Origin of the sequence: Mobilicoccus pelagius NBRC 104925 (genome assembly GCF_000247995.1) — a bacterium.
Classification (GTDB): Bacteria; Actinomycetota; Actinomycetes; order Actinomycetales; family Dermatophilaceae; genus Mobilicoccus; species Mobilicoccus pelagius.
This window is the reverse complement of record NZ_BAFE01000091.1, coordinates 1-57,671: the sequence shown is the minus strand read 5'-3', so window position 1 is coordinate 57,671 and position 57,671 is coordinate 1. Positions and strand designations below refer to the sequence as shown.

At 72.1% G+C, this 57,671-nt stretch carries 51 protein-coding genes and 4 tRNA genes (1 of these 55 running past the window's edge); 21 read left to right on the top strand and 34 right to left on the bottom strand.

All coding sequences use genetic code 11. From position 1 onward, the window contains the following. Positions 1–616, bottom strand: the 5' end (the start) of a protein-coding gene (malQ, locus tag MOPEL_RS13980; RefSeq protein WP_245544795.1) for a 4-alpha-glucanotransferase. It extends 1,640 nt beyond the left edge of the window; the window shows 616 of its 2,256 coding nt (coding positions 1–616); the start codon lies at positions 614–616; the stop codon falls past the left edge of the window. Positions 617–794: 178 nt separating this feature from the next. Between malQ and MOPEL_RS13975 the strand changes: the two genes are divergently transcribed. From MOPEL_RS13975 to MOPEL_RS13965, 3 genes are all read left to right on the top strand, one after another. Beyond that, positions 795–1,826, top strand: coding sequence for a mechanosensitive ion channel family protein (locus MOPEL_RS13975; protein ID WP_141631364.1), 1,032 nt, complete (start codon positions 795–797; stop codon positions 1,824–1,826). A gap of 106 nt (positions 1,827–1,932) precedes the next feature. Further along, positions 1,933–2,292: a globin gene (locus tag MOPEL_RS13970; protein WP_051992336.1), complete on the top strand. Its 360-nt coding sequence runs from the start codon at positions 1,933–1,935 to the stop codon at positions 2,290–2,292. A gap of 71 nt (positions 2,293–2,363) precedes the next feature. Next, a complete protein-coding gene (locus MOPEL_RS13965; RefSeq protein WP_009483525.1) occupies positions 2,364–4,130 on the top strand; it encodes a glycoside hydrolase family 13 protein in 1,767 nt (588 codons plus the stop codon). Positions 4,131–4,229: 99 nt separating this feature from the next. On the opposite strand, the gene MOPEL_RS13960 is transcribed toward MOPEL_RS13965, so the two are convergent. Both MOPEL_RS13960 and MOPEL_RS13955 read right to left on the bottom strand, forming a co-directional pair. Then, on the bottom strand, positions 4,230–4,934 hold the full coding sequence (locus tag MOPEL_RS13960) for a DUF8185 domain-containing protein (RefSeq protein WP_009483524.1): 705 nt from the start codon (positions 4,932–4,934) through the stop codon (positions 4,230–4,232). Beyond that, entirely contained in the window at positions 4,931–5,410 is a 480-nt protein-coding gene (locus tag MOPEL_RS13955) for an acyl-CoA thioesterase (protein ID WP_009483523.1), read from the bottom strand. Before MOPEL_RS13955 ends, MOPEL_RS13960 begins: the two co-directional genes overlap by 4 nt. 50 nt (positions 5,411–5,460) lie before the next feature. Between MOPEL_RS13955 and MOPEL_RS13950 the strand changes: the two genes are divergently transcribed. Next, complete coding sequence (locus tag MOPEL_RS13950) at positions 5,461–6,351, top strand: acyl-CoA thioesterase (RefSeq protein WP_009483522.1); 891 nt, start codon at positions 5,461–5,463, stop codon at positions 6,349–6,351. 97 nt (positions 6,352–6,448) lie between these two features. Here MOPEL_RS13950 and MOPEL_RS13945 read toward each other — a convergent pair whose 3' ends face one another. The 6 genes from MOPEL_RS13945 to MOPEL_RS13920 all read right to left on the bottom strand — a co-directional run bounded on the left by MOPEL_RS13945 (position 6,449) and on the right by MOPEL_RS13920 (position 14,010). After that, the gene (locus MOPEL_RS13945; RefSeq protein ID WP_009483521.1) at positions 6,449–7,357 is read right to left on the bottom strand and encodes a pseudouridine synthase; all 909 of its coding nucleotides are present in this window, start codon (positions 7,355–7,357) and stop codon (positions 6,449–6,451) included. A gap of 179 nt (positions 7,358–7,536) precedes the next feature. Continuing rightward, positions 7,537–9,219: an energy-dependent translational throttle protein EttA gene (gene ettA / locus MOPEL_RS13940; RefSeq protein WP_009483520.1), complete on the bottom strand. Its 1,683-nt coding sequence runs from the start codon at positions 9,217–9,219 to the stop codon at positions 7,537–7,539. A gap of 68 nt (positions 9,220–9,287) precedes the next feature. Next, complete coding sequence (locus MOPEL_RS16185) at positions 9,288–9,929, bottom strand: single-stranded DNA-binding protein (RefSeq protein ID WP_009483519.1); 642 nt, start codon at positions 9,927–9,929, stop codon at positions 9,288–9,290. 158 nt (positions 9,930–10,087) lie between these two features. Beyond that, entirely contained in the window at positions 10,088–11,818 is a 1,731-nt protein-coding gene (locus MOPEL_RS13930) for a GTPase (RefSeq protein ID WP_009483518.1), read from the bottom strand. Then, the gene (locus MOPEL_RS13925) at positions 11,815–13,779 is read right to left on the bottom strand and encodes a GTPase family protein (RefSeq protein WP_009483517.1); all 1,965 of its coding nucleotides are present in this window, start codon (positions 13,777–13,779) and stop codon (positions 11,815–11,817) included. The genes MOPEL_RS13930 and MOPEL_RS13925 overlap by 4 nt, the downstream gene beginning before the upstream one ends. 157 nt (positions 13,780–13,936) lie before the next feature. Beyond that, positions 13,937–14,010: transfer RNA gene (locus MOPEL_RS13920), tRNA-Arg, on the bottom strand. A 145-nt stretch (positions 14,011–14,155) separates the two neighbouring features. Here MOPEL_RS13920 and MOPEL_RS13915 point away from each other — a divergent pair. Next, positions 14,156–14,914, top strand: a complete 759-nt coding sequence (locus MOPEL_RS13915; RefSeq protein ID WP_051992331.1) for a 4'-phosphopantetheinyl transferase family protein — start codon at positions 14,156–14,158, stop codon at positions 14,912–14,914. A 117-nt stretch (positions 14,915–15,031) separates the two neighbouring features. Here MOPEL_RS13915 and MOPEL_RS13910 read toward each other — a convergent pair whose 3' ends face one another. Continuing rightward, complete coding sequence (locus MOPEL_RS13910; RefSeq protein WP_009483515.1) at positions 15,032–15,853, bottom strand: hypothetical protein; 822 nt, start codon at positions 15,851–15,853, stop codon at positions 15,032–15,034. Between the two features lie 285 nt (positions 15,854–16,138). Here MOPEL_RS13910 and MOPEL_RS13905 point away from each other — a divergent pair, with 285 nt between their 5' ends. From MOPEL_RS13905 to MOPEL_RS13890, 4 genes are all read left to right on the top strand, one after another. Beyond that, entirely contained in the window at positions 16,139–20,194 is a 4,056-nt protein-coding gene (locus MOPEL_RS13905) for a Pls/PosA family non-ribosomal peptide synthetase (protein WP_217994546.1), read from the top strand. Further along, on the top strand, positions 20,191–21,498 hold the full coding sequence (locus MOPEL_RS13900; RefSeq protein ID WP_009483513.1) for a heparan-alpha-glucosaminide N-acetyltransferase domain-containing protein: 1,308 nt from the start codon (positions 20,191–20,193) through the stop codon (positions 21,496–21,498). Before MOPEL_RS13905 ends, MOPEL_RS13900 begins: the two co-directional genes overlap by 4 nt. Continuing rightward, on the top strand, positions 21,495–22,235 hold the full coding sequence (locus MOPEL_RS13895; protein ID WP_009483512.1) for a BPL-N domain-containing protein: 741 nt from the start codon (positions 21,495–21,497) through the stop codon (positions 22,233–22,235). The genes MOPEL_RS13900 and MOPEL_RS13895 overlap by 4 nt, the downstream gene beginning before the upstream one ends. Positions 22,236–22,417: 182 nt before the next feature. Further along, positions 22,418–23,683, top strand: coding sequence for a M1 family aminopeptidase (locus MOPEL_RS13890; protein WP_169316325.1), 1,266 nt, complete (start codon positions 22,418–22,420; stop codon positions 23,681–23,683). 4 nt (positions 23,684–23,687) lie between these two features. On the opposite strand, the gene MOPEL_RS13885 is transcribed toward MOPEL_RS13890, so the two are convergent. Further along, positions 23,688–24,356, bottom strand: a complete 669-nt coding sequence (locus tag MOPEL_RS13885; RefSeq protein ID WP_141631363.1) for a hypothetical protein — start codon at positions 24,354–24,356, stop codon at positions 23,688–23,690. 173 nt (positions 24,357–24,529) lie between these two features. Between MOPEL_RS13885 and MOPEL_RS13880 the strand changes: the two genes are divergently transcribed. Beyond that, complete coding sequence (locus MOPEL_RS13880; protein WP_009483509.1) at positions 24,530–25,285, top strand: 4'-phosphopantetheinyl transferase family protein; 756 nt, start codon at positions 24,530–24,532, stop codon at positions 25,283–25,285. Here the strand turns inward: MOPEL_RS13880 and MOPEL_RS13875 are convergent. The 3 genes from MOPEL_RS13875 to MOPEL_RS13865 are packed head-to-tail and all read right to left on the bottom strand — an operon-like array spanning position 25,264 to position 31,785. Then, positions 25,264–26,652, bottom strand: coding sequence for a M1 family metallopeptidase (locus MOPEL_RS13875; RefSeq protein ID WP_009483508.1), 1,389 nt, complete (start codon positions 26,650–26,652; stop codon positions 25,264–25,266). The two genes, MOPEL_RS13880 and MOPEL_RS13875, sit on opposite strands and share 22 nt — an antisense overlap. Beyond that, positions 26,645–30,556: a Pls/PosA family non-ribosomal peptide synthetase gene (locus MOPEL_RS13870; protein ID WP_009483507.1), complete on the bottom strand. Its 3,912-nt coding sequence runs from the start codon at positions 30,554–30,556 to the stop codon at positions 26,645–26,647. The genes MOPEL_RS13875 and MOPEL_RS13870 overlap by 8 nt, the downstream gene beginning before the upstream one ends. Before the next feature lie 41 nt (positions 30,557–30,597). Beyond that, positions 30,598–31,785 (bottom strand): PrsW family intramembrane metalloprotease, encoded by a 1,188-nt coding sequence (locus MOPEL_RS13865; RefSeq protein ID WP_009483506.1) that lies wholly within the window; start codon positions 31,783–31,785, stop codon positions 30,598–30,600. Between the two features lie 380 nt (positions 31,786–32,165). Between MOPEL_RS13865 and orn the strand changes: the two genes are divergently transcribed. The 3 genes from orn to MOPEL_RS13850 all read left to right on the top strand — a co-directional run bounded on the left by orn (position 32,166) and on the right by MOPEL_RS13850 (position 33,789). Next, positions 32,166–32,795 (top strand): oligoribonuclease, encoded by a 630-nt coding sequence (gene orn, locus MOPEL_RS13860; protein WP_009483505.1) that lies wholly within the window; start codon positions 32,166–32,168, stop codon positions 32,793–32,795. 199 nt (positions 32,796–32,994) lie between these two features. After that, positions 32,995–33,070: transfer RNA gene (locus MOPEL_RS13855), tRNA-His, on the top strand. Positions 33,071–33,225: 155 nt separating this feature from the next. Then, on the top strand, positions 33,226–33,789 hold the full coding sequence (locus tag MOPEL_RS13850) for a copper resistance CopC family protein (protein WP_009483504.1): 564 nt from the start codon (positions 33,226–33,228) through the stop codon (positions 33,787–33,789). Positions 33,790–33,927: 138 nt separating this feature from the next. On the opposite strand, the gene MOPEL_RS13845 is transcribed toward MOPEL_RS13850, so the two are convergent. Then, positions 33,928–34,221: a hypothetical protein gene (locus MOPEL_RS13845; RefSeq protein ID WP_009483503.1), complete on the bottom strand. Its 294-nt coding sequence runs from the start codon at positions 34,219–34,221 to the stop codon at positions 33,928–33,930. Between the two features lie 416 nt (positions 34,222–34,637). Beyond that, entirely contained in the window at positions 34,638–35,996 is a 1,359-nt protein-coding gene (locus MOPEL_RS13840; RefSeq protein WP_040634826.1) for an MFS transporter, read from the bottom strand. Between the two features lie 657 nt (positions 35,997–36,653). Here MOPEL_RS13840 and MOPEL_RS13835 point away from each other — a divergent pair. Further along, positions 36,654–37,391 carry an APC family permease gene (locus MOPEL_RS13835; protein ID WP_009483501.1) on the top strand — a complete coding sequence of 246 codons (738 nt, stop codon included), beginning with the start codon at positions 36,654–36,656 and terminating at the stop codon, positions 37,389–37,391. Between the two features lie 262 nt (positions 37,392–37,653). Here the strand turns inward: MOPEL_RS13835 and MOPEL_RS13830 are convergent. Beyond that, positions 37,654–37,726: transfer RNA gene (locus tag MOPEL_RS13830), tRNA-Lys, on the bottom strand. Positions 37,727–37,890: 164 nt separating this feature from the next. On the opposite strand from MOPEL_RS13830, the gene tdh reads away from it, so the two are divergent. Beyond that, positions 37,891–38,937 (top strand): L-threonine 3-dehydrogenase, encoded by a 1,047-nt coding sequence (tdh, locus tag MOPEL_RS13825; RefSeq protein ID WP_009483500.1) that lies wholly within the window; start codon positions 37,891–37,893, stop codon positions 38,935–38,937. Positions 38,938–38,970: 33 nt separating this feature from the next. Next, a complete protein-coding gene (locus tag MOPEL_RS13820) occupies positions 38,971–40,161 on the top strand; it encodes a glycine C-acetyltransferase (RefSeq protein WP_009483499.1) in 1,191 nt (396 codons plus the stop codon). Between the two features lie 103 nt (positions 40,162–40,264). Here MOPEL_RS13820 and MOPEL_RS13815 read toward each other — a convergent pair whose 3' ends face one another. Continuing rightward, the gene (locus tag MOPEL_RS13815; RefSeq protein WP_040634824.1) at positions 40,265–40,606 is read right to left on the bottom strand and encodes a chaperonin; all 342 of its coding nucleotides are present in this window, start codon (positions 40,604–40,606) and stop codon (positions 40,265–40,267) included. After that, positions 40,599–40,865 (bottom strand): DUF3618 domain-containing protein, encoded by a 267-nt coding sequence (locus tag MOPEL_RS13810; RefSeq protein WP_009483497.1) that lies wholly within the window; start codon positions 40,863–40,865, stop codon positions 40,599–40,601. Before MOPEL_RS13810 ends, MOPEL_RS13815 begins: the two co-directional genes overlap by 8 nt. A 215-nt stretch (positions 40,866–41,080) precedes the next feature. On the opposite strand from MOPEL_RS13810, the gene bcp reads away from it, so the two are divergent. Together bcp and MOPEL_RS13800 are read left to right on the top strand one after the other, a co-directional pair. Further along, positions 41,081–41,572 (top strand): thioredoxin-dependent thiol peroxidase, encoded by a 492-nt coding sequence (gene bcp / locus MOPEL_RS13805; RefSeq protein WP_009483496.1) that lies wholly within the window; start codon positions 41,081–41,083, stop codon positions 41,570–41,572. A gap of 58 nt (positions 41,573–41,630) precedes the next feature. Continuing rightward, a tRNA-Leu gene (locus MOPEL_RS13800) sits at positions 41,631–41,713 on the top strand. A gap of 167 nt (positions 41,714–41,880) precedes the next feature. Here the strand turns inward: MOPEL_RS13800 and rdgB are convergent. The 10 genes from rdgB to clpS all read right to left on the bottom strand — a co-directional run bounded on the left by rdgB (position 41,881) and on the right by clpS (position 49,390). Further along, positions 41,881–42,495: an RdgB/HAM1 family non-canonical purine NTP pyrophosphatase gene (gene rdgB / locus MOPEL_RS13795; protein ID WP_009483495.1), complete on the bottom strand. Its 615-nt coding sequence runs from the start codon at positions 42,493–42,495 to the stop codon at positions 41,881–41,883. After that, a complete protein-coding gene (rph, locus tag MOPEL_RS13790) occupies positions 42,492–43,250 on the bottom strand; it encodes a ribonuclease PH (RefSeq protein ID WP_009483494.1) in 759 nt (252 codons plus the stop codon). Before rph ends, rdgB begins: the two co-directional genes overlap by 4 nt. Positions 43,251–43,307: 57 nt before the next feature. Next, entirely contained in the window at positions 43,308–43,619 is a 312-nt protein-coding gene (locus tag MOPEL_RS13785) for a CHAP domain-containing protein (RefSeq protein WP_009483493.1), read from the bottom strand. Between the two features lie 107 nt (positions 43,620–43,726). Next, complete coding sequence (locus tag MOPEL_RS13780) at positions 43,727–44,503, bottom strand: MBL fold metallo-hydrolase (RefSeq protein ID WP_009483492.1); 777 nt, start codon at positions 44,501–44,503, stop codon at positions 43,727–43,729. Then, positions 44,500–45,309 (bottom strand): glutamate racemase, encoded by an 810-nt coding sequence (murI, locus tag MOPEL_RS13775; RefSeq protein WP_009483491.1) that lies wholly within the window; start codon positions 45,307–45,309, stop codon positions 44,500–44,502. Before murI ends, MOPEL_RS13780 begins: the two co-directional genes overlap by 4 nt. A gap of 219 nt (positions 45,310–45,528) precedes the next feature. Then, entirely contained in the window at positions 45,529–46,428 is a 900-nt protein-coding gene (locus tag MOPEL_RS13770) for an amino acid ABC transporter ATP-binding protein (RefSeq protein WP_009483490.1), read from the bottom strand. A 1-nt stretch (position 46,429) separates the two neighbouring features. Next, entirely contained in the window at positions 46,430–47,179 is a 750-nt protein-coding gene (locus tag MOPEL_RS13765; protein ID WP_009483489.1) for an amino acid ABC transporter permease, read from the bottom strand. Between the two features lie 226 nt (positions 47,180–47,405). Then, positions 47,406–48,311, bottom strand: coding sequence for a basic amino acid ABC transporter substrate-binding protein (locus MOPEL_RS13760; protein ID WP_009483488.1), 906 nt, complete (start codon positions 48,309–48,311; stop codon positions 47,406–47,408). A gap of 142 nt (positions 48,312–48,453) precedes the next feature. Further along, positions 48,454–49,083, bottom strand: coding sequence for a DUF2017 domain-containing protein (locus MOPEL_RS13755; protein ID WP_009483487.1), 630 nt, complete (start codon positions 49,081–49,083; stop codon positions 48,454–48,456). Between the two features lies 1 nt (position 49,084). Continuing rightward, positions 49,085–49,390 carry an ATP-dependent Clp protease adapter ClpS gene (gene clpS / locus MOPEL_RS13750; protein ID WP_009483486.1) on the bottom strand — a complete coding sequence of 102 codons (306 nt, stop codon included), beginning with the start codon at positions 49,388–49,390 and terminating at the stop codon, positions 49,085–49,087. A 61-nt stretch (positions 49,391–49,451) separates the two neighbouring features. Here clpS and MOPEL_RS13745 point away from each other — a divergent pair, with 61 nt between their 5' ends. Both MOPEL_RS13745 and MOPEL_RS13740 read left to right on the top strand, forming a co-directional pair. Further along, positions 49,452–50,729, top strand: coding sequence for a nicotinate phosphoribosyltransferase (locus MOPEL_RS13745; RefSeq protein ID WP_051992334.1), 1,278 nt, complete (start codon positions 49,452–49,454; stop codon positions 50,727–50,729). Between the two features lie 31 nt (positions 50,730–50,760). Then, complete coding sequence (locus tag MOPEL_RS13740; protein WP_009483484.1) at positions 50,761–51,405, top strand: isochorismatase family protein; 645 nt, start codon at positions 50,761–50,763, stop codon at positions 51,403–51,405. Positions 51,406–51,486: 81 nt separating this feature from the next. Here the strand turns inward: MOPEL_RS13740 and MOPEL_RS13735 are convergent, their stop codons facing one another. The 4 genes from MOPEL_RS13735 to MOPEL_RS13720 all read right to left on the bottom strand — a co-directional run bounded on the left by MOPEL_RS13735 (position 51,487) and on the right by MOPEL_RS13720 (position 56,067). Then, positions 51,487–52,734: an acetyl-CoA hydrolase/transferase family protein gene (locus MOPEL_RS13735; protein ID WP_009483483.1), complete on the bottom strand. Its 1,248-nt coding sequence runs from the start codon at positions 52,732–52,734 to the stop codon at positions 51,487–51,489. An 82-nt stretch (positions 52,735–52,816) separates the two neighbouring features. Continuing rightward, positions 52,817–53,683: an RDD family protein gene (locus MOPEL_RS17840; RefSeq protein WP_009483482.1), complete on the bottom strand. Its 867-nt coding sequence runs from the start codon at positions 53,681–53,683 to the stop codon at positions 52,817–52,819. A 156-nt stretch (positions 53,684–53,839) separates the two neighbouring features. Continuing rightward, positions 53,840–55,579 carry a DEAD/DEAH box helicase gene (locus MOPEL_RS13725; protein ID WP_009483481.1) on the bottom strand — a complete coding sequence of 580 codons (1,740 nt, stop codon included), beginning with the start codon at positions 55,577–55,579 and terminating at the stop codon, positions 53,840–53,842. 188 nt (positions 55,580–55,767) lie between these two features. Continuing rightward, positions 55,768–56,067: a DUF3039 domain-containing protein gene (locus MOPEL_RS13720; RefSeq protein ID WP_009483480.1), complete on the bottom strand. Its 300-nt coding sequence runs from the start codon at positions 56,065–56,067 to the stop codon at positions 55,768–55,770. Between the two features lie 293 nt (positions 56,068–56,360). On the opposite strand from MOPEL_RS13720, the gene MOPEL_RS13710 reads away from it, so the two are divergent. Further along, complete coding sequence (locus MOPEL_RS13710) at positions 56,361–57,131, top strand: polysaccharide deacetylase family protein (protein WP_009483478.1); 771 nt, start codon at positions 56,361–56,363, stop codon at positions 57,129–57,131. A gap of 199 nt (positions 57,132–57,330) precedes the next feature. Here MOPEL_RS13710 and MOPEL_RS13705 read toward each other — a convergent pair. Beyond that, positions 57,331–57,671 (bottom strand): CLIPPER-2 domain-containing protein (locus MOPEL_RS13705; protein ID WP_009483477.1); only part of this gene is annotated, 341 nt, incomplete at its 5' end.

Sequence of the window (57,671 nt, the reverse complement as noted above, 5' to 3'; positions counted from 1 at the left end):
CGTCGGCGAGGTCGCCGACGCCCCACGAGCGACGCGACCGCACCGAGTACACCTGATTCATGAGACCGGCCGCGCCGTGCGCCTCGACGGCCGGGGGCAGCTCGAGCCGGGCCGGGGTGACGACGAGCCACCCCTCGCTCACCTCGCCGTCGTGCTCCACACGCAGCGTGTGCCACCCAAGGGGCAGGTCGATCGGGACGGCGAACGTCGCCTCACCGGTGAGCCGCCCGTCGACCTCACGCGGGTCGACCCAGCGGTCCACCTGCGCGAGGACCCGCTCGTCGCCGAGCTCCTCCGTCTCGACCCACACGCGCACCGCGTCGCCGTGGGGCACGTGGACGTGGACGGTCGCGGCGACACCCTGGGTGACGACCCGCACCGGCGGGATCCGCCGACGCCACTCGCGCAGGTCCGCCTCGGCGAGCGCCGCCCGCGTCGTCTCCGGCATGCTCGCATCGACGTCGAGCGCGGCGAGCACCGCACGGATCGCCTCCGCCGAGACGGTGACGTGCTCCCCCTGCCAGTCCCAGTACTCGGTCGCGACACCGTGACGGTGCGCGAGATCGGCGAGGTCCGGGGAGAGCTCGGAGGACGAGGAGGGCACGGAGTCGTTCACGGGCAGCACCTTCGGGTGGGAGGGGGACGGGCGAGCCACGGACGATCCTAAGGTCTCGCCCCACGGGTCGCCGTCGGGCACGGCCCGTCCCCGGCGGGTCACTCCCCTCACCCCACGACCGTCGTCCGACCCGTGGGCGGTCAGGTCGCCCCCAGGACGGGTGGGGATCATGGGAGCCATGCTCGGCACGACCTTCCTCGCCTTCCCCGCTCCCTTCGCGGACGCCCCGCACCGGCTCACCCGGGAGTCGGCCGTCGAGTGGTTCCTCGGGATCCCCCTGCAGATCGTCCTCATCGTCGTGGGCGCCTGGCTCGCCCGGTGGCTCATCCACCGCGCCATCGAGCGACTCGTCGACTCCCTCGTCGCCCGTCACGACCCGACCGACACGACGACCATCGGCACGGTCGATCCCACGCCGACGGCCCAACTGCCCGTCCTCAAGCGGTACCGACGCAAGGCGGGGCGCGCGATCTCCGAGTCCGGGCTCGTCACGACGGAGCGTCAGAAGGCCCGCGTCGAGACGCTCGGCTCCGTCCTCCGCAGCATCGCCTCCGTCGTCGTGTGGGGGACGGCCGTCCTCATGATCGGTGACGCCCTCGGCGTCAACATGGGGCCTGTCCTCGCCTCGGCCGGAGTCGGCGGTGTCGCCCTCGGTTTCGGCGCGCAGAGCCTCGTCAAGGACTTCCTCTCGGGCATGTTCATGATCCTCGAGGACCAGTACGGCGTCGGCGACTTCATCGACACCGGCGAAGTGCAGGGCACCGTGGAGGAGGTCACCCTCCGCATCACGCGACTCCGCGACCTCGAGGGCGTCATCTGGTACGTCCGCAACGGCGAGATCATCCGCATCGCCAACCGCTCCCAGGGGTGGAACACGGCGACCATCGACATCCCCGTCTCGCCCAAGGAACGCCCCGAGAAGATCATCGAGATCCTCCGGGAGGTCGCCTCGGACATGTACGACGACCCGGAGTGGCGCCGCAAGCTCCTCTCCCCGCCCACCGTCGCGGGCGTCGAGTCGATCACCGGCACCGCCCTCACGATCCGCACGTTCGCGAAGTGCCAGACGAACACGCACTGGGGCGTGCAGCGTGAGTTCCGCGAGCGGTGCGTCACCGCCCTCGACGCCGCGGGCGTCCGCCGCCCGATCGTCCCCGCCGCCCCACAGACCGGCCCGAACCCCACGACCGACCCCGACGCGCGACACTGACCGCGTCCGCCCCGGCGACCGCTCCGCATCGCCGCCGATCCCGCCACCACTCCCGGAGGACCCCGTGACCGACCCCGACGCCCCGCAGCAGACCCCGTACGACCGCATGGGCGGACACGAGACGTTCGCGCAGATCGTCCGCGAGTTCTACCGCGGCGTCGCGGGCGACCCGGAGCTCCGTGCGCTGTACCCGGAGGAGGACCTCGGCCCGGCCGAGGACCGCCTCCGCATGTTCCTCGAGCAGTACTGGGGCGGCCCCAAGACGTACTCCGAGCTGCGCGGCCACCCGCGCCTGCGCATGCGGCACGTCGACTTCGCCGTCACCCCCTCCCAGCGCGACCGGTGGCTGCGCCACATGCTCGCCGCCGTCGAGACCGTCGACCTCGACCCGCAGGCCGACGCCGCGTTGCGCGACTACCTCCACCGCGCCGCCGACATGCTCGTCAACACCCCCGAGCTCGACTGAGCCGCGGTGGCGCCGCGCCGCCCCCACCCCCGACCGGTGCGGGACGTGTCCACGATTGCCACACTGGGAGGGTGACGACGGAACCCGCTCCCTTCCACTCCCCCGGCACCCCCGACGACCCGTGGTGGCGCCATGCCGTGATCTATCAGGTGTATCCGCGGTCGTGGGCCGACTCGACGGGCGACGGCGTCGGTGACCTGCCCGGCATCACCGCGCGCCTGCCCTACCTCGTCGACCTCGGCGTCGACGCCCTGTGGCTGTCGCCGTTCTACCGCTCGCCGATGGCCGACGCCGGGTACGACGTCGCCGACTACCGCGACATCGACCCGCTCTTCGGCACCCTCGCCGACGCCGACGCGCTCATCGCCCGCGCCCACGAGCTCGGCCTCAAGGTGATCGTCGACCTCGTCCCCAACCACACGAGCCGCGAGCACGCCTGGTTCCAGGCCGCACTCGCCGCCGAGCCCGGCTCGCCCGAACGCGCCCGCTACCTCTTCCGCGACGGTCGCGGCCCCCACGGCGAGGAGCCCCCGAACGACTGGTCCTCGGTGTTCACCGGGTCCGCCTGGACGATGGCCGAACCCGCCGTCGTCGAGGACGACGGCCACGGCGCGACGCGGGTCGTCCGCAAGGCGCAGTGGTACCTCAACCTCTTCGACTCGGGCCAGCCCGACCTCGACTGGACCAACCCCGAGGTCCACGAGGAGTTCGACGCGATCCTCCGGTTCTGGCTCGACCGGGGCGTCGACGGGTTCCGCGTCGACGTCGCCCACGGCCTCGTCAAGAAGGAGGGACTGCCCGACTTCGCCGACCGCGCCGACATGGCGGGCACCAACCCCGACGGCACCGCGACGAGCGACGCCCCGATGTGGGACCAGGACGGCGTCCACGACATCTACCGCGCGTGGCGCCGCACCCTGGACGAGTACGTGACGCGTCGTCCCGACGGGAGCATCGACCCCGACGGGGACCGCATCCTCGTCGCCGAGGCGTGGGTCGAGCCCATCGAGCGGGCCGCGCTCTACGTCCGGCCCGACGAGATGCACCAGGCCTTCAACTTCCACTACCTCAATGCGCCGTGGCGGGCGGCCGACCTGCGGGAGGCCGTCGAGGAGTCGCTGCACGGCAACGACCTCGTGGGTGCCCCGACGACATGGGTGCTGTCGAACCACGACGTCGTGCGGCACGCCTCGCGCCTGGGGTTCGCGCCGGGCACGCCGCGTCCCAACGGCATCGCCGCGGACGACCCGCAGCCCGACGCCGAGGCCGGACTGCGGCGGGCCCGGGCGCAGACGACGCTCATGCTCGCCCTGCCGGGGTCGGCCTACCTCTACCAGGGCGAGGAGCTCGGCCTGCCCGAGCACACCACGCTCCCCGACGAGGCGCGTCAGGACCCGACGTTCCTCCGTTCCCACGGCGCCGAGACGGGCCGGGACGGCTGCCGCATCCCCATGTCCTGGGAGGCCGACGCCCCCGCCGCCGGGTTCAACACGACGGGTGAGGCGTGGCTGCCGCAGCCGGAGAGCTACTCGGGTCTCGCCGTCGACCGGCAGGACGGCGTCGAGGGGTCGACCCTCGAGCTCTACCGCGCGCTCCTGCGGATCCGCCGCGAACGCGGCCTCGGATCGGCCGGGATCTCCGCGGTGCCGGGGACGCCGGACGACGTCGTCGCCTACGATCTGCAGGGCGCCGACGACGACGCACCTCGCACCCGGGTGATCCTCAACCTCGGCGCCGAGGCGGTCGAGCTCCCGCAGGGCGACGTCCTCGTGACGAGCGGTCCGCTCGACGACGGCCGCCTCCCCACCGACACCGCCGCCTGGGTCGCGCCGGCCTGACGACGACGCCCTCTACGGCCCCCTCGGAGACGACACCGGCCCCGGGTCGACTCACCTCGAGTCGGCCCGGGGCCGCTGTCATCTCGGTGGCCCCCCGCCTCAACGGGAGAGGACGTACCCCGCGGGAGTGCTGAGGCGGGCCCACCGGCCGTTCGTGTGGAGCGGGATCTCGGGGGCGGTGAAGCCGAGGCCGTGGAGCGCGAACGCGGCACCGGCGGGCACCGACGTGCCGGGGATCGGCCTGCGCCACACCGCGTCCCGCACCCGCGGGTCGCCGCCGGCCGCGGCGACCTCGGCGATGCCCTCGGTCGCGAGCTGCTCCACGTCGGCTCCCGGGAGCAGACCGACCGGAGCCCACCCGCTCCGCGGCGCGGACATGCCCGACCACGCCTCGACGACCGGGGCGACGGGTACCGACAGGCGCACGCTCCCCCGGCTCCCCGGATCGGCGGGTGCCGCATCGCCCTGGGCTCCTGCCTCCGACCCCGGCGACGAGAACCCCTGCGACTGGGCGTCGTCCACCGCGCCCTGCACCGACGTGAGACGGAGGAGGAGATCGTCGAGACCTACGGTGAGATCACCTGCGGCCTCGTCGGCGAGCATCACCACCCGCATCCCGAGGACGGTGCCCTCCCCCATGAGACCCGATCCCGCGAGCGCGCAGATCGTCACGGCGAGCACCCGCCCCGAGGCCTGGAGCCGCACCGCCGTGGACCCGAGGCGACGCGCGCGGCGAAGGAGCGTCACGAGGTCGGCGGCATCGCGCTCGTCGGCGAGGTCGAGATACTCCGGAGCCGATGTCATCGGGCCGCCTTGCGGCGACGGTGCAGCGGCGCGGGGTCGCCGTGCTGCTCCTCGAGGACGGCACGCTCGTCCTCGCTCAACCGACGCGAATGCCCGGCGGCGGCGTCGAACCGCACGAGGGTCGTCTCGGCGAGGCAGTACCGCGTGTCGCCGTACCCCTCGGGGTCGCGCAACTCGCACGCCATCGTGAAGCTCGAGGCACCGATGTGGCTGCACCACACCCGCGCCGCCACCGGCGTCGTGCGGTACGGGAGCTGGGCGAGGTAGTCGACCTCCTGGTTGCTCACGACGAGACCCGCGTCGAGCAGACCCCCGTGGCCGTACCACTCGTCGAGCGCGATGATGCGCGCCTGCTCGAGCAGCGTCACGAACGTCGCGTTGTTCACGTGCCCGTACGCGTCCATGTCGGACCACCGAAGGGGGATCTCGACGACGAGCGCGGGGTCGGTGGAGGTGGGGGTGTCGCCTGCAGTCATGGGGGCGATCCTGCCAAAGGCGAAACGACGCTACTCTTTCGGGTGTGAACGTGACCCTGCCGCCCGAGGACTTCGATCCCTTCCACGACCTCCTCGACGTGCTCGACCTCGACGCCGTCGCCGGGGAGGCCGACGTGTTCGAGGGCCGCAGCCAGCCCCAGCCCCACGGACGGGTGTTCGGCGGCCAGGTCGTCGCCCAGAGCATCGTCGCCGCCGGTCGGACCGTCGCCGACCTCGACGGCGCCCCACGCCTCCTCCACTCCCTGCACGGGTACTTCCTGCGCCCCGGTGACCCCGACACGTGCACCCGCTACGAGGTCGAACGCCTCCGCGACGGGCACTCGTTCTCCGCGCGCCGCGTCCACGCGATCCAGCACGGCCGCCCGATCATCTCGATGATCTTCTCGTTCCAGACCCACGACGACGGCCTCGAACACCAGGCGATGATGCCCGCCGTGCCCGACCCCGAGACGCTCCGCTCCGACGACGACGAACTCGCCACGCTCGGAAACCCGGTGAGCGAGTACATGGCCCGCACCCGCGCCATCGACATCCGCCACTGCCAGGGCCACCTCTACGGCCGCCCGCGCCGCATCACCGCCTCCGAGCAGAGCGTGTGGCTCCGCGCCAAAGGGGAGCTGCCCGACGACCCGCTGATCCACAGCGCCGTCCTCGCCTACGCCTCGGACTACAACCTCCTCGAAGGCGCCCTGCGTCGCCACGGCGTCGCGTGGGGCGACCGCCGCATCCGCGCGGCGAGCCTCGACCACTCGATGTGGTTCCACCGCCCGTTCCGCGCCGACGAATGGCTCCTCTACACCCAGGCCTCCCCCTCCGCGCAGGGCGGCCGGGCCCTCGGCATGGGGCACGTCTTCCGGGAGGACGGTGTGCTCGTCGCCACCGTCGCCCAGGAGGGCATGATGCGGCTCAAGCAGTCCTGACGACCCCCACCGTCCGACCGTCGGCGTCCTGCCCCCACCGTGGGGGGCGGGACGCCGACGTCGTTCACCGTCGGCGACCCCGGCACCACCGCCGTGGTCAGCGGTGGTCAGGTTCGGAGGGTCCGGCGGGCGTACCGGCTCCACCGAGTTCATCGGTACCGCCACCGTTTCCGGTCACGGGCCCGCACGGCTCGCCGGGGAGGTCGCACCGTGACGTGAAGGTGCGTGCGCGGCCACTGATCGGGTCCACGAAGGTGAGTTCCCTCGCGACGAGCGCGAGCGGCGCGTCGAACGACTCCGGGCGCTCGCGGTCGGCCTCGACGCCGTAGAGCGGGTCACCGACGATCGGCGTGCCGAGCGAGGCGAGATGGACGCGCAGCTGGTGCGTCCGCCCCGTGCGCGGCCGCAACCACAGCCGGGCCGTTCCGCCGGCGACGTCGAGCACCTCGAGACACGTCTCGGCGTTCGGCTCCCCCGCCACCTCCCGCGCGCACATCTCGCCGCGTTCCTTGACGATCCGCGACCGGACGACGCCGGGCAGGGTCTCGGCGGGTCGACCTGCCGTCCACACGCGGGCCTCGTACGTCTTGACGACCCGGCGGGACGCGAAGAGCTCCTGGTAGGCGGCGCGCGCCTCGGGCCGGAGGGTGAGGAGCAACACGCCGCTCGTCAGCCGGTCGAGACGATGCGCCGGCGACGCGTCGGGGTCCCCCGCCGCCTGCACCCGGCCGAGCACGGTCTCGCGGACGTGACTGCCCCGTGGCGTCGTCGCGAGGAACGGCGGCTTGTCGACGACGAGCACGTCCTCGTCCCGGTGGAGTTCGACGAGCTCCCCCGGCACCGGAGTCTCGGACGGCAGGTCGCGATACGTCCACACCGACCCGCCCCGCCGACGCCCCTCCACGTACGACGTCGTCGCCGTGACGACGGCGCCGTCGGCGAGAACGATCTCCCCCGCCGCGAGACGCCGATCGATCTGCTCCGACGCGCCCGTGATCTCCCGCATCGCCTCGACGACGGTCTCCCACCGCCCCGACGGCGGTAGCCCCAGACGCGCGACGCCCGCCCCCTCCCGTGGCGGGAGCGGGGGCGGGCGTCGTCGTCGTCGTGACATCGGACTTCGGCCTGTCCGGCGTGGTCCGACCGCCGTGGCGGTCGGCAGCCAACCCTCGGATTGGCGCGACGTCAGTCGCGCGTGAGCTTGCGGTGGGTGACGCGGTGCGGACGCGCCGCCTCCTCGCCGAGGCGCTCGACCTTGTTCTTCTCGTAGCCGTCGAAGTTGCCCTCGTACCAGTACCAGGCCGCCGGGTTCTCCTCGGTGCCCTCGTAGGCGAGGATGTGCGTCGCGACGCGGTCGAGGAACCACCGGTCGTGGCTGATGACCACGGCGCAACCCGGGAAGTCGAGCAGCGCGTTCTCGAGGCTGCCGAGGGTCTCGACGTCGAGGTCGTTCGTCGGCTCGTCGAGGAGCAGCAGGTTGCCGCCCTGCTTGAGCGTGAGCGCGAGGTTGAGGCGGTTGCGCTCACCACCGGAGAGGACACCGGCCTTCTTCTGCTGGTCCGGGCCCTTGAACCCGAACTGGCTCACGTAGGCGCGGCTCGGGATCTCGACCTGGCCGACCTGGATGTGGTCGAGCCCGTCGGAGACGACCTCCCACAGGGTCTTGTTCGCGTCGAGCCCTTCACGCGTCTGGTCGACGTAGCTGATCTTGACGGTGTCGCCGACCTTGACGGTGCCCTCGTCCGGCTCCTCGAGCCCGACGATCGTCTTGAAGAGGGTCGTCTTGCCGACGCCGTTGGGGCCGATGACGCCGACGATGCCGTTGCGCGGCAGGGAGAAGCTCAGGCCCTCGATGAGGACGCGGTCGCCGAAGCCCTTCTTGAGGTTCTCCACCTCGATGACCGTGCTGCCGAGGCGCGGGCCCGGCGGGATCTGGATCTCCTCGAAGTCGAGCTTGCGGGTGCGCTCGGCCTCCGCGGCCATCTCCTCGTAGCGGGCAAGACGCGCCTTGCTCTTCGCCTGGCGGCCCTTGGCGTTGCTGCGGACCCACTCGAGCTCGTCCTTGAGGCGCTTCTGCAGCTTGGCGTCCTTCTTGCCCTGGACCTGCAGACGCTCGGCCTTCTTCTCGAGGTACGTCGAGTAGTTGCCCTCGTACGGGTAGAGACGCCCGCGGTCGACCTCGGCGATCCACTGGGCGACGTTGTCGAGAAAGTACCGGTCGTGGGTGACGGCGAGGACGGTGCCGGGGTAGTTCGCGAGGAACTGCTCGAGCCAGTTGACGCTCTCCGCGTCGAGGTGGTTGGTGGGCTCGTCGAGGAGGAGCAGGTCGGGCTTGGAGAGGAGCAGCTTGCACAGGGCGACGCGGCGGCGCTCACCACCGGAGAGGACGGAGACGTCCGCGTCCGCCGGCGGGCACTGGAGGGCGTCCATGGCCTGCTCGAGCTGGGAGTCGAGGTCCCACGCGTCGGCGTGGTCGATCTCCTCCTGGAGCTTGCCCATCTCCTCCATGAGGGCGTCGAAGTCGGCGTCGGGCTCGGCCATCTCGGCGGAGATCTCGTTGTAGCGGTCGACCTTCGCCTTGATCTCGCCGACGCCCTCCTCGACGTTGCCGAGGACGGTCTTGTCCTCGTTGAGCGGCGGCTCCTGCAGAAGGATGCCGACGCTGTAACCCGGGGAAAGGCGCGCCTCGCCGTTGCTCGGCTGGTCGAGCCCCGCCATGATCTTGAGGATCGTCGACTTGCCGGCGCCGTTGGGGCCGACGACGCCGATCTTGGCGCCCGGATAGAACGACATCGACACGTCATCGAGGATCAGCTTGTCGCCGACCGCCTTACGCGCCTTGGTCATGGTGTAGATGAACTCGGCCATGTCACGAGGCTATCCGTCCCGCGGCCACGCTCCGAATCGCGGTGGGCGTGGCCGGGCGGGGCGGACGTTCAGGCGGTGCGGACGACGTAGGGATCCGTATCTGCGCGAGCGGGATCGAGGGCCGTTCCGGCACCGGCGCCGGACGTGTCGAGACCGGGCACGTCGGCGTCTCCGTGCTCGGTGTCTCCGTGCGATCGAGAACCACCACCGGTCGTCCCCCACGGCGCGGCGCCGTTCCCGTCGCGGCTCGTCACAGCGTCGACACCCCCACCACCCGCATGTGCCGGTGCCGGCGCCGTCGTCGGCGCCGAGGGCGCGGCGGGGGATGCGACGGGGCGGGTGTTCTCGGCCCCGGCGCGGCGGAACGAGGAGACGCCCCGCGCCAGGTCGTGGCCCATCGACACGGCCTTGACCTCGACGTTCGTCCCCTTGCGACCGTCGGGGTGATCCCACTGGGAGATCTGCAGTTCGCCGTGGACGACGACCGGGTCGCCGCGACGGACGGACGCCGCGATGTGGGTGGCGAGCTGCCGGTAGGCGACGACGGTGACGAAGTTCGTCGCCCCGTCGACGTACCCGCGACGTTCGGAGTCCCAGCGCCACGGCGTCGAGGCGAGACGCACCGTGATCATCGGTTCGCCCTTGGAGGTCGTGCGGGTGCGAGGGTCCTCGGTCGTGTTGCCGCGGATAGTCACGTGGGTCTCGTTCATCTCGGTCTCCTGTGTGGGGGGTGACCGGCGAGCGCCGGCCCCTCCACCGTGGCCGAGGACCGGGACGCGCGACGGGGGCCGTCCCACCGGTGTGGACGGCCCCCGTCGCGTCGAGGAGGGTGTGGAACCCCGTCCGGGAGGCCCGGACGGAGCGCCGGTCAGCGGCGGGTGGCGAGCACCCGGTCGAGGCTCTCCCGGGTCTGGCGGTGACGGGCGAGGATCTCCGTCTGCGGCGCGAGGAGGCGGTTCTTCGCGACTCCCGCGATCGCCGTGTCGAGGCGCTTCTCGATGACGCGACGACGACGCCGGGCGCCCGCGTGGACGAGCGGGATGCTGAGGACCGAGAGGAGGAACCCGCCGAGCAGACCCCCGAGGAGCATGCCGGTGGGGACGGGGATGCCGGAGTACGCGGGCGTCTGCGGCAGCGGCAGCTGGGCCGCGGCCATCGCCCACAGGAGCATGAGCCACAGCAGACCGCCGAGCGCGCAGAGGATGAAGAGCCACTGCAACGCGCCGAGGAGGTACCACCACGACGGCGTGCGGTCCCGCAGCGGCGTCCCGACGATGGCCTGGTCGAGCGCGTCGCCGAGGTCGTTCTCGTCCGGCCCGGCGGCGGTCTCGACGGCGTCGGCCCACAGCGGCGGCAGCCCCTGCGCGGCCTTTGCGCCAGTACGACGGATGAGGGTCGCGACCGCCGCACGCGCCGCGGGGGTGGGTTCGGGCAGGGAGGAGCGGGCGAGGACGGCGCCGATCTCCGCGTCTTCCGTGCTCTGCGCCTTGCCGCGCTTCTTCTCGCCCTTGGCGAGGATCGTCTGGTCGAGGTGGAACCGCCGCATCGGGTCGGGCCGCAGGGCCCGCAGGCGCCGCGTGAGCGGCCACCCGGTGTGCCGTGACGCGCGGGCGCGGTAGTCGCGTTCGACGCTGTCGAGGACGACCGGCACCCCGGCGGAGCGCGCGAGGCCCGCGACGAGGGCGTCGTCGGGTTCGGCGGAGATCTGCGGCTCGGAGTCGGCCACGTCGGCCCGGAGCGACTCGGCCTCGGCGTAGAGGTCGCCGAGGAGACGGACGCGGGCCGCGGTGGCCGCGTGGACGGCGGTCGCGAGGGCGCCGCGGAGCTCGTCGAGCCCCTGGCCGGTGCGGGCGGAGACGAGGAGGACCTCGACGTTGGGCAGGCCGTCCTCGACGAGGAGCTGGTGGAGGTGCCGGCGGCAGGCCTCCGCCTCCTGCGCGTCGAGCCGGTCGGCCTGGTTGAGGACGACGAGCGTGACGGCCTCATGATTGCGCTGCCGCTGCAGGTAGTCCTCGTGGAGGATCCCGTCGGCGTACTTCTGCGGGTCGGTGACCCAGACGAACACGTCGGCGAGCTCGAGGACGCGGTCGGCCTCGGCGCGGTGGGCGACGCGGTGGGAGTCGACGTCGGGCAGGTCGAGGAGGACGAGCCCGTCGAGGTCCTCCCCCACCCCGCTGCGCTCGGCGCGTTCGGGGCTCACGCGATGGCGGTTGGCGGAGCCGACCCAATCGAGGAGTTGCGTGGCCGGGTCGTCGCCCCACACGGCGGACGTGATCGTCGTCGACGTGGGGCGGAGCATGCCGACGGTCGAGGCCGCCGAGCCGACGAGGCGGTTGAACGTGCTCGACTTGCCGCTGCCGGTGGCACCGGCGAGGGCGACGATCGTGTGTCCGCCGACGAGTTCGAGACGTTCCGAGGCCTTGCGGAGCGTGTGGCGGGCAGACTCGACCTTGGTCGGGGGGAGCTGGTCGCCACCGGCGTCGACGGCGCCGATGAGTCCACCGACGGCGTCCTTGAGCTGCTCCGGGCTGGGCGCGGCGGGGCGACGACCCCGACGGCTCAGCGAGGACCGCACCCGCGCGAGGCCCTTGTCGCTCATCGGGCCACCGCCACGGTCGCGGCGGCGTCGAGGAGACGTCCGGGCTGCGCCGGGTCGACGTCGATCTCGTCGACGGCGCCGGTGAGCCGGGCCTTCTGCTCGGCGTGGAGGTCCCCGACGCGTTCGAGGAGTCGGGCACGGGCCTTGGCGGCAAGGGTGCGCACGGCCTGGTCGCCGAAGATCGCCTCGAGGAGGCGCTGCGCGACGACGGCCGAGCCACCCGCGATGCCGACCTCGGCGCCGCCGAGGGTGCCCATCGTGTGGCTGAACACGACGAGCATGAGGACGACGCCGACCGCGTTGACGCCCATCGAGAGCACGCGAGCGGTCGTACGACGGTCCTGGCCCTCGCTGCGGACGAGTTCGAGGAGGTCCTGCTGCCAGTCGCGGACGAGGCGGTGGACCTCCGCGTCGAACCCGGGCGGCGGGGACGCGAGGTTGGGGTGGGCGGCCAGGACCTGCTCGGTGCCGGGGATCGTGCGCCACCGCTTGAGGACGGTCGCGTTCGCGTCCTCGGTGTGGGCGAGGATGAGGTCGGCGACGCCGGACTGCAGCGCCTCCCCGAGTTCCGTCGCGGGCGCCGGGCGACCCTTGAGCATCGCGGTGACCCGGTCGCGCAGGCGTCCGAACCCCACCTCGACCTGGCGGAGGAACTCGCCGGTGCCGACGAACTCCTGCCATCGCGCGAGGACCTCACCCCGCAGGAGGGTGCCGTCGCTCATGCCCTGGGCGATGCCCTCGAGGGCCTCGGCGTAGGCGACGTCGGCGACGGCGCGCATCTGCTCGACCGTCTGGACCTGCGTCGAACTCGCCTCGGCGAGCTGGCGGACGCGCCCTTCGAGGGAGTCGAGCGCGCCGTCGAGGGTGCGGCGGACGACGAGGCCGCGCGCACGCTGGTCCTCGCCGAGGAGGGAGAGCCACGTGCGCAGATCTGCGACGTCGCTCTCGGGGAGCATCCCGTTCTCGTCGAGGGAGGTCTCCTCGAGGGCGAACACCGGTGAGTTGGTGAGGCCCTCGTCGACGAGCATGCCGCCGAGGTGCTCGGCGATCTCCTCGCTCGCGCCGTCGGGCACGCGGTCGAGGACGATCGCGACGGACGTGCCCCGCTCGGCGGCGCGGCGGAGCATCTCCCACGGCACCGCGTCGGCGTAGCGGGCGGCGGTCGTGACGAACACCCACAGGTCGGCGGCGCCGAGGAGCTGGCGCGCGAGGTCGCGGTTGCCGGCGACGACGGAATCGATGTCTGGCGCGTCGAGGAGCGCGATGCCGGAGGGCAACCCGTCGGCGGCGGCGAGACGCAGCGCGGACGGGTCGTCGTTGTCGCCGGCCCCGCTGAGTCGAGTGAGGTTGGGCAGGACCCGCGGCGTGGTGAACCACGCGGCGTCGTCGGGGTGGTGGACGAGGACGCACGCCCGCGTCGTCGGCCGCAGCACGCCGCTGCGCGTGACGACGCGGCGGGCGAGCGTGTTGACGAGCGTCGACTTGCCCGCTCCCGTCGAGCCGCCGACGACGGCGAGCAGCGGGGCATCGATGTCGGCGAGCCGCGGGAGGATGTAGTCGTCGAACTGGTCGAGCATCTCGGTGCGACCACGGCGGGCGTCGGCGGCGTCGGACGTCTCGAGGGGAAGCCTCGATGCGGCGACCTCGTCGCGCAGGCCGGTCACCGCGGAGAAGAGCACGGAGACCTCGTCGACGGGCTCGCCCTCGACGATCTCGCCCTCGACGATCTGGCCGTCGACGATCTGGCCGTCGACGATCTGGCCGTCGACGACGTCACGATCGACGACGCCGTCGTGGACGAGGTCGTGGTGGGTCGCGGCGAGCGCCGCGTCGCCGTACCCCTCCGGGTGCGTCCCGTCGAGGTGGGCGGACTCCGGCGCGTCCGTCCACGCCGTCCCGGAGTCGCCCTGGAGGCGGTCGTCCCGCGCCGGGGTCGTGTCGTGCGTGAAGTCGTCGGTCACCGTGTGCCCTTTCTCGTGGCCCACCACGGTACCGGCGAAGCGGCCCCCCGCGCCCTTCGACCGAGCCGTACGCCGCGCCGAGTTCCTCCGCGACTGACGGCGAGGAAGGACGGCCCGCGCCGTCCCGGACACCGCATCGGCGGCGTCGAATGATGAGCGCCCCCAGCAGGATTCGAACCTGCGACCTAGAGATTAGAAGGCTCTTGCTCTATCCGGCTGAGCTATGGGGGCAGCGTGTCGAAGTGTAACGGTGACGCCGACGCGGCCGGATGGCGACGCGACACCGCACCCTGTCGGGGACGCCCCCCGACGGTCACCGACGCCGCATCCATGGATCACGTGAGGCACGTCACCACGCGGACATAAGGTGTGCCCCGTGAACGAGCCAGCCTGCGACGAGGTCCACGTCTACTCGACGTCGACCGACTTCGCGCCGTGGGCCGACCATCTCCTCGACGACGTGGAACGTGGCACGCTCGCGACGCTCCACCGTGCGCGCGACCGGGCGGGCTACGTGAGCGCCCACACTCTGCTGCGGTACGCCCTCGCCCGACACGCGGGCGTCCCCGAGGCGGAGCAGCGGTTCCACCGTCGGTGCGTCCTCTGCGGAGGCCCGCACGGAAAGCCCCGCCTCGTGCCGCCGGGACTCTCCCCCACCGACGCCCTCATGGCCGACCCGGGCACACCGCACGTCAACCTCTCCTACACGGGAGACCGCATCGTGCTCGCGCTCTGCGCCGACCGCCCCGTCGGCATCGACGTCGAGCGGTGGGACGGGACGAGCTTCGCCGGCTTCGCGAGCGTCGCACTCACCCCCGCGGAGGCTCGGGAGCTCCTCGAGTTCGACGTCGCCGAACGCGAGGTCGCCCGGGCCGTGTGGTGGTGCCGCAAAGAGGCCGTACTCAAGGCGACCGGTCACGGCCTGCGCGTCGACGCCCGCCGACTGCGGGTCACCGCGCCCGACCACCCGCCGGCGCTCCTCGACTGGACCGACGAGGCCGTCCCCCGCCCCACGGTGACGATGGCCGACCTCCCCGTCCGGGGCCGCTACACGGCCGCTCTCGCCGTCGCGGGCGACGCACCCTTCGCCGTCCGCCTCCACGAGGTGTCGGCGTTCACCGACACCGAGTCCTGAACCGCGGCGTCCGGGGGCCCTGCACCGCCACCCCCTCCCCCGAGGCGCCATCCACCCCGACACGACACATCGTCGCCGCCCACACCCGCCCGGAACCGCGACGAGGACGACACCGGCTCAGCGGTACCGGTCGAGCTGTCGCGCGAGGACCATGCCGAAGCGGCCGCCGAGATCGGAGTGGTCGAGACCCGTGGGTTCCACGCGGGACACCTTGGCCCCCCGGGCGCGGTACCACGCCGCGCCGCGCTTCGCGTCGTCGAGCGCGTCGTACCCGTCGTCGGTCCCCCTGCCGTCGTCGAGCGACCCGGTGTACCAGAGCAGCGGGACCCGCGACGGGACGGGCATCGCCGCACCTCGCGCCGGCGCCCCGCCCCCGCCGGTGACGACGACGCCACCCGTGGCGAGCCGCCCTCCGTGGGTGGGCAGCAGGTGCTTCGTGAGGAGCTGCGACCCGCCGGAGTAGCCGACGAACCAGATGTCCGTCACACCGAGCGAGCGCGCCGTGCTCTCCGTCAGAGCGGCGACGTAGGCGGCGTTCACCTGGCCGTTGCGCCAGAACGTCGCGTCACGGGCCGGCGTCCGGACCGACAAGGTGGCGTATCCCCGGGTCGCCGCTTGTGCGACGACACCGCGGGACCCGCCGAGTGCCCACGTCGAGTGCGGATGGTCGTGCCCGTACATGCCGTCGCCGTCGAGGTAGACGACGAGGCCCCGCGGACGCCCGCCGCGCACGGACGCGATGAAGAGGTGATACGTGGACCGTGTGCCCGCCCGGTCCGTGTAGGAGGCACCGAGACGGTCGGGCGCTGTCGGCGCAGATGCGGCGGCACGGTGACGCTGCAGGCGCCCCGCTTCTGCGGGAGGAGCCGAGGCGACGGTGGCCGCGACGGCGCCCGCGGCGAGAGCGACGGCGGCACGGCGGGAAAAGGACAGGGCCACGGGAATCTCCTGGATGGGGTCGAGAGCCGGCCCCACCGGCTCTCGCCGGCTCGGACCGGTCCGCCCGGGGGGCGGCCTCCTTCCGATCGGCACCTCCGGTCTCGGCCCTGAGCGCTCCCCCTTCACGAGATGCCTTGACCGGGTGGCCGATCATCACCGCGGGCGCTACCGTGTCGTTCGTTCAGGACAGTCGTCCAGACACACCGGGGGGGTCGGTCCGAGGGGGGCCGAGGATTCCGAAGCCCTCACGGTGTCGGAGCACGGAAGAGACCGGGTGACCTCGCCATGACCTTCAGCGCTAGCGCGCGCACGACCGACGACAGGCGGGTCGACCACCCCGCGGCCGGTCCCGAACGGCCTTGCCGCCCCCCGCTGCAACGACGGATGCACCACTACTTCGAGGCCACCGCCGAGGTCGTGCCGGAATCGATCGCCCTGGAGTGGGAGGGCGGCAGCTTCACCTACGCCGAACTGGAACGGCGGGCGAACCAGCTCGCGAACCACCTGATCGCCGAGGGGTACGTCACCCCGGGTGTACGGGTCGGCCTGTTCCTCGAACGGTCACCCGAGCTGTACGTCGCGCTCCTCGCCGCCCAGAAGGCCGGGGCCGTGTTCGTCCCCATCGATCCGCAGAGCCCCCAGGACCGACTCGAGTACTTCGTCGAGGACGCAGAGTTGGTCGTCCTCCTCACCTCGTCCATGCTGCGCGAGCGCGTCGGGGCCCTCCCCGCGCCGAGCGTCTACCTCGACCTCGTCGCCGACGAACTCGCCCACGCGCCCGTCGACCGGCCGGCCCTCCCCTTCGACGGTGACGACGCCGACATCACCGCTTACATCATCTACACCTCAGGGTCGAGCGGCCGCCCCAAGGGCGTCGACGTGCGGCAACCGAGCATCTGCAACTTCATCCACGTCATCACCGAGTTGTACGAGGTCCTCCCCAGCGATCGCGTCTACCAGGGCATGACGATCTCGTTCGACTTCGCCATCGAGGAGGTCTGGCCCACGTGGGCCACCGGGGCGACCATCGTCGCCGGCCCCACCGACGGCCGCCGGGTCGGCGAAGGACTCACCCGTTTCCTCGAAGATCGACGCATCACCCTGCTCCTGTGTGTGCCCACCGTGCTCTCCACCGTGGAACGGCAGATCCCCTCCATCCGGGCACTCATGGTCGGAGGCGAGGCGTGTCCCGCCGAACTCGTCGCCCGGTGGTCCACCGGTCGACGCATGCTCAACACCTATGGACCTACCGAGACGACCGTCACGTGCACGGTCGGCGAACTCCATCCGGGCAAGCCCGTGACGATCGGGGTGCCCGTCCCCACCTATACGGCCGTCATCCTCGACGAGAACCGACAGCCCGTCCCCGACGGGCAGGACGGTGAACTGGCCATCGGCGGCATCGGCGTCGCCGCCGGGTATCTCAACCGACCCGACCTCACCGCCGACCGGTTCATCCCACACCCGACCGACCCCTCACGAGGACGCATCTACCGCACCGGCGATCTCGCCCGCATCGACGAGCACGGCGAGATCGTGTACCTCGGACGTGCCGACGCGGAGGTGAAGATCCGCGGCCACCGCGTGGACCTCGGCGAGATCGAGAGCGTCATGATGCGCGACCCGCAGGTGCCGACCGCCGCCGTCAAGCACCTGCGCTCCGGAGCGTCGGGGGACGAACTGGCCGCCTACCTCGTTCTCGCCGAGGGCGCGGAGGCCGGCGAGGTCTTCCCCCGCATCCACGCCGCGATGCGCGACGCACTGCCGCCGTACATGGTTCCCGCGTTCATGGAGCGGTCCGAGGCGCTGCCGATGCTCCCCAGCGGCAAGGTGGACCGCAAGGCCCTGCCCGACCCGACGAGCACCCGCATCATCGGGGGCGACGGTGAGATCATCCCGCCCGCGACCCCGGAGGAGGAGTGGGTCCGTACGGTGTGGGCGCACGCGTTCGGCCTCGCCCCCGAGGCGCTCTCCGTCACCGCCGACTTCTTCGCCGACCTCTCCGGCCACTCCCTCGTCGCCGCCGGCGTCACATCGGCACTGCGCAGGGACTCGCGCGGCGCCTCCCTCTCGGTGATGGACCTCTACGCCAACCCCACCGTCCGTGGACTCGCCGAGCACGTCGCGCTTCGCGGTCTCGACGACGACATCCCGCAGGACGAGGACCTCCTCGGCGAAGACCTCCTCCCCACCGACCCACCCCGCACCCCCTCGACCGCGAGGACGGCCCTCTTCGGCGCAGCCCAGGCCGCGCTCGTCATCCTTCTCACCGCGTTCACGTTCCTGCCCGTGGCCGTCATCTACTGGTGGCACGACGGCGTGCCGAGCGCCCTCATGCTCCAGCACCTCGTGCTCACCTTCCCGCTCAACTACCTCACGGTGCGGTGGGTGCTGCCCCTCGCCACGGCACGGATCGTCGGCCACGGCCTCCGGGAGGGAGCCCACCCCCTCTACGGGCTCACCCACCTCCGCGTGTGGCTCGTCGAGAAGGCCATGGGGCTCTCCCCTCTCACCAACCTCGCAGGCTCGGCCTTCGCGCCCGGATACCTGCGTCTCGCCGGGGCCGACGTCCACGAGGAGGCACACATCGGCACGACGCGTGTGCCGTTGCCGACGATGGTCCGCGTCGGGGCGGGCGCCTCCGTCGGGTACGCCTCCCACCTCGCGGCCTACGCCGTCCGCGACGGGCGCCTCGTCATCGGGCGCGTCGTCGTCGAGAGCGACGCCACCGTTGCCGCCCAGGCCGTCCTGCCCGGCCCGTGCGAGCTCGGCCCGCGCTCCTACCTCGGGCCGCAATCGACCCTGCGCCCGGGGCAGCTCACCGGTCCCGACGAGGTGTGGACGGGATCCCCCGCCACCCGCCAGGAGAGCCAGTCCGACCCCGCCCTCACCCTCATGGCCTCGTGCGACAGGGCCCCCCGCACATGGAGTCCGGCGCTGCGTCGCCGCTTCGTCGCCGGCCTCGTCGCCCTCGAGTTCCTCCCCCTCGCGGCCCTCCTGCCCGTCGTCGTCGTGGTCTGGTGGGTCCTCCTCGTCGCGAACGACGGCGTCGCCCTCGCCGTCACCTTCCTCACCGGGCCCGTGTTCGTCGCCACCGCCTGCGGACTCATCCTCTGGCTCCGCCGGTTCGGTCTGCCTCGGACACCCCTCGGTGTCCGTCACCTGCGCTCCGGCCTCGGCGTCGACAAGTGGTTCGCCGACAAGCTCCTCGAATCGAGCCTGCTCCTCACGAACACGCTGTACGCGACCCTCTACACCCCGCCGTGGCTTCGCCGCCTCGGCGCGAGGATCGGCCGCGGCGCAGAGGTGTCGACGATCGCCAATATCGATCCGGACCTCCTCACGATCGGCGAGGAGTCCTTCGTCGCCGACATGGCGAACATCGGCGGCGCCACCTACTGCCACCACCACGTCGCGTTCCGCCCCACCGAGGTCGGTCGACGCGCCTTCGTCGGCAACGCCTCCCTCGTCCCCTCGGGCACCGATCTGGGCGACGGCTCCCTGCTCGGCGTCGGGTCCGTCCCCCCCGCGGGTGGCGTGCCCGAGGGCACCTCCTGGCTCGGCAGCCCCGCCATCTATCTCCCCCGCCGCGAGGTGTACGAGGGGTACGGCGACGCAGAGACGTTCCACCCGGGCCGCCGTCGGGTCGTCGAGCGTTACCTCATCGAGTTCGCCCGTATCGTCGCCCCGTCGACGCTTCTCGCACTGTCGACGTTCGCCACCCTGTGGCTCACGTCGCTGGTCGCCGCGGCCGGCACGCCGTTGTGGCTCATGCTTCTCACCACACCCCTCACCGCACTTGCCTGCGCCGTCGGCACCGTCCTCGTCGTCGCCGCGACCAAATGGGTCGTCGCAGGGCGTTACCGCCCCCGCGTCGAGCCGCTGTGGAGCCGGTTCGTCCGCCGCACCGAGTTCGTCACCGGCCTCTACGAGGGCGCCGCCGTCCCCGTACTGCTCCAGATGCTCACCGGCACCCCGATGCTCGGCCCCGTCCTGCGACTGTTCGGCGTGCGGGTCGGCCGACGTGCCCTCCTCAACACGACGTACATGACCGAGTTCGATCTCGTCCACCTCGGTGACGACGTCTACGTGGGCACCGAGGTCTCCCTCCAGACCCACCTGTTCGAGGACCGCGTCATGAAGATGAACGTCGTCGAGGTCGGCGACCGCGCCGAGGTCGGCATGCGTTCCGTCGTCCTCTACTCCACGCACGTCGGCGACGACGCCCGCCTCTCCCCTCTGTCTCTCGTCATGAAGGGCGAGTCCCTGCCCGAAGCCACCCGCTGGTCGGGCATCCCCGCCCAGGAGACGGCCCGTGCCCCCCGAGGAGTCCGTTCGTGAACACCCCCGACACCGTGGCGGGCCCGCCGCTCGAACACCTCGCCCACGATTGCGAGGAGACGACCGAACCGCCCGCCCGGCCCCTCGCCACGGGCCGCGTCCCAGCAGGGAGATTCGTCGGGGTCGACGTCGCCCGCGGCGTCGCCCTCGTCGGCATGATCGCCGTCCACACGATGTCCGCTGCGACCGACGACGGCGACGTCACACTCGCCTGGCAGCTCTTCTCCGGCAAGTCCGCCGCGCTGTTCGCGCTGCTCGGTGGCGTCGGTATCGCGTTCATGACCGGACGCACCCGCCCACCCCGTGGCGGGGCCTGGGCCCGCGCCGCGGTGACCCCTCTCGTACGCGGTCTCCTCATCGCCGCGATCGGGCTCACCCTCGGCTACGCCGTCTCCGACGACGCCGCCTACGTCATCCTCCCCTACCTCGGCGGCATGTTCCTCGCCGCCACGGTGCTCCTGCCACTACGCCCGAAGATGCTCATCGGGCTCGGCCTCGGCTGGGCCGTGGTCGCCCCCGTCCTCAGTCACCTGCTCCGCCTGTCACGGCCCGCGGCGGATCTGTCCAACCTCACGTTCACGACGCTGCTCGGGGAGCCCGGTCGCTTCGCCTGGACGGTCCTCGTCGCCGGGACGTTCCCCGTCCTCACCTGGCTGGCCTACATCGCGGTGGGGCTCGGCGTCGGCCGCACGGCACTCGGCAGCCGTCGGGTCGTCGCCCGCCTCGTTCTCGGCGGGTCGGCCCTCACCGCGGCCGTCGTCGCCGTGACACGTCTCCTCGTCTCGTCCGGCGTCCGCGAGCGCGTCGCGGAGGACGTCTCCGGGCACACCGACTTCGAGACGTTCACCGAGCGCCTCCTCTGGGGCGGCGACGGGGTGCTTCCTGCCGATTCCCCCTGGTGGCTGGCGATCAACGCCCCACACAGCGGCACCCCCCTCGACCTGCTCTACACGATCGGGATCGCGCTCCTCACCCTCGGCCTGTGCCTTGCGCTCGCGGTCGCCGTCGGGCCCCTCCTGCGGGTCCTCGCCGCGCCCGGCAGCATGACCCTCACCCTCTACTCCGCGCACGTGCTCCTCATCGAACCGCTCGACGGCCTGCCGGACGGCCTCGCCTTCCTCACGCACGTCGTCGTCCTGTTCACCTTCGCGCTCGTCTGGAGCTCCTTCTTCGCTAAGGGGCCGCTCGAGTGGGTCGTCGCCCGCATCACCCACGTGATCGCCCCGGCCCCGCGTGGGTCCGTCCCCGCGAGGGCGGCCCGTGGGTCCGGCGCCACCGCCCTCTCCGCCTCCGAGCAGCCGTGACGGGCCTCCTCGACCGGCTGCTCCGGCTCGCCACCGGCCCGCGGCCCACCCTCACGGCCGGGGCGGGCGGGGCGCTCCCCGACGCCGTCGTCTACAGGGGCCCGGCCACCCTGCCGGGTTGCCCTGAGGCCGTCGCCCGGGCACTCCGTTCGGCAGGACTACGCACCGCATACATCGGACCGGACGAGTGCCTCCCCCTCACCGCGGAGAGCCTCTCCGGGGTCCGCCTCTACGCCCAACCCGGCGGTGGCGAACTCGACGATGCATGGAGGCACCTCCGACGCTCGGCGTCCGTCGTGCGCGACCACGTCGAGGGCGGCGGCGCCTACCTCGGGTTCTGTCTCGGTGCCTACCTCGCCGGCGACGACCCGGGATTCGACCTCCTGCCCGGCAAGGTCGACCAATACGTCGTCAGCCTCGGTGCGACGATCGACCACACCGACGATGCACTCGTCTCCCTCGACTGGGGAGGGTCCACCCGCACGATGTACTTCCAGGACGGGGCGTACGTACGACTCGCCGACGGCGCCGACGCCGAGGTCGTCGCCCGATACGACAACGGCGCCGTGGCAGCTCTCGTGTGCGACCGCGGTCGTGGACGGGTCGGTGTCGTCGGCCCCCACCCCGAGGCGGAGCGCGACTGGTACACCGACGCCGGGCTCCCCGTACCGCGGCCACTCGCAACCGACCTCGCCGTCGACCTCGTCCAGCGGGTGTGCGCGCCGACGACAGGATGAGACCCGACGACGGCCGCAGGCGACGCTCCCTCCGCCGGGCGGCGGTCGCCGGCCTCATGGTCCTGCTCACCGGATGCACCCCATTCCTCCCCACCGACCCTCCGACGTCGACTCCCCCGTCTGAGGTGGGAGCGTGGCCGCCCCCCGCGGCGGACCGCCCCGTCGTCGACCTCGCCTTCACCGTGTCGGACTCCCTCGATGCCGCCGAGGGAGTCGAGAACGTCTCCTTCTCCCCAGATCGGACGGTGTGCGAACTCGTCTTCCGCACCTGGCCGAACAGTCCCGCAACCGCTCGTGCCGGCACCGCACTCCGGGTCGTGTCCATCACGGTCGAAGGTGTTCCCCTCCCCCTCCGGACCGAGGCCGCCGGTGCCCCCGCCGGTTCCCCCGGCACCCTCGTGCGGGCACCGCTGCCACGCTGCACCCGCCCCGGTGAACGCGTCACGGCGCAGCTGTGGTTCGACCTCGCCCTCGGCGGGGACGTGGATGCCCGGACAGGCCGCTCCACGGAGGCACGAGCGGCCTGGTTCGGGACCGCGTTCCCACTCCTCGCCTGGGTGGACGGCAACGGATGGGCCACCTCGCCTGCCCACCCGTTCCTCGGCGAGTCGACGACGAGCGAGGTGTTCCGGCTGCGTCGCCTCGACGTCACGGCACCCCAGGAAGCCCTCGTCGCCGCCGCCGGCCGCTTCCGGGGCACGAGGCCGGGTGGTCGTCCGGGGACGACCACCCACCGGTTCGAGGCACCTGCCGTCCGCGATGTCGCGGTCACCGTCGGTGACCTCACCCTCACCCGGTTCGACGTCGACGGCACCCGGGTCACCCTCGCCACCCCCCGCCACCGCAACGTCGACATCGCCGCGTGGCGCGACCAGGTGACCACGTCCCTCCGTGGGCTCGTCACCCGTTTCGGGCCGACGCCCTACCCCGACCTGTGGCTCAGCGTCCTTCCCGGCGACAACAGCGGCGTCGAATACCCCGGGGCCGCACAGTTCGGCGACATCGATCCCCACGCCGACGCATGGCTCGTCACCCATGAGCTGGCCCACCAATGGTTCTACGGGCTCGTCGGGAACGACCAGGCCGCTCATCCCTGGCTCGACGAGGCATTCGCGACCTACGCACAGGAACTCGTCGCACCGACCAGCCTCTCCCGTGACCCTCAGGAATGGCTCGGGCTCGACGGGCACGTCGGCGAGGGCCGTGCGTTCTTCGCGAAGCAGGCTCGGCCCGGCCGCACCTACGTCGCCACCGTCTATCGGGGCGGTGCACGCGCCCTGCTGCAGGCCCGCGTCGCAGACGGGAATCCCGAGGAGTTCGACGAGGCCGTACGCACCTACCTCCACGACCTCGCCCACGACCTGGCGACACCAGAGGACCTTGCGCGCCGGCTGAGTCACCTGACCGGAGCGACCCGGGTCCTTCGGGAGGCCGGCGCGCTCCCGTGAGCGGTCACGACGCCGCGACGGTCTCCTCGTCGTCGTCGAAACTCAGGTCGCTGGTCCCCTCGTATTCCGTGATGAGCCACGAGGTGCCGGGGTCAGGCGGCGTCGTCCCCGTCGCGACGGCGGAGGTCTCGGCCGCGCCCACCGGGATCACCGTCACCGTCATCGTCCGTTCCAGCCGCCCCGGGGCGGCGGACCGGCCGTGGACGTAGTCGAGGCGCGCGGAATGATCGAAAGAGATCTCCAGCGGGGTGACGTCGGCGCCCGCAGGCACGTCGGCGACATCCACCTCGGCGCCGGAGAGGACCTGGCCACCGACGACAGGGCGACGGTCGGGCATCGCCAGCTCGGGCGCATCGACCCGGTGCAGTCGGAACAGGTCGACGACATGCCGGGACTCCGTGTCGCCGGCGTTGGCCCGTCCGACGGTGCGACGCCAGTCGGCCTGCACCTCCGGCGCGAAGTGGCCCACCAGTCCCTCGAACAGATCGGCATCCGACCACGTGGTGCGACGAGGGTCGACGTCCTCCCGTCGTACCGATTGCGCGAGCATGAGCCGGGAGACCTCGTCGTAGGCCTTGCGGGCCTCGTCCCCATACATCTGCTCGGCCTCGGCGGTCACCGTCACGGGTTCGACGTACGTCGAGGGGGCCGCCTCGTCCGGGGTGCTGGGCAAGGCGCATCCCCCGACGAGCGAGACGGCGGCGAATGCCCCCACGAGAAGGCGTGCACGCCGCATGTTCTTCCTCTTCCCCACGAGCATCCTGGACCACCGTCCAACTTACCGTCCTCGCCCCCGCCGCGCACGTCGGACCTGCGGCGTCCTCGGGCGCGGACTAGGCTGACGCGGTGATCGACGAGCCACCTCCTCCGGTCCGGGACGTCGTCGACGTCTACGTCGCCCGCAGCGTCGACCACACCCCACTCCTTCGAATGCTCGACGAGGACGAGCGGCGTCGGTGCGCTCGGCTGCGACAGGCGGAGGATCGGGACCGGTTCGCGTCGGCACACGCCCTGGCGCGACTCGCCCTCGCGGCGCGCACCGGAATCCCCACGGAGCGGCAACGGTTCCGGCGACGATGCGTCGTGTGCGGGGGCCCGCACGGCACGCCCCTGCTCGTCCTCGACGACGGGGCCGGGCCGTCGCGGCCTGTCCCTCACCTCAACATCTCCTCGCGCGGTGACCACGTCATCGTCGCCGTCCGTACGGGCGGGCCCGTCGGCGTCGACGTCGAATACACCGAGGGAGTGGCCACAGAGGGATTTCTCGACACCGCGCTGACCGCCGAGGAACGCCTCGAGTGGGCGGGGCGCCCGCACGGTGTCCGGGACCGAGAGGCCGCCGTGTGGTGGACGCGGAAGGAGGCGATCCTCAAGGCGACCGGGTACGGGCTGCTCGTCGAGCCGACCCTCGTCCGAGTCAGTACCCCGTGGTCCCCGCCGGACCTCCTGGACTGGCGACACCCCGACATCCCCCGTCCGCACGTCTCCCTCACGGACCTCGATGTCCGCGACGCCGAGGTCGTGGCCGCGGTGGCCGTGCTGGGAGAACCGACGCCCCCGGTGATCCGTGAGGCCGATCTTCAGGACCTCCCGCGGGCGTGACCGCCCCTCGGCCGCGAGGGCAGGGGAGGGAGGGCCGTCTCGTCGATCCACGGCGACAGGACGTCCGCGAGCCTCGGGGCCGTCGCGGCGAGGTGGGCGCGGAAGTCGTCGGTCGTGACGACGGACTCCAGGTGGGCGGCGACCCATCCCCGCACGAGGTCGAAGAACACGTCGTCACCCGCCGCGCACCGCACGGCGTGGAGGGCGAGGGCGCCGCGCTTGTAGACGCGGTCGTCGAACATGAGGTCCGTGCCCGGGTCGGAGACGACGATGTCGCGTGGCTCCTCGAGGAGGCCCGCGTAGTAGTGCTCCGCGGTCGCCCCGACGCGCCGCGAGCCGAGGTGGTCCCACCACAGCCACTCGGCATAGCAGGCGAACCCCTCGTTGAGCCAGATGTCCCGCCACCGCGCGAGGCCCACCGCGTTGCCGAACCACTGATGGGCGAGCTCGTGCGCGACGAGTCGCTCGCTGTGGCGACGCCCGTCGGCGTGGTTGCTGCCGAAGATCGACAGACTCTGCGCCTCGAGAGGGATCTCGAGCGCGTCGTCGGTGACGACGACGTCGTAGCGGGAGAACGGGTAGGGCCCGAAGAGTCCGGAGAACAGCCGCATCATCTGCGGTTGGCGACCGAAGTCGTGGGCCGCGCGGCGACGCAGCCGGTCGGGCACGTGGACCGTCTGCGGCACGTCGTCCGTCTCGAGGCCGTCGGGTTCGATCGCGCCGTAGCGGCCGACCTGGATCGTCGCGAGGTACGGCGCCGTCGGCGTCGGGTTGTCGTAGACGCTCGTCGCGCGACTCGAGGCGCGCGTGCGCGAGACGAGCTCGCCGTTGGCGACGACGGTGTAGATCGCCTCCGTCGTCACCGCGATGCGGTAGGTGGCACGGGAGGAGGGGCGGTCGTTGCACGGGAACCACGTCGGCGCGCCGTCCGGCTGGGCCGCGACGAGAGCACCGTCGGTGAGCTCCTCGAAGCCGACCTCGCCCCATGGCCCCGTGCGCGGGCCCGGGTGACCGGAGTAGAAGACGGTGACCTGCATCCGGTGGCCGACCTCGGTCTTCCCCCCCAGCGGCACGACGAGCTTGGCGCCACGTGCCCGCCACCGACGCACCCGACCGCCGTCGATGCGGACCTCGGTGACGGTGAGCCCGTCGAGGTCGAATTCGATCTCGGACGCCGCCTCACGGAGGACGACGTCGGCCCGTGCCGCACCGACGAGGCGGTTGGTCCTCACCGTGTAGTCGAGGGCGAGGTCGTAGTGGTCGACGTCGTAGACGTGACTCCCCTGGTCCGAGACGTAGTCCGGTTCGGATCCACCGACGGCGCGGACGAGACGATCGATCGGGCCGGGCAGAGACAGGTCAGGCATGGACGTCACTGTCCCACGGCGCGATCGGGTTTCCGACCCAACGGCTGCCGTCCGGGACGTCCTCCCCTCTCAGGACGAGGGAAGCCGGGCCGACCGACGCTCCCGTGCCGATTCGCGCAGCCGGGAGGACGACGCCGTTGGGTCCGAGCGTGGCCCCCGGCGCGAGGGTCACGGTGTCGAGGCTCATGACGCGGTCGTGGAAGAGGTGCGTCTGCACGACGCAGCCGCGCCCGACGGTCGCACCGTCGCCGAGGTGGACGAGGTCGGCCTCGGGGAGCCAGTAGCTCTCGCACCACACGCCACGGCCGATGTGGGCGCCGAGGCTCCGGAGCCACACCGCCATCGCGGGCGAGCCCGTCGCGGCCCAGGCGAACCACGGCCCGGCGAGCATCTCGACGAAGGTGTCGGCGAGCTCGTTGAACCACACGAACGCGCTCCACAGCGGGTGCTCTCCCGCGGCGATGCGTCCGACGAGGATCCGCTTGGCGAGAGCGGTGACGAGCGCGGCGACGGCGCCGGTGACGAGGACGACGAGCCCACCGAGGAGGAACGCGGTGGGGAGGCCGTGTGCGGCGAGCGCGAGGAGGGCGTACGCGACGAGCACGGTGAGCGCGACGTGGACCATCACGGGGACGACGCGGCACACCTCGACGAGGCTCCGCGCCCAGCGCAGGCGGCGGGTGGGGGCGAAGGTGTGGACGTCGTCCGCGTCGACGGCGGCCACCCGGCGGAGTTTGACCGGCGGACTTCCGAGCCAGGAGGTGCCGGACTTCGACTTGTGCGGCGCGGCGGAGAGCACTGCGACCAGGCCGTCCTTCGGGACCCTGCGGCCTGCGGCCGTCATGCCGGAGTTGCCGAGGAAGGCGCGTTTGCCGACACGGGCACGGCCGACGCGCATCCACCCGCCGCGGAGGTCGTAGGAGGCGACGAGGGTGTCGTCGGCGAGGAAGGCCCCGTCGCCGATCTTCGTCATGCACGGCAGGAGGAGCACGGTGGAGGCCTCGACGCCCTTGCCGACGCGGGCGCCGAGGGCGCGGAGCCACCACGGGGTGAGTCGGCTCGCATAGATCGGGAAGAGGATCGTGCGCGCCATGTCGAGGGTGCGTTCGGTGACCCAGATCTGCCACCCGACCCGGCTGCGCACGGGGTGGTGCCCCTCGCGGATGCCGATCGCACAGAGCCGCACGACGACGAGGACGACGAGCGCGAACCCGAGCATCCCGACGATCGTCACGAGCGGGGTGCGCGCGAGCATCGTCGGCAGCGCGTCGGCGAGGACGCGCGCGTGCCGGGCGGGTCGAAGGAGGAGCCACAGCGACGGGAGGAACCCGAGGAGCGGCAGGAACGAGAGCACGATGCCCGACACCGCGTAGATGCCGACCCACCGGCGGGCCCGGACGGGGCGGTGCTCGGGCCACTCCCCCGCGACCTTGCGGGCGGAGGACGGCGACGCCGGCGACCCTGCCCACACCTGCCCCGGTGGCACGGTGCCGTGGACGGCGGATCCGGCGGAGACGACGGCGCCCTTGCCGATCGAGGACCCCGGCAGCAGGATGCTGCGCGCGCCCACGGAGGCGTGGGACGCGACCCGGATGTGCCCGACGTGGAAGACGTCGCCGTCGACCCAGTGACCGGCGAGGTCGACCTCGGGTTCGATGGCGGCGCCTCCGCCGAGGGTGAGCATGCCCGTGACGGGCGGGACGGCGTGCATGTCGACGCCGCGCCCCACGGCCGCGCCGAGCCAGCGGGCGTAGTTGAGCATCCACGGGGCGCTCATCATCGAGGTGGCGCCTATGCTCTCGGCGAACTTCTCGCACCCCCACACGCGCAGGTGGACGTACCCGCCGCGGGGATACGAACCGGGGCGGAGGCCGCGCAGGACGAGCCGACTCACGAGGACGGAGAGACCGAGCTGGCCGATCGGCGTCCAGCCGACGAGGAGCCCGACGAGGAGGAACGGCCAGGAGACGTGCGGCATCGCCGTCCAGCCGAGGTCGTGGAGGATCCGCGCGCCGGCGAGGAGGAGGACGAGCCATCGAGCGGCGCGCACGGTCGCGAGCGCGACGTCGACGACGATCTGCACGGCCTGGGAGCGGAGAGGAACGGGGCGCGGCACCGGCCGGGGTTCGGCGGGGGCGTGGACCGCCGTCGGGACGTCGTGGTGGGTGTCGAGCATCGCCGCCTGCGCGGCGAGACGCGGGTGGTCGTAGAGGTCGGCGACGGTGACGCGCGGATACCTGCTGCGGAGGAGCGAGACGAGGCGGGCCGCGGCGAGGCTGCTGCCGCCGAGACCGAAGAAGTCGTCCTCCTCGCCGGGGTCGACGCCGAGGACGGCCTGCCACTGCTCGGCGAGCCAGGCGGCGGTGCCGTCGAGCCCCTCGCTGCCGGAGCCGGTGGCGCCCTCCCCCGCGAGCGGCCAGGGCAGGGCGTCGCGGTCGACCTTGCCGGAGGTGCGCGTCGGCATGTCGTCGACGACGGCGAGGCGCGGCACCATCGCGGCGGGGAGTCGCTCCCCGAGTCGAGCGCGGGCGTCGGTGAGGTCGGCGTCGCCGTAGGCGGGGTCCTCGGGCAGGAGGTAGCCGACGAGGACCTTGATGCCGGGCGCGGTCTCCCGTACGGCGACGGCGGCCATCGCGACGCCGGGGAGCGCCTGGAGCGCGGCGTCGATCTCGCCGAGCTCGATGCGGCGGCCGCCGACCTTGACCTGGTCGTCGGCACGGCCGGCGAAGACGAGGCCCTCCGTCTCGCGGACGACGAGGTCGCCGCTGCGGTAGGCGCGTTCCCAGCCGAGCATCGGGGCGTACGTCGCGGCGTCCTTGGCCGGGTCGAGGTAGCGCGCGAGGCCGACGCCGCCGATGACGAGCTCGCCCGTCTCCCCCTCGGCGACCTCGCGCCCCTCGGCGTCGACGACGGCGAGGTCCCAGCCGTCGAGCGGCACCCCGATGCGGATGGGCGCCTTCCCCGTCATGCGGGCGGCGCAGGCGACGACGGTGGCCTCGGTGGGTCCGTAGGTGTTCCACACCTCCCGCTCGGGCGAGACGAGTCGCGCGGAGAGCTCGGTGGGCAGCCCCTCGCCACCGAAGATGAGGAGCCGGACGCCTGCGAGCGCCTCCTGCGGCCACAGGGAGGCGAGTGTCGGCACGGTGGAGACGACGGTGATGCCGCGGCGTTCGAGCCACGGGGCGAGGTCGACGCCCGACTTGACGAGGGAACGGGGCGCGGGCACGAGGGCCGCGCCGTGACGCCAGGCGAGCCACATCTCCTCGCACGACGCGTCGAACGCGACGGAGAGCCCGGCGAGGACGCGGTCGCCGGGGCCGAGCGGGGCGTCCTGGAGGAAGAGGCGGGCCTCGGCGTCGACGAACGCGGCGGCGCTGCGATGCGTGACGGCGACGCCCTTGGGGGTGCCGGTCGAGCCGGAGGTGAAGATGATCCACGCGTCGTCGGTGAGCGTCGGGGCCCACGAGTCCGGGTCGAACTCGACGTCCGGGTCGGGTTCCCCGCCCCCGCTGCGCGGTTCGACGCCCGCGTCGGTGAGGACGGCGGCGACCCCGGCCTCGGAGAAGACGAGGGTCGCGCGCTCCTCGGGGTCGTCGGCGTCGACGGGCACGTAGGCCGCCCCGGCGCGGAGGATGCCGAGGATGCCGACGTGGAGGTCGGGGCGCCCCGTGGTCATGCGGATGCCGACGCGGTCGCCCGTGCGCACTCCCGCCCGGCGCAGACCGAGGGCGATCTCCCCGGCGGCCTCCCACGTCTCGCGGTAGGTGAGGACGGCGGGGTCAGTGTCGATCGCCGACTCGTCGGGGTGGAGGGCGACGACCTCGCGCAGGATGTCGACGAGGGTCCTCGGCGGCGGCGCCAGGTGTGAACGGTGCAGCGGATCGTCGGGGAGGGAGGAGGGCATGCAGCACCCTTTCGAGCGGTCGCGCTCTCGGTCGGGGAGGGTCACCCGATGCTACGAGACGGGAGCGACGTGCCGGTGAACTCCTGGCGGGCGCGGAGCAGCGAGTCGACGAGCACCCGCTCCTCCTCGACGATGCGGGGCCCGCCACGGCCCCGGACGTGACGGGCACGGAGGATGGCGAGTTCGACCGCGTCGTCCTGGAAGTCGCGCATGGCCCGGCTCCCCCGACGGCCCGCGGCCTCACCGGCCCAGCGTCGGGCGGCGCGGCGGCGCGCCGGGTCGGCGAGCATGACGAGTTCGTCGCGGCCGAAGAGCCCGGCGGCGGCGTAGTCGGCGAGGTGGCGTGCGACGAGGCGGTTCTCGCGGTACCGCATCCAGAGGGCGAACGCGATGGCGGAGAGGAACACCGGCACCTCGATGAAGAGGTAGGAGCCCACCCAGCCGACGAGGCCCGCCGACGCGCTCGCGTTCCACAGGGCGTGGAGGCACATCGCGAACAGCCACCCGAGCACGGGGGCGAGGAACCGCAGCGCGGTGCGTCCGACGACGGCGACGCCGATGCCGACGCCGGTCCAGATCGTGAAGAGCGGGTGGGCGAACGGGGAGAGCACTCCGCGCAGCACGAACGTGACGACGAGCGCCTCCGGTCCGCCCTCGGTGAGAGCCCGTCCGAGGTAGAGGATGTTCTCGCCGAACGCGAAGCCCGCGGCGACGATGCCGCCGTAGACGATGCCGTCGAGGACCCCGTCGAACTCCTTGCGACGCAGGGCGAGGACGACGAGGATGCCGAGCCCCTTCGTCGTCTCCTCGACGAGCGGTGCCCCGACGACCGCGGCGACGACGTCCGGTTCCAACCCGAGCGACCACACGAGCTCGGCGAAGAGCTGGTTGAGGAGCATCGAGGCGGCCGTGGCGATGCACGACCCCCACGCGAACGCGAGGACGAGCGAGGACGGCGGCTCCGCCTCCTGACGGTCGAGCCAGAGGAACGCCGGCAGGACGACGAGGAGCGGGACGAGCGCGACGAGCGAGGCGCGGAGCGCGGCCTGAACGCCGACCGTCAGGCCGATCGCCCACGCGAGGAGCGCGGCGCCGAGCAGCGCGAGGAGGACGAGGACGCCGACGGCCAGCCACCGGCGCAGCACGGGGCGTCCCGTCGCGTTCGACGGCCCGGCGGCGGGGACGTAACCGGGCGGCGGGAGGACTCCCGGCGCCGGGGGTGGTGTCATGGGCATGGCTCTCCTGTCGGCTCGTGCTGCGGCAGCCTATGGGACCACGCCGACACCCCTTCGTGCCGACGCCACCGCATCCCGATCGTCGTGGCTCCGCGGGTCGCGCTACGGGCCGCGCGTGCTGGTCGCGTCCGCGTCGGCCCACTTCCTCGCCATCGGCGTCCGCGATGTCCGTGTGAGGCGTCGGGTCGGTGGAGCCTCGTCAGGGCCGCCCACCAGGCGAGCCGCCCGTGTGCGGGTGCGCCGGGTGGGGCGCCGTCGCCTCGGGCGATGGTCCTCGGCCGGGATCTCCCGGAGACTCCCGTTCGGGCGATGCGGCACCGGGGCGGGTGAGGTGGTCGTGGGCGGGGTGTGCCCCGCGTCCTAGAGTGGCGGTCGTGTCCAAGACCACTGACTCCTCACACGACCGCATCATCTGGATCGACTGCGAGATGACCGGCCTCGACCTCGAGAAGGACGCCCTCATCGAGGTGGCCGCGCTCGTCACCGACTACGAGCTCACGCCGTTCGGCGAGGGCGTCGACGTCGTCGTCCGGCCGCCCGCCGAGGCGCTCGACCAGATGGGTGACTTCGTCCGCCGGATGCACACCGACAGCGGACTGCTGCCGCTGCTCGAGGGCGGCCTGACGATGGAGGAGGCGCAGGCCACGGTCCTCGCCTACATCCGGGAGCACGCGCCGGCCGCCGGCAAGTCCCCGCTCGGCGGCAACACCGTCGGCACCGACCGCACCTTCCTCGCCCGCGACATGCCCGAGCTCGAGGGTCACCTCCACTACCGCAACATCGACGTGTCCTCGATCAAGGAGCTGTCGCGTCGCTGGTACCCGCGGGTGTTCCACCACGCCCCGAAGAAGAACGGTGGCCACCGCGCACTCGCGGACATCAAGGACAGTCTCGTCGAGCTGCGCTACTACCGTGAGGCCGTGTTCGTCCCCCGGCCCGGCCCCGACTCGGCCACGGCGAAGGAGATCGGCGCCCGGCACGAGGAGCTCCGCACCCGGATCTGACCGCGCCGCACCGCCGCTCGAGCAGATCGGGTGGGCCCGCACCACGCAGCCCCGGTTCGTGCCGCTGCGGCCAATCCCGTCGGCCGCACCCTTCCTCCCGGAGGGGGTGGTCACGAGCACTCCGGAAAGCGGGTACGATGGTCGCCGCACCACCCGCTGGGGCTCCTCACGGATTCCCGACGGTGTGGCCTGCACGATGGTGGGTGTAGCTCAGCTGGTAGAGCACCTGGTTGTGGTCCAGGTGGTCGCGGGTTCAAGTCCCGTCACTCACCCCACGAAGAAGGGCCCTCGACCGACCGGTCGGGGGCCCTTCGCCATGGCCGGAGGAACACCGAAGACCCGAGAGGCGCGGAGTACGCGGCAGCTCGCAGAAGGGCGGCCACGCTCGACCACGAGGCCGACGATTCGGCGTCCGTGCCAGGATGGCCACATGCTCCGCCGCCCCGTCCTCCTCCCCTCGTTCCTCGTGGCCCTCCTCGTGACTCTCGCGACGATGCCGATCATGCTGGGCACGGTCGTCTCGGCCGCGGCGCACTCGGCGCTCGTCTCCTCCACGCCGAAGGACGGCGAGAAGCTCGCCGCCATGCCCACGACGGCCGCGCTCGTGTTCAACGAGAACATTGAGCCGCGCGGCACCCAGATCGTCATCGCCGACCACGCCGACGTGGCGCACCCCGTCACGCCCCAGGTCGACGGCCCCGAGGTCATCGCCGCCATCCCCGAGGGACTCCCCGACGGTCTCGTCCACGTGCGCTACCGCGTCGTGAGCGCCGACGGCCACCCCATCTCCGGGGAGACCACGTTCACGGTGGGCGACAGCCACACCGGCTCGAACGGCGACACGGCTCCCGCTGCTCCCCCGGTCCCCACCGCCGATCCGACCTCCGACGGCGACGGCTCCACGACGATGATGTACGTCCTCACGGGCGTCGCCGCGACCGTCCTCGTCGCCGCCGGACTCGCGATGTTCCTCGCCGGCCGTCGACGCCCCTGATCACGGACCTCACGGTCCACGACGCGATGCACCCCCCCGACACGAACCGTGTCGGGGGGGTGCATCGTCTCGGACTGGGAGCCCGGTTCAACAGGTGCGGGACGCCCTCACGGCCCTCCTCTGGTGGAGCCGTGGCTGTCAGTGACGCGGCGGCGGCGCGTCGGGCCGATCGGAGGCGTGTCCCTGGGTCGTCGCCATGCACCGCACGAGCCGGGCGTGCGTGACGTACCCGGCCTCGTCGAGGTCCGCGGCGAGCGCGAGCATGGTCGTCTCGGACAGGCGGAGCGCCCCGAGATCGACGACGGGTCGCGCGAAGTCACGGTGGCAGTCCCACCAGAGTTCGCGAAGCGTCGTCGAGAGCGTCTCGCGCTCCTCAGTGGTCATGGCGCGCTGGTCGATGATGCCGCCGTCGGCGGTGATGTCGGTCGACATGTTGTCGTCGTTCCCCCTGATTGGTGCGTTCACGGTGCGCGTCGCGATCCCGGCGGTGATGACCGCCTCGCCTCCCCAGGACGACGCCGGGGACGACTTTACGACACTCGTCCAGGACGCCCGATGGACATGCCCGCCGCGGGACCGTCACGAACCGGACACGACATCGCCGGGCTCACGCCGACCTCGGTTGCCCGACACGAGGGTTCGTGGCCCGAGGGTCGTCGGACCGTCGCCCCGGCGACAGGGGCCACCTCCCCGTCATGTATCCCAGCACGTCCCGGTGCCCACCACGGCCGATGCGGCGACGGCATTTGTGCGGCAACGACGTTCGACCCGAACCGTCGCCGCGGGGGGTTGCCGGTCTGCGCGTCGGGGCGCCGATGGGTACAACCCCGGAACGGGCCGGTGGGACGTCAGGCAGCGGCCGGCCGGGCCCGCACCGCCGCCACCACCGACAAGGCCCCCACGACGCAGGAGACGACAAGGGTGCCGACGAATGCGGCCCGTTGGTGCGTCGCGTACAGGGTGCCGAACACGACACCCGAGAACGCGAGGCCCACGGCACTCGCGAGCGCCTCGGCGAGCTGCAGAGCCGAGGAGTTCCGGCCGACCTCGGCCTCGGTGGAGAGGCGCATCGTCACGAGCGTCGTCGTCGGGTAGGCGAGGCCCACGCCGGCGATGGCGAGTCCGTAGCAGGCCACGGCGAACCATCCCGGCCCCCCGAGCGCGACCCCGGCGGCGAGCACGACCATGAGGGTGGTGAACCAGGCCGCGCCCGCGGTGATGAGGCGGTATCGGTCGGCCGTGGGCCCGAGGCGCCCCTGCAGCGTGGAACCCACCGTCCACGTCATCGCCGCGACGGCGAGGATGGCGCCCGCCTGGGCGGGGCCGTATCCGTGCTCGTCGCGGAGCATGAGCGGTAGGTAGGCCTCGGCGGCGATGAAGGATCCGCCGAGGGCGCCTCGGGTCGCGACCACGGAGGGGAGTCCGCGGCCGAGCCGCAGGGTGCCACCGGGCAGGAGATGTCGGGCCGCGGCGACGAGCACGACGAGAAGTCCCGCGCCGAGCGCCCATGCCGTCGGCGACACCCTCGCCCCCACGAGGTTGAGGATCCCAACCGCGGCGGCGGCGGCGACCGTCCACGCGAGGAGCGAGGTCGGGAGGGTTCGAGCGCCTCCGGCCGGGCGCGTCCGCGCGAGGGCCGGCGCCATGAGGAGCACGGCGAGGAGGACGAACGGGGTGACGCCGTAGAATATCCAGTGCCACGTGAGGCGCTCGACGATCAGGCCGGTGAGGAGGGGGCCCACGAGTCCGGGGACGACCCACGCGGCCGCGAGGAGGGAGAACACCCGAGGACGGATGCGGTCGGGGACGAGCTGGGCGATGACGACGTACAGCGCGACGTTCGCGAGCCCCGACCCCAGTCCCTGGATCGCACGTCCGACGCAGAACACACGGAAGTCGCCCGCGAACCCTGCGACGAGGAGCCCGACCGCGAATGCTCCCGCACCGGCGACGACGACCGCGCGAGGACCCGACCTGTCGCTCCACCACCCGCCGAGGACGGTGCCGACGAGGCTCGTCGCGACGGTGGCGCCGAAGGCCAGGTTGTACAGGTCGTACCCGTCGAGGTCGGCCGCGACGGTCGGCATCGCGGCCGCCACGGCGATGTACTCGAGTGCGAGCAGTGAGATGAGCACCGCCGACCCGATCGACACCGAGGCGACTCCCGGCGCGAGGACACCGTCCTCCCGCACGCTCCTGCTCCGCACGACACCCCTCCGTCTCGATCCCGCCGTTCCCGGCCACGTCCCGCCCCGGCCGGTCGGGCACGGTCCACCTTCGGGGTGGTCGGTGCGGGATCGGACGGCCGCCGGGGGCGTCCTCGCCCGTCCGCACGGCCCACCTCCTCACCGACGGCGCCGGTGAGGGCGAAGAGCCTTGAACCTCCATGGTGCCCGATATGGGGGTGACGTGTCGTCCCCGCCCCGTGCGACCGCCGTCGATCGTGTGCGTTCCCCCTGCGTCGCGGTGCACCGACGCCGTTCCGATGTCGCGCACGGCCGAGGCTCGTCGTCGTTCCTCACGGCCGGCCCGCTGCGCGGCCTCCTCCCCTGCCGCCGCCATGTCACGTCACAGCCCCTGCCGCAGGAGATCCTCTTATGTGTGGCATCTCACGAATGGCTGAGGTGGCGGGGCTCCGTGCCACTAAGGTGTCCCCGTTCACGCGCCCGTCGCCCGGCGGTTCCCCCTCCTGCCTGCGATCAGGCACGCCAGACCGGAGTTGCCCACCTGAGCGTCTGCCGCACGGAATCGGTGCTGGCCTCGCCTCGACCGTCGCCGTCTCCGGGGTCGGCGTACACGTTCTCCTACGCGACCCTCGGCGAGCTCGCCGCCTGGATCATCGGGGGGACCTGCTCCTCGAGATGATGCTCGGCGCCTCCGTCGTCGCCCAGGGCTGGTCCCAGTACCTCGTCCTGCTCCCCGGCAACCTCATCCCGTTCCCTGCGGCCGCCGCCCCGGGTGCGCCGTTCGACCTCGCGGCGTTCGAGAGCGTGGGGCAGACGTGGGCGGCGACTCTCATCGCCGCCGGTGCGGTCGCCGGTCTCTTCACCGTCGTCATGGCCCTCCTCATCGGCGGCACCCGCGTCGTCTTCGCGATGTGCCGCGACCACCTGCTCCCCCTGAGCTGGGGCCGGACGAGCCCCCGCACGGGCACGCCGGTGCGGCTGACGATCGGATTCGGTCTGCTCGTCGCGCTCATGGCGTCGCGCACGCCCGTCGGCGAGCTCGAGGAGATGGTGAACATCGGCACGCTGTCGGCTGTCGTCCTCGTCTCCGTCGCGGTGCCCGTGCTCCGCCAGCACCGCCCCGACCTGCAGCGCTCGTTCAAGGTGCCCGGTTCGCCGGTGCTGCCGTGGCTCGCAGCGCTCACGTCCTCGTGCTCGACCCGCCGCTCGACACGTGGCTGCGGTTCTTCATCTGGATGGCGATCGGCTCGTCGTGTACGCCCTCTCCGGCTCCCGCCACAGCCGGCTACACAAAAAGCCCGAGCTCGCGCACTCCTCGCGCCGACCCGCGCGACGTCCCGACCGCGAGGGCCGTTCCGGGACCACCGGAGCGCCCGCGCGACGTCTCGCGGTGGACACGACCGCCTAGCCCCCTAGCCCCCTAGCCCCCGAGGCCCCCGAGGCCCCCGAGGGCGACGTGAGCCGTCGGCGACGCCCTGTGGCTCGTTCAGGGCCGTGGAGGAAGGACATCCAGGGTTGCGGGGTGAGGACTGGTGCGGCACCGACACGTCCTTCATCGGCGACGTGGGGCCTCGGGACCGGGTCGGACCGCGCGTCTCTCACCCGGCGCCGGACAAGACCCCGGATACGCCCTGGACATGACGAAGGGCCCCGGTCTCCCGGGGCCCTTCGTGTTCGGTGCGCCATCAGGGACTCGAACCCCGAACCCGCTGATTAAGAGTCAGCTGCTCTGCCCATTGAGCTAATGGCGCGCAACGAGGAAGAACGTTACCCCCGACCCTCCAAATGTCCAAATCGGCAGGCCACGGCGTCCCTCCGCCGTCTCGACGAGGACGGGGTTCTCGCCCGGAACCCCGTGCAGCTGTCCCCCCGCGGACCTACCGTGAGGTGTACGTCGCGACAAGGAGAGACATCCATGAAGGCACTCGCCAAGACCCAGGCCGGCCCCGGCCTCCAGCTCGTCGACCGCCCCGAGCCCGAGTGCGGTGCCGACGACGTCAGGATCAAGGTTCTCGCCGCCGGGTTGTGCGGCACCGACCTCCACCTCGAGCAGTGGGACGAGTGGGCCGCCCGCGAGGTGCACCCGCCGATGACGATCGGTCACGAGTTCTTCGGCGAGATCGTCGAGGTCGGCTCCGACGTCACCTCGTGCGAGGTCGGGCAGAAGGCCTCCGGCGAGGGACACGTCGTCTGCGGTCAGTGCCGCAACTGCCGCGCCGGGCGCCGACAGATGTGCAGCAACGTGAGCAGCGTCGGGGTCAACCGCGACGGGGCGTTCGCCGAGTACGTCGTCATCCCCGCGACCAACGTGTGGGTCCAGCCCGCCGACATGCGCCCCGAGGTCGGCGCCGTCTTCGACCCGCTCGGCAACGCGACCCACACCACCCTCATGTTTCCGCTCGTCGGGGAGGACGTCCTCATCACCGGCGCCGGCCCCATCGGCGTCATGGCCGCCGCCATCGCCCGCCACGCGGGCGCCCGCCACATCGTCGTCACCGACGTCTCCGACTACCGCCTGGACCTCGCCCGCGACGCCGGCGCCGATCTCGTCCTCAACGTCGCGAAGGACGACATCCTCAGCGCCCAGCGTCGCCTCGGCATGACCGAGGGCTTCGACGTCGCCCTCGAGATGTCGGGCAACCCCGCCGCCCTGCGCGAGACGATCGAGAACATGAACCACGGTGGCCGCATCGCCCTCCTCGGGCTTCCCAAGGAGAGTTTCGCCATCGACTTCGGCAACGTCATCACCCACATGCTCACGATCAAGGGCATCTACGGACGGGAGATGTTCGAGACCTGGTACGCCGCGAGCGCGATGATGCAGACTTCTCCCCTGCTCCGCGACACCGTGGGTTCGGTGATCACGCACACCTTCCCCCTCGAGGAATGGCCGCAGGCGTTCGAGGCGGCCCGTTCCGGCCGCTGCGGCAAGGTCGTCCTCGACATCGCCGGCGTCCTCTGAGCGCCCCGTCCGCCCCCACCCTCAGGAGATCCGATGACCGACTTCGACGGCTCCATCGCCGCCACCCTCGACGAGATCCGCGACGCGGGCCTCTACAAGAACGAACGCGAGCTCCTCACGCCGCAGTCCGCGCACGTGCGCACGACCACCGGCGAGGCGCTCAACTTCTGCGCGAACAACTACCTCGGCCTCGCCGACGACCCCGAGGTGATCGCCGCCGCCCGTGCCGCCCTCGACGAGTGGGGCTTCGGCATGGCGAGCGTCCGGTTCATCTGCGGCACGCAGGAGCTGCACAAGCAGCTCGAGGCCAAGATCGCCGAACTCGTCGGCACCGAGGACGCGATCCTCTACTCGAGCTGCTTCGATGCCAACGGCGGCGTGTTCGAGGTGCTCTTCGGCGCCGAGGACGCGATCGTCTCCGACGAGCTCAATCACGCGTCGATCATCGACGGCGTCCGTCTCGCCAAGGCCAAGCGGTTCCGCTACAAGAACGCCGACATGGCCGACCTCGAGGCGCAGCTCACGGCCGCGAAGGAGGGCGGGGCGCGGCGCATCGTCGTCGTCACCGACGGGGTGTTCTCCATGGACGGCTACTACGCGCCCCTCGCGGAGATCTGCGACCTCGCCGAGAAGCACGGCGCGCTCGTCATGGTCGACGACTCCCACGCCGTCGGGTTCGTCGGCGAGCACGGCCGCGGCACGCCGGAGAAGTGCGGCGTCCTCGGCCGCGTCGACCTCATCACGGGCACCCTCGGCAAGGCCCTCGGCGGCGCGTCCGGCGGCTACGTCGCCGCGAGCAAGAACGTCGTCGCACTCCTGCGTCAGCGCTCCCGCCCGTACCTGTTCTCCAACGCCGTCGCGCCCACCGTCGCCGCGGGCTCGCTCAAGGCGATCGAGCTGGCCCTCGCCGGCGACGACAAGCGTGCCGCCCTCGAGCGCAACTCGCGCCTCTTCCGCGAGCTCATGACGGAGGCCGGATTCGACCTCCTGCCGGGCTCCCACCCCATCACCCCGGTGATGTTCCCCGGCGAGGACGGCGCCCGACAGGCCACGCAGATCGCCGACGAGATGCTGAAGCGCGGCGTCTACGTCATCGCGTTCTCCTACCCCGTCGTGCCGCAGGGCAAGGCGCGTATTCGGGTGCAGCTCTCGGCGGCGCACAGCGAGGAGGACGTGCGCACCTGCGTCCGGGCATTCGTCGACGCGCGGGACGCCGTCGGCTGAGCCGCCCCCATGCACACGGAGCGGGCCCCCTTCCTCGATGGGAAGGGGGCCCGCTCCGTGTGTGTCGGTGACGGCCCGCACGTCGGCGGGGAAGCCCGTGGTCTCAGAGGTAGAGGCCGGGGCCCTCGCCCTCGGACGCGGGCGCGCGCACGGCGTGGAGGTCGCGTTCGCGCAGGAGCACGTACACGGTGCCGTCGAGTTCGACCTCGGCCTGCTCCTCGGGGTCGTAGAGAGCCTCGTCGTCGAGGCGCACCTGACGGACGTTCTGCCCGGTGGCGACGACCCTGGCCCACGAGAGCCGCTTGCCGAGGCTTGCCGTCGCCGGGATCAGCAGCCCGCCGCCGGTCTGGCGTTCGCCGTCGGCGTCGTCACGCTGCAGCAACACGCGATCGTGCAGCATGCGGATCGGCAGACGCGACCCTCGCGAAGAGTCCGAGTCAGCCACGGACGCGGTTGTAGACCGCGAGCGCGACGAGGAGCACCACGGCGCCGACGGCCGGGCCGACGACCTCGAGGCGGAGCGAACCGTCGGTGTTGCGGGCCGTGCGGTCGACGAACGTCTTGGCCTCGTCGACCTGACGCTTGGCGACGTTGGCGGGCTTGACGCGGAACGCCAGCTCATCGATCGTCGCGGCGAGGTCGTCGCGGTTCCGGGCGATGTCCTTCTCGATCTCGTCGAGTGACCGGTTGTCCTTGGCGCTCATCGACGGCTCCTTCGGTGTGATGGGTGCACCGGAGGCCGTCCGGCGATCCGGTGCTGGGGCATAGCTCTTCCCGGCGACGATAACCTACCCCCGACCGGCGCCCGCCATGCGGCACGGGACGTCCCCCGCGGGTCGTCCCCCGGTGCCCCGTCCGCGCTGCCCGGCGACCGTCCCACTCCCACTCCCGTCCCACTCCCACTCCCCCAGGAGGACCCATGACCACCCGACTCGAGCAGGGCGACGTCGCCCCCGACTTCACCCTCACGTCGCACACCGGCGAGGAGGTCACCCTCTCCGCGCTGCGCGGCCGCAAGGTCGTGCTCTACGCCTACCCGGCGGCGATGACGCCCGGGTGCACGACGCAGGCCTGCGACTTCCGCGACGCCCGCGACCCGTTCGCCGACGCCGGGTACGCCGTGTACGGCATCTCGCCGGACTCGGAGGAGAAGCTCGCCCGGTTCGTCGAGAAGGAGCAGCTCACGTTCCCGCTCCTCTCGGACCCGGACAAGGCCGTGCTCACCGCGTACGGCGCCTACGGCGAGAAGACGACGTACGGCAAGAAGACCGTCGGTGTCATCCGGTCGACGTTCGTCGTCGACGAGGAGGGCCGCATCGCCCTCGCGAAGTACAACGTGCGCGCCAAGGGCCACGTCGCCTCCCTCGCGAAAACGCTCGGCATCGACCTGCCCGCACCCACCGAGTCCTGAGTCCTCGTCCGAGGAACCACCCCTGACGCGCGGGCGGGAGGCGATACCCTGCGCTCACGCGGGAGTGGTGAAACTGGCAGACACGCAGGATTTAGGTTCCTGTGCCCCCAGGGCGTGAGGGTTCGAATCCCTTCTCCCGCACGTCGAACGCCATGGGTGGTCGCGGTTCTCGGAGTCGTGACGACCGTGACGGCCTCGAGACGATGCGCGATCGCCGACATGGGCGGGCCCCTCTCGGAGGGAGCCCGCCCGTGTCTCGTCGTGATGGGTACGCGCGCCGTGCCGCGCGAGGCGTCGCACCGCCGGGGTCAGTGTCCGAGGTACTCCGGCAGCGCCTCGGCGAGGGCGGCGAAGGCCTTGGCGCGGTGGGAGATCGCGTTCTTCTCCTCCGGCGGCAGCTCGGCGCTCGTGCGGGTGTCGCCGGCGACCTGGAGGATCGGGTCGTAGCCGAACCCGTTCTCGCCCCGGGGCTCGCGCACGATCGTGCCCTCGAAGCGGCCGTGCCGGGTGACGGTGCGGCCGTCGGGCATCGCGAGCGCCGCGCAGCACACGAACGCGGCGGAGCGGTGCTCCTCCGGCACGTCGGAGATCTGGGCGAGAAGGAGGCGCAGGTTGGCCTCGTCGTCGCCGTGGCGCCCGGACCAGCGGGCGCTGAACACCCCCGGCGACCCGCCGAGGACGTCGACGGCGAGACCGGAGTCGTCGGCGAGGGCAGGCAGCCCGGTGGCCTCGGCCGCGAACCGCGCCTTGAGCAGCGCGTTCTCCTCGAACGTGACACCGGACTCGACGACATCGGGAACGTCCGGGAAGGCGTCCATGCCGACGAGTTCGGTGCCGGTGCGGTCGAGGACGTCGGCGAGGATCGCGCGAAGCTCGCCCACCTTGCCCTGGTTGCGGGTCGCGAGGACGAGGCGGCCGCTCATCGCTGCACCTCGCGGGCGGGCGCGTCGAGGGCGGCCTGCTGGAGGCGGGTGAGCTCGGCGCAGCCGCCCATGGCGAGATCGAGCAGCCCGTCGAGGAGGCCGCGGTCGAACGGATCGCCCTCGGCGGTGCCCTGCACCTCGACGAACCGGCCGTCGCCGGTCATGACGACGTTCATGTCGGTCTCGGCGTCGACGTCCTCGACGTAGTCGAGGTCGAGGACGGGGCGCCCGCCGACGATGCCGACGCTCACCGCGGAGACGGACCCGGTGAGCGGGGTCGCGGTGCGCTTGAGGTGCCCGGCGGCGCGACCGGTCTCGATCGCGTCGACGAGCGCGACGTAGGCGCCGGTGATCGCCGCGGTGCGGGTGCCGCCGTCGGCCTGGAGGACGTCGCAGTCGAGGACGATCGAGTTCTCGCCGAGCTGCTTCATGTCGACGATGGAGCGCAGGCTGCGACCGACGAGGCGGGAGATCTCGTGGGTGCGTCCGCCGATCTTGCCCTTGACGGATTCTCGGTCGCTGCGCGTGTTCGTCGACCGCGGCAGCATGGCGTACTCGGCGGTGACCCACCCGAGCCCGCTGCCCTTGCGCCAGCGCGGCACGCCCTCGGTGAACGACGCCGCGCACAGCACGCGGGTGCGTCCGAACTCGACGAGGACGCTGCCCTCGGCGTGGTCGAGCCAGTTGCGGGTGATGCGGATGTCGCGGAGCTGGTCGACGGCGCGGCCGTCGTGACGGGGGGTGGAATCGCTCATGCCCGCAAGCCTACGGCCGGGCGACGACGCCCCGTCCCGCCCCCGCGGGCACGCCCGTCAGCGTTCGCCGTACCCGACGACGCGCAGATCGGAGTCGAGGCGGTGGTCGCTCACGACGATGCGGTCGTCCTCGTTGCCGCCGACCGTCGTGAGGATCCCGTCGTGCACCGAGAGGACGTAGTTCGTGTGCTGCCCGTAGGGCGAGTCGGGCCGGTACATGACGACGTCACCAAGTTTCGGCGTGTACCCCGAGTCGGCGGCGTGGAACGTCTTCGCCCCAAGGAAGTACTCCTCGAGGGTGTAGACGCCGGGAATGCGCCACGACCCCGAGTTCGGGTTCTTCAGCGGGCGGCCCGACTCCTTCGCCACGCAGTGCCGCCGACCTCGCGCGCGGCTCCCCCGGCCCCCACCTCGTGTGTCCATGTCCCAGTGTCACCCCGGCGCGCGGGGGCGGCACCGTCAGGAGTCGTGGCGTGTCAGATCTCGTACGTCGCGAGCGGGTCGGCGAGTTCGACCCGGCGGCCGTCGCCGCGCCACACCTCGGCGGCCTGGGCGCGGCAGATCTCGCGGTCGTTCCAGGCGGGGATGTGGGTGAGCATGAGGCGTTTCACTCCCCCGGCCTCGATCGCGGCGCGGGCGGCGCGGGATCCGCTCATGTGGACGCCGGTGCCGTCGTCGCGGCCGTCGACGTACGCGGAGTCGGCGAGGACGAGGTCGGCTCCGGTCATGAGCTCGGTGAGTTCGGGGCAGAGGTCGGTGTCGCCCGTGTAGGCGAGCACCGCACCGTCGGCCTCGACGCGCAGACCGTAGGCGTCGACGGGGTGGAACACGGGGATCGGCGTGATCGTGAACGGCCCCACCGTGAACGGCGTGCGGGCCTCGAACTCGGCGAACTCGTAGCGTTCGTGGAGGGATTCGGCGTGCTCGACACCGTAGGCGCGGCCGAGGCGCTCGTCCGCGCCCCGGGGGCCGACGAGCGACATGCGCGTCTCCCGCACCCGTCCGGGGGTGTACCTCAACGCGACGTAGAGACTGCACGCGTCGAGGCAGTGGTCCGGGTGGAGGTGGCTGAGGACGACGGCGTCGAGGTCGATCGGGTCGAGGAACTCGCGCATGGGGCCTGTCGAGCCGTTGCCGAGGTCGAGCGCGATCGTCCACGTGCGCCCCTCGTGTTCGGTCTGGACGAGGTAGCACGACGCGGGCGAGGCCGGGCCGGGCATCGAGCCGGAGCATCCGACGACGTGGAGTCTCACGACGGCGTCCCCCGTTCGAGGTTGAGGTTGCCGACCTCCGGGCCGAGGAACCGCCGTGCGAGGCGGGCGAACTCGGCCGGGTCGCCGGTGGTGCGGAATCGGTGCTGCGGCGGCGGCGAGCCCTGCGGGCGGAGGGCGTCGGCGTCGGCGAGGACCCGGTAGACGTCCTTGGCGGTCTCCTCCGCGCTGGAGACGAGGGTGACGAGGTCGCCCATGACGTAGCTGATGACGCCGGTGAGGAGCGGGTAGTGGGTGCAGCCGAGGATGAGGGTGTCGACGCCCTGCGCCGCGACCGGCTCAAGGTACCCGCGTGCGACCGAGAGGAGTTCCTCCCCACCGGTGACACCGGCCTCGACGAACTCGACGAACCGGGGGCACGGCTGGGAGACGACCCGGATCTGCGGGGCGGCGGCGAACGCGTCGACGTAGGCGCGGCTACGGTGCGTGCCCTCGGTCGAGATGACGCCGACGACGTCGTTGCGGGTGGCAGCGGCGGCGCGACGCACCGCGGGGCGGATCACCTCGACGACGGGGACGTCGTACCGTTCGCGGGCGTCGTGGAGCATCGCGGCGCTGGCCGTGTTGCACGCGATGACGAGGGCCTTGACGCCGCTCTCGACGAGGGAGTCGAGGCATTCGAGGGCGAACCGTCGCGTCTCCGCGATCGGCCTCGGGCCGTAGGGGGCTCGGGCCGTGTCGCCGAGGTAGGCGACCCGTTCGTCGGGAAGCTGGTCCAGCACGGCGCGGGCCACCGTGAGCCCCCCGTAACCGGAGTCGAAGATGCCGATCGGAGCGTCCTGCTGCACCTTGGCAGGATATGGGGTGCCCTCCGCCTCCCCGCACCCGCACCTCACGTGACGTGCGTCAATCCCGGCCCCGAGGCCCGTCCCCTCCGTCATGCAGCGATGCGCGCGCCCTCGACCGCAGACGCTCACGCGCTGAGGGTCGCAGGTCACGACCGCGCCGCCCGTCCCCGAAGGGAGGGGCGGCGCGTCGCTGCATGACGGAGGGCCGGGGTTCAGGGGTCAGGCGGGTCCGGAGATGTCGGCCGGCACGATGCCGTCGACGTTCGTGCGGTGGCGTTCGGCGTACTTGCGGTCCTCCGCGCCGGGGTCGACGTGGGTGGGGTCGAGGACGCGCTGGAGGAAGGCGCGGGTGCGCTCATGCTCGGGAGCACCGATCACGCGGGACGGCTCCCCCTCCTCGACGATGACGCCGCCGTCCATGAAGATCACCCGGTCGGCGACGTCACGCGCGAACGCCATCTCGTGGGTGACGACCATCATCGTCATGCCCTCCTTCGCGAGCAGCCGCATGACCGAGAGAACGTCGCCGACGAGCTCGGGGTCGAGGGCCGAGGTCGGCTCGTCGAAGAGCATGAGGTCGGGGTTCATCGACAGCGCACGAGCGATCGCGACGCGCTGCTGCTGACCGCCGGAGAGCTGCGCCGGGTGGGCGTCGCCCCGGCCACCGAGTCCGACACGCTCGAGGTTGTGCTGCGCGACCTTCTCGGCCTCCGCCTTGCCTCGCCGCAACACGTTCGTCTGGGCGAGGACGCAGTTCTGCAGCGCCGTGAGGTGAGGGAACAGGTTGAACTGCTGGAACACCATGCCCAGCCGGCTGCGCACCTCGTCGATGTCGCAGTCGGGATCGGTGATGTCCTCCCCCTCGATGAGAACGGACCCGCGGGTCGGCTCCTCGAGGAGGTTGACGCACCGCAGGAGGGTCGACTTGCCCGAGCCGGACGGGCCGATGACGCACACGACCTCGCCGCGACGGATCGTGAGGTCGATGCCCTTGAGGACCTCGACGTCGCCGAACGACTTGTGGAGGTCGCGGACGACGACGACGTCGGACGGGTCTTCGGGAGTTCCGGGTCGCGCGGGATCGTGGGGGCGGGGGGTTCCCGCGGGGGTCGTCGACACGTCAGCGTCCTCTCGCGTTGCGGGCCTCGAGCCGACGGACGGCGTAGGCGAGCGGCAGGGTGATGAGCAGGTAGGTGAACCCGGCCACGACGAGCGGCGTGAGGTTGGCGTTCGTGTTGGCGAGGTCGCGGCCGTACTTCGTGAGTTCGTAGGCGCCGCGCGAGAGTCCGAGGACGTAGACGAGGGAGGTGTCCTTGGTGACGAGGATGAACTCGTTCGTGAGCGGCGGCAGGATGATGCGGAACGCCTGCGGGAGGACGACCTTGCGCAGCGTCCGGCCCGACGACATGCCGAGGGACCGCGACGCCTCGATCTGACCCTTCGGCACGGCCTGGATGCCCGCGCGAATCGTCTCGGCGAGGTAGGCGGCACTGACGAGACCGAGGGCGACCCACACGGTGCCGTACGTGCCGAACGGGATCTTGAGCCCGGGGAACGCGAGCGGCAACAGGCTGAACGCGAGGAACACGATGAGAGCGGGCACCCCGCGGAAGAACTCGATGTAGATCGTCGCGAGCCACCGGTAGGGGCCGACCGAGGAGAGGCGCATGAGCGCGAGGATCGTGCCGAGCACGAGACCGAACGCGAACGCGCCCGCCGAGTACGCGAGCGTGTTGAGGAACGCCTTGACGAGGCCCTGCGAGAGGGCGGTCACGACGAGGCGGGGGCGGAAGAAGACGCTCGCGATCTGGCCCCAGTCGGCCAGCAAGGCCGCGGCCACGAGGACGACGAGGAGCACCGCGTACTGCACCAGGCGGGCTCGTCGGGCACGGGCGCGCGGCGAACCGCGACGCGCGACACGGCGGCTCCGGTCCCGCGAGGAGGGTGCCGAGGTGTCGTGCGCGAGATCGGTCGCGCTGCCGTCACGATCGGCGGAGACGGGCGGATGGGAAGGGGTCGAGGACAACAGGACTCCCGAACTAGGACGTGGCACGGCCCGGGTGGGCCGTGCCACGGGTGGACGGATCGGACCGGGCTCAGCCGGCGGTGGTGGTGACGCTGGTGGGCGCGTCGGACGGGGAGCTCGACGCGTCGGCCGTCTCACCGGCGCTCTGCGGCGCCGTGCCGAACCACTTCTCGTACGTCTCCTTGTAACGGCCGTCGGCCTTCGACGCCTGCAGGACCTTGTTCACCTCGTCGATGAGCTTCTGCCCGCTCGGCTGGTCCTTGCGCGCCGCGATGCCGTACTTCTCCCCGGTGTGGAACTCGGTGACGACCTCCGTGTCGGGGTTCTCCTTCGTGAAGTCGTAGAGGACGCCGTTGTCGTTGACCGCGGCGTCGACGTTGCCGGCCTTCACGGCGTTCACCGTCGAGGGAAGATCGTCGAAGACGACGACCTCGTACCCGTTCGCCTCCGCGTTCTCCTGGCCGTACTTCTGCCCCGTCGTGTCGGTCTGCACCCCGAGCTTCTTGCCCCGCATCTGGGCGAGGTTGGTGATGCCCGACCCCTTCTTCGTGATGAGCGCCTGCTCGGCATCGAAGTAGGGCTCGGAGAAGAGCACCGAGTTCGCCCGCTCGGGCGTCATCGTCATCCCGGCCGCACCGAGATCGCAGCGCCCGGACTGCAGAGCGGCGCCGGACCAGATCTGGTCGAACGGCACGTCGACGGTCTCCTGGGTGAGGCCCATGTCCTTGGCCACCATGTCGAGGAGGTCGACGTCGAACCCGACGATCTTGCCCGAGGCGTCCGGGAACTCGAACGGCTTGTACGCGAGGTGGGTGCAGACGGTGAGCGTGCCCGGCTTGACGAGGGAGTAGCCACTGGAGTCCGTCGAGGCGGCGCCGGAGTTCGCACCGTCACCGCTGCCACAGCCGGCCAGGGCGAGAGCCGCGACGGCCGTCACGGCGAGGGTACGGGGGACGGAGAAGAGGGGTCGAGACACTGGTGGAGCTCCTGTCGTACGGCCCGGTCCGAGCGGAACGGGTGCGATGTGGACACACAGTCACACCGGGCGGTATGCGGGCGCGGCGGGCAGCCCAACGGGATCGGTGGGCGGCAGGTTGGCCGGGACGAGCGGTCGTCGTTCAGGGTTGGAGTGCGACCGCGAGGGTCTCCTGCACCCAGGTGAGGAACTCGTAGGCGAGGGCGAGGGGGAAGCGCGGGTCGTCGGGGTCCGTCTCGCCGAGGCGGTCCGAGAGGGATTCCGCGGCCTCGTCGGTGTGCAGGTCGAGCCGCTCGGCGAGGACGAGCCGCACGTCGGTGAGGGAGACGAGCAGACTCACCGCCTGCTCCTCGGTCGGGTACATCGTCGACCCCGACGTGCCCTCGACGAGACCGACCGCACGACGCAGGTGCGCGAGCTTGCGATCACGGACGGCATCCCCCGTGAGGCGACGGAACTCCGCCGCGAGCTCCGGGTCGTCGTGATGCGCGTCCGGCAGGAGTCGACGCACGGCCGGATCCGCCGGCCGCCCCGGGCCGGGCGCCGACCTCGCCGTCGCGTCACCGAAGTCCTCGTCGAACCCCGCGTTCCGCATGATCGCCTCGAACGAGTCGACATCGCCCCCGTCCTCCCCGCGCACCTCGGGCGTCGGCGCACCCGCCTCCGCCTCGAGCAACCCGATGGTCTGCTGCAACAGATGGACGAGGAGGTCACGCTCCGGCTCGGAGAACGACCCGACGACACCCTTGCGCGTACGACGGAACCCGGTCACGTCACTCGTCCTTCTGGAACGTGGCCCACAGGCCGTACTCGTGAAGCGCGGCGACATGACGTTCCATCTGCTCGCGCGGCCCGTGAGCGACGACCGCCCGGCCCTTGTGGTGGACGTCGAGCATGAGCGACTCCGCCTTCTCGCGGGAGTACCCGAAGTAGCTCTGGAACACGTACGTCACGTACGACATGAGGTTCACCGGGTCGTTCCACACGAGCGTGATCCAACCCGGGTCGGTGAGGTCGGCGAGCTCCTCGTCGAGGAGCGCGTCCTCGCGGACATCCGGCTCGGCGGGGCTGATCGTCACCCCTTCACCATATGCTGCCCGTGTGAGTACCGCGCTGCTGACCGACCACTACGAGCTGACGATGGCGCAGGCCGCGCTCCACGCCGGCACCGCCTCCCGCCGGAGCGTCTTCGAGCTCTTCGGCCGACGCCTCCCCGAAGGACGCCGCTACGGCGTCGTCGCCGGCACCGGCCGGTTCCTCGAGGCCCTCGCCGACTTCACGTTCGGGCCCGAGGAGATCGACCACCTCGCCTCCCACCGCGTCGTCGACGACACGACGCTCGACTACCTCAAGGAGTACCGCTTCGGCGGGTCCATATGGGGCTACGCCGAGGGCGACATGTACTTCCCCGGCTCCCCGCTGCTCATCGTCGAGGGCACGTTCGTCGAGGCCGTCATCCTCGAGACCCTCGCCCTCTCCATCTACAACCACGACTGCGCCGTCGCGAGCGCCGCGTCCCGCATGACCTCCGCCGCCGGTGGCCGCCCCTGTATCGAGATGGGCTCCCGCCGCACCCACGAGTGGGCCGCCGTGGCCGCCGCCCGGGCCGCCTACATCGCCGGGTTCTCCTCGACGAGCAACCTCGAGGCCGCCCGCCGCCACGGCATCCCCTCCGGCGGCACGAGCGCCCACTCCTTCACCCTCCTCCACGACTCCGAGGAGGCCGCGTTCCGCGCCCAGATCGAAAGCCTCGGCAAGGACACGACCATCCTCGTCGACACCTACGACGTCGCCGGGGCCGTCGAACGCGCCGTCGCCCTCGCCGGCACCGAACTCGGTGCCGTTCGCCTCGACTCCGGCGACCTCGTCGCCCAGGCGCACGAGGTGCGGGCCCAGCTCGACGCGCTCGGCGCGACGCAGACCCGCATCGTCGTCACCTCCGATCTCGACGAGTACGCCATCGCCGCGCTCGCCGCCGCGCCCGTCGACGCCTACGGCGTGGGCACCTCCCTCGTCACCGGCTCCGGCGCCCCTACGGCCGGGCTCGTGTACAAGCTCGTGTCCCGTGCCGACGACTCCGGCACGCTCATCAACGTCGCCAAGGAGAGCAAGGACAAGGCCTCGATCGGCGGCCGCAAGTACGCCCGCCGCGCCCTCGACGAGAACGGCCTCGCCCGTGGTGAACTCGTCGGCATCGGCGAGGAGCCCGGCGGCCCCGGGGATCTCGACCTCCTCGTCCCCCTCGTCCACGACGGCGACATCGTCGGCCTCGAGCCCGTCGAGGCCGCCCGCGACCGGCACCGCGAGCGCCTCGCCCAGCTCCCCCGCAAGTCGCGGCGCCTCTCCAAGGGCGAGCCCGTCATCCCCACCGTGTTCGTCGACGAGCACCCCGACCCCTCGCTCGTCCTCCGGCACTGACCGTCGCCCATCCCGACCCCGAGGAGCCCCCATGTCCCGCGCCCTGATCGTCGTCGACGTCCAGAACGACTTCTGCGAGGGCGGGGCCCTCGGGGTCGCCGGTGGTGCCGCGGTCGCCGCCGACGTCGCCCGTCACCTCACCGAGCACCGGGGCGAGTACGACGCCGTCGTCGCGACCGCCGACTGGCACGTCGACCCCGGCGCCCACTTCTCCGACACCCCCGACTTCGTCGACTCCTGGCCGCCCCACTGCCGGGTCGGCACGCCCGGCGCGGAGTTCCACCCCGCCGCCGCCGACGCCCTCGCCGACGTCGACGCGGTGTTCCACAAGGGGCAGTTCTCCGCCGCCTACAGCGGATTCGAGGGCACGACCACCGACGCGGGCGAGGGCACCGGCGCCGACGTGGGCTGCGACGGACGCCCCACCGCCTCTGCCGACGACGCGATCCTCCTCGGCGACTGGCTCCGCGAGGCCGGGGTCACGCAGGTCGACGTCGTCGGCATCGCCACCGACCACTGCGTCCGCGCCACCGCCCTCGACGCCGCCGCACAGGGATTCGGCACGCGCGTGCTCCTCGACCTCACCGCCGGGGTCTCCCCCGAGACGACGACACGCGCCCTCGCGACGATGCGGAACCAGGGCGTCGACCTCGTCGGCTCCCCCCGCGAGAGCTGACGATTCCCTCGCCCATTCCCCACCCGGTCCGAGGTGCCGCCTCGGCGCCTCCGGCGGTCGCCCCGACGCAGATGCCGCCCGTCAGGCGAGGCCGAGTTCGCGGGCTGCGGCCCAGAGTTCGTCTCGGACGTCGGGGTGGGCGGCGTGCCGGATGAGATGGGCCGCCTGCATGTCGTCGTCGTGGCCGAACAGCTCGGCGACGCCGTTCTCGGTGACGACGCACGAGTGCTGGAACGAGGTGGCCGGCTCCTGGAGCATCGGGACGATCGTCGACACGTCCGCCTTGGGGTGCCACGAGCGCAGCGCCATGATCGCCTGCCCACCCGGGGCGTGGATCGCGCCGACGGTGAAGTCGGTCTGCCCGCCGAAGCCGGAGTGGATGCGGGCCTTGATGCGGGAGGCGTTCGCCTGGTCGAAGAGGTCGACCTGGAGGGCGGTGTTGATGCTCGTCATGGCGGGGTTCGCGGCGATGCGGGATACGGCGTTGACGGTCTCGGTGCGGAGCACCCGGAGGTTCTCGTTGCGGTGGGCCCACTCGAACAGCTCCGCGCGCCCGAACATGAACGAGCACACGAGGAGACGATCGGGGTCGAGGGCGCCCGCGTCCTGCAGGTCGAGGACGCCGTCGGAGATCATCTCGCTCCACAGCCCGAGATTGCGGTGGTTCGCGACCTCGTGGAGCGTCGCGTCGGGGATCTCCCCGATGCCGAGCTGAAGGGTGGCGCCGTCCTCGATGCGGTCGGCGACGAGACGCCCGATGATCGTCGAGCTCTCGCTGCGGGCCTCCGCGCCGGAGGTGCGCCGACCGGGGATCGCGATGTCCTCGTCGACCTCGATGCAGCCGTCGAAGGCGTCGAGGTCGTACTCGCCGTCGCCGAACGTGTAGGGCATCTTCGCGTTCATCTGCGCGATGACGAGGCCCCCGGCCTCTTGGCAGGCGGCGACGGCGGCGGGCAGCACGTTGACCTCGCACCCGAGGGAGACGCGGCCGTCCACCGGCAGCGACGTGTGGAGGACGACGACGTCGGGCACGAGGCGCCGCGACAGCAGCAGCGGTACCTGCGAGAGACGCGCCGGGAAGTAGGCGAGACGCGGGTGGCGGCGCATGCCGGAGCCGACGAAGGGAGTCTCGTAGAGGACGCCTTCGCGGTCCGGGATGCCGGTGGGGGCGTTGAGGCAGTTGAGCCGGTACGTCTCGAAGGCCTGGTCGACGACGCCGAGCGCCGTCCACGGGATCGCGTGGTTGCCGGAGATGACGACCCGTGGCGTGTCCGTGCGTCGGAGCGCCTGGCGGAGCAGGGACTTCAGGGCGTCGGTGCTGATCGTCACCCCATCACTGTGCCGCACCGAGGCCGCTCGGCGGAGGGATTTCGAGGAACGGCGGCGCGAGGCGGGCTCGCCCCCCGGCGGATCAGGTGCGGATGACGCGGGTGGCGCTCCACTGGTCGTGCAGGGCGAGGCGCTTGCCGCCTCGCAGCGGCCAGAGAAAGTTGACGACGGTGAAGAGATACCCGGCGAGGACCGTCTCGGGACGGGCGTTGAAGAGGAACCCCAGGTATTTGAGGACCGAGCGCCAGAGAAGTCGACCGGCCGGGGCACGCCCGCCGGCGGCGTCGACGACGCGGATGCCGGTGGCGAGGCAGCCGACGGTCGCGGCGGCGGCGCGGAGGAGAACGGTGTCGTAGAGGACGAACAGCCCGGCGTAGATGAGGGTGAGCACGGTGTTGACCTGGATGAGCGCGGCGGGCGGCTCCGGCGGCATCTGCTGCTGCTGCCAGGCACGGAGGATGCCCTGGGCGTACGACTGCTGCATCGCCGTCACCTCGGGGAGGAACGGCAGCAGCACCATGAGGAGGACGAGGAACACCGCGGACACGACGAGGAGGTCGAGGAGGAAGGCGAGGACGCGGCGGCCGTAACCGGCGGCGGCGGCGTCGGGGCCGTACGGGGAGGGCGCGTCACCGGGCGCGCCCTGCCGGGTGGTGCGTCCGCCGGTCTCCGTCGACCACGGTCGCGGGCTGTTCGCCGCGGTGAGTTCCGGGCGCCCCTGCTCCTGCACGGCGGAGCGGGTGCCGCGGTCGCGAGCACCGTCGCGGTCGGCGCCGTCCTCACGTTCCTCACGCGCCGTGCGGAGGCGCGAGACCGGCGGCTTCGGCGGCAGCGGGTCGGGCATGGGGGCCTTGAAGTGGGTGCGCTCCGTCCACGACTCTCCGTCCCAGTACCGGAGTCGGTTGGGCTCGTCGGGGTCGTCGTACCAACCGGAGGGGCGTGCATCCATGCGTGCAGTCTTCCAGAACGGGGCCGGTGTGGCCGAGTCGGGCGTGGTCGCCGGGCCACGAGCACGGCCGGCGCGTGGGCGCGGGTCTGCGGTTCCGCCTCGGGACGACGCGGATTCCGGACGCCGAGGTGTCGGTGCCGTCGTCCGGCGTGGGCCTCAGCGTCGCCCGACGAACCAGCGACGGATCGTCTCGATGCGGGCGGTGACCTGCTCGTGGGTGGCCGTGTCGAGCGCCGGGCCGCCACACGTGCGGCGCAGGTCGGCGTGGACGACGGCGTGCGGGGTGCCCGTCTTCTTGGCGTAGGCGCCGACGAGGGAGTTGAGCTCCTTGCGGGTCGCCGCGAGGGCCCGGTGCGCGGCGGGCTCGGGGGCCTCCGACGTGCGCGACGCGGACTTGGGCTGCCGGGAACGGAGGAGCTGGGCGACCTGGTCCGGTTCGAGGAGCCCGGGGAGGCCGAGGTACTCCTCCTCCTCGGGCGATCCGGACGTCGTGCCGAGACCGAACTGCTCGGCGTCGAAGAGGACGTGGTCGAACTCGGCGTCGGACTCCAGCGCCTCGAAGCTCATCTGCTCGAGCTCCGAGCTCGCCTTCTCCTCCTTGTTGGCCTGCTCGAGGAGGTCTTCCTCGACCCAGTCGGGGTTCTCCGCGGAGCGCGGACGGTCGAGGGCGTGGTCGCGTTCGTCCTCGAGGCGGGCGGCGTGGTCGAGCAGCGTGGGCACACTCGGGACGAACACCGACGCGGTCTCGCCGCGACGGCGGGCACGCACGAAACGCCCGACGGCCTGGGCGAAGAACAGCGGGGTCGCGGTGTTCGTCGCATAGACACCGACGGCGAGACGTGGCACGTCGACACCCTCGGAGACCATGCGCACCGCGACCATCCACCGGCTCGTGCCCTCGGCGTACTCCTCGATGCGCTTGGAGGCGCCGGTGTCGTCGGAGAGGACGACGGTGGGCTTCTCGCCGGTGATGTCGTGGAGGATGCGGGCGTACGCGCGGGCCTGGGTCTGGTTGGACGCGATGACGAGGCCGCCGGCGTCCTCGACGTGGCGACGCACCTCGGTGAGCCGCTTGTCGGCGGCGACGAGCACCGAGCCGATCCACTGACCCTTGGGGTCGAGGGCGGTGCGCCACGCCTGGTTGATCATGTCCTTCGTCAGCGGCTGCCCGAGGCGCGCCTCGAGCTCGTCGCCCGCGCGGGTGCGCCAGCGCATCCCGCCTCCGTAGGCCATGAAGAGCACGGGGCGTACGACGCCGTCCTTGAGCGCCTCGCCGTACCCGTACGTGAAATCGCTTGCGCTGCGTCGGATCCCGGCTTCGTCGGCGTGGTACGTGACGAACGGGATGGGGTTGGTGTCGGAGCGGAACGGCGTACCCGTGAGCGAGAGGCGCCGGGTGGCGGGCTCGAACGCCTCACGGAGCGCGTCACCCCAGGAGCGGTTGTCGCCGCCGTGGTGGATCTCGTCGAGGATGACGAGGGTCTTGTACCGCTCGGTGCGGCCCCGGTGCAGCAGGGGCTTGCTCGCGACGCCCGCGTACGTGAGCGCGACCCCGTCGAAGTCGCGGGAGTGGCCGCCGACGTTGTTCGCGAACTTCGGATCGAGGCGGATGCCGACGCGGGCCGCGGCATCGGCCCACTGCGTCTTGAGGTGCTCGGTGGGCGCGACGACGGTGATCTTCTCCACGATGCGCCGCTGCAGCAGCTCCGCCGCCACGCGCAGCGCGAACGTCGTCTTTCCGGCACCGGGAGTCGCGACGGCGAGGAAGTCCCGCGGCTGCCGCTCCATGTAGGAGGCGAGCGCCTCGGCCTGCCAGGCACGAAGCTTGCCCGCCGTCCCCCAGGCTGCGCGTTCGGGAAAGGCGGGCGACAGGTTCGAGGCGGCAGAAGTACTCATGGCGGGGACGACTGTAGCCCCCGCCCCCGACCGTCCTTCACACCCGATGTCTCCGCCGCGTGCGTCGGGCGTGGCGTGCGCTCGGCGTCATGGCTCGTGGTCGAGCCCCGTCGACGGACGCCGTGAGGCCGCCTCCTCCCGAGTGACGGGAGAAGGCGGCCTCACGGGAACGGCCTGGTGGGACGGGGTCAGTCGCCGCCGTCCTGCGGGGCGCGGAGGCCCTCGTAGATCTCCTTGCACATGGGGCAGACGGGGAACCGGTTCGGGTCGCGGCCGGGCACCCAGATCTTGCCGCACAGCGCCGTGACGGGCTCCCCCGAGACGGCGGACTGCACGATCTTCTCCTTGCGCACGTAGTGGGCGAACCGTTCGTGGTCGCCGGAGTCCGTGCGGTAGTCGGCCTCGGGCTCGGTGCGTTCGAGCACGGAGGTGCTCGTGCCCGGCGTGGTCAGCGGCTCCGGTTCCGGGTAGGACGTCATGCGCGTCATTATGCCCGGCCCTCCCCGCCTGCGCCCTCCCCCGGGGCAGGACCCGCGAGGCACGACGACGTCATCGATGACGTCATCGACTCGGGGGTGATGACCCCGGTGCGGATGACCTCGTCGATGACGTCATCGGCCGGGCGCGGGGTGGCGGCAGGGTGGCGGCACGGGGCGGGCGGTCGGTGGGCGGTCGCATCCCGGGCGGTTGGACGGGTGTCCGGCAGCGGGGGGACACTGGGGAGGAGACGACGCGGCCGCGAGGCACGCGTCACGAACCGCCGACCAGGGGGAAGGTCCACATGCAGCTCGTCCACGACCTCAAGCTCGCCGCGATGCGGGTGCTCGAGAAGGCGCCCGACTCGATCGGGTCGGTGAGCTCGGTGAACACCACCGAGCGGATCATCGTCCCGACGTTCGACGACGGCCCGACGCCGACGCGCACCGAGGCCGTCCTCCGCGCCCTGGCCGACCACGACGCGACGGGGACGTTCTTCGTCCTCCTCACGAGCGTGCGCGCCAACCCCGGCCTCCTCCAGGAGGTCGTCGCGGCGGGGCACGAGATCGGCCTGCACGGCATGGACCACCGCCACCTGCCGACGCTCTCCCGCGACGAGGCCGGCGACGTCATCCGGCGCGGCAAGGCCGAACTCGAGGACGCCCTCGGGATGCCCGTGCAGTGGTTCCGCCCGCCGCACGGCGACCAGTCGGTCGAGACGTGGCGGCTCATCCGCGAGGCGGGGATGACGTCGGTCATCTGGAGCGGCACGAGCCACGACTGGAACCCCGACGCGACACAGGACCAGCGGGTCGAGAAGGCGACGGCCAACCTCGACCCCGGCACGATCCTCCTCTTCCACGACGGTCACGCCGGCCCGGCCGACCTCGGCGACCCCGTGCCCGAGCCCGCCCTCGACCGGTACGAGCTCCTCGACCGCGTCCTGCGCATCGCCGAGGCGCGCGGCCTGCGCGCGGTGAGCCTCTCCCGTGCGCTGGAGAACGGCACGCCCGTCATGCGCCCCCACTTCAACCTCCACCCGCGCCACCTCGCCTCGGCGGTCCGCCGAGGCTGACGACGCAGCTGACGACGCGGCGTCGTCGACCCCACGGGGTCGACGACGCCCGTTCAGTGGTCACGGCCGCCCGGGTGCGGACCATCGCACCCGGGGCACACATCTCACACACGACGGCACCCACCGGGATCGGAATCCCGGCGGGTGCCGTCGTCGTGTGTCGACCGGCGGGGGCGGATCCTGCCCCCGCGGCCGGGCCTCAGTGCCCCGTCGTGCGCATCGACGCGGTCGAGGGCGGTGAGACGAGCCGCGTGCCGGCGCGGTCGACGGCGGTGGCGCGGGCGGTCGCGGTGAGCGTCGCCGCGCGGACGTCGGCCGCCGTGAGCGTGACGTCGATCGGTCCGCAGACGACGTTGCCGCCGGGGTCGATCCCGCCGTCGGCGCACGTGACGTCGAGTCGGCGGCCGGAGCTCAGCGTCACCTGCAGGGTGGGCCGGTCGACGGGCGTCGTGCCGGGGTCGGTGACGACGAACGTGTACCGCACCGTCTCCCCTGCGGTCGCCCGGCCGTCACGGTTCGCGTCCCGGAGCGCGGCTAGGT

Coding starts and splice junctions, on each gene's coding strand:
- MOPEL_RS13975 (WP_141631364.1), top strand. CDS start 795: ATGCTCGGCACGACCTTCCTCGCCTTCCCCGCTCCCTTCGCGGACGCC.
- MOPEL_RS13970 (WP_051992336.1), top strand. CDS start 1,933: ATGGGCGGACACGAGACGTTCGCGCAGATCGTCCGCGAGTTCTACCGC.
- MOPEL_RS13960 (WP_009483524.1), bottom strand. CDS start 4,934: ATGACATCGGCTCCGGAGTATCTCGACCTCGCCGACGAGCGCGATGCC.
- MOPEL_RS13955 (WP_009483523.1), bottom strand. CDS start 5,410: ATGACTGCAGGCGACACCCCCACCTCCACCGACCCCGCGCTCGTCGTC.
- MOPEL_RS13945 (WP_009483521.1), bottom strand. CDS start 7,357: ATGCGGGAGATCACGGGCGCGTCGGAGCAGATCGATCGGCGTCTCGCG.
- ettA (WP_009483520.1), bottom strand. CDS start 9,219: ATGGCCGAGTTCATCTACACCATGACCAAGGCGCGTAAGGCGGTCGGC.
- MOPEL_RS16185 (WP_009483519.1), bottom strand. CDS start 9,929: ATGAACGAGACCCACGTGACTATCCGCGGCAACACGACCGAGGACCCT.
- MOPEL_RS13930 (WP_009483518.1), bottom strand. CDS start 11,818: ATGAGCGACAAGGGCCTCGCGCGGGTGCGGTCCTCGCTGAGCCGTCGG.
- MOPEL_RS13905 (WP_217994546.1), top strand. CDS start 16,139: ATGACCTTCAGCGCTAGCGCGCGCACGACCGACGACAGGCGGGTCGAC.
- MOPEL_RS13875 (WP_009483508.1), bottom strand. CDS start 26,652: ATGCCTGACCTGTCTCTGCCCGGCCCGATCGATCGTCTCGTCCGCGCC.
- MOPEL_RS13870 (WP_009483507.1), bottom strand. CDS start 30,556: ATGCCCTCCTCCCTCCCCGACGATCCGCTGCACCGTTCACACCTGGCG.
- MOPEL_RS13865 (WP_009483506.1), bottom strand. CDS start 31,785: ATGACACCACCCCCGGCGCCGGGAGTCCTCCCGCCGCCCGGTTACGTC.
- MOPEL_RS13850 (WP_009483504.1), top strand. CDS start 33,226: ATGCTCCGCCGCCCCGTCCTCCTCCCCTCGTTCCTCGTGGCCCTCCTC.
- MOPEL_RS13845 (WP_009483503.1), bottom strand. CDS start 34,221: ATGTCGACCGACATCACCGCCGACGGCGGCATCATCGACCAGCGCGCC.
- MOPEL_RS13835 (WP_009483501.1), top strand. CDS start 36,654: ATGCTCGGCGCCTCCGTCGTCGCCCAGGGCTGGTCCCAGTACCTCGTC.
- tdh (WP_009483500.1), top strand. CDS start 37,891: ATGAAGGCACTCGCCAAGACCCAGGCCGGCCCCGGCCTCCAGCTCGTC.
- MOPEL_RS13820 (WP_009483499.1), top strand. CDS start 38,971: ATGACCGACTTCGACGGCTCCATCGCCGCCACCCTCGACGAGATCCGC.
- MOPEL_RS13810 (WP_009483497.1), bottom strand. CDS start 40,865: ATGAGCGCCAAGGACAACCGGTCACTCGACGAGATCGAGAAGGACATC.
- bcp (WP_009483496.1), top strand. CDS start 41,081: ATGACCACCCGACTCGAGCAGGGCGACGTCGCCCCCGACTTCACCCTC.
- rdgB (WP_009483495.1), bottom strand. CDS start 42,495: ATGAGCGGCCGCCTCGTCCTCGCGACCCGCAACCAGGGCAAGGTGGGC.
- rph (WP_009483494.1), bottom strand. CDS start 43,250: ATGAGCGATTCCACCCCCCGTCACGACGGCCGCGCCGTCGACCAGCTC.
- MOPEL_RS13745 (WP_051992334.1), top strand. CDS start 49,452: ATGGCGCAGGCCGCGCTCCACGCCGGCACCGCCTCCCGCCGGAGCGTC.
- MOPEL_RS13740 (WP_009483484.1), top strand. CDS start 50,761: ATGTCCCGCGCCCTGATCGTCGTCGACGTCCAGAACGACTTCTGCGAG.
- MOPEL_RS17840 (WP_009483482.1), bottom strand. CDS start 53,683: ATGGATGCACGCCCCTCCGGTTGGTACGACGACCCCGACGAGCCCAAC.
- MOPEL_RS13725 (WP_009483481.1), bottom strand. CDS start 55,579: ATGAGTACTTCTGCCGCCTCGAACCTGTCGCCCGCCTTTCCCGAACGC.
- MOPEL_RS13720 (WP_009483480.1), bottom strand. CDS start 56,067: ATGACGCGCATGACGTCCTACCCGGAACCGGAGCCGCTGACCACGCCG.
- MOPEL_RS13710 (WP_009483478.1), top strand. CDS start 56,361: ATGCAGCTCGTCCACGACCTCAAGCTCGCCGCGATGCGGGTGCTCGAG.